53 protein-coding genes (2 of these 53 only partly in view) are annotated in these 57671 nt (G+C 62.8%); 41 read left to right on the top strand and 12 right to left on the bottom strand.

What is annotated here, in order from left to right; translation table 11 throughout:
• Both LB536_RS05205 and LB536_RS05200 read right to left on the bottom strand, forming a co-directional pair.
• A protein-coding gene (locus LB536_RS05205) for a pyridoxamine 5'-phosphate oxidase family protein (RefSeq protein WP_224590344.1) crosses the window boundary here: on the bottom strand, positions 1-324 show its 5' portion. The gene continues 288 nt to the left of window position 1, outside the view; the window shows 324 of its 612 coding nt (coding positions 1-324); it begins with the start codon at positions 322-324; its stop codon lies off the left edge, out of view.
• 63 nt (positions 325-387) lie between these two features.
• Positions 388-741 (bottom strand): gamma-butyrobetaine hydroxylase-like domain-containing protein, encoded by a 354-nt coding sequence (locus tag LB536_RS05200; RefSeq protein WP_140758703.1) that lies wholly within the window; start codon positions 739-741, stop codon positions 388-390.
• A gap of 191 nt (positions 742-932) precedes the next feature.
• On the opposite strand from LB536_RS05200, the gene moaA reads away from it, so the two are divergent.
• The 12 genes from moaA to LB536_RS05140 all read left to right on the top strand — a co-directional run bounded on the left by moaA (position 933) and on the right by LB536_RS05140 (position 9621).
• Complete coding sequence (gene moaA, locus LB536_RS05195; protein ID WP_224590343.1) at positions 933-1928, top strand: GTP 3',8-cyclase MoaA; 996 nt, start codon at positions 933-935, stop codon at positions 1926-1928.
• 76 nt (positions 1929-2004) lie between these two features.
• Positions 2005-2457, top strand: coding sequence for a hypothetical protein (locus tag LB536_RS05190; protein WP_224590342.1), 453 nt, complete (start codon positions 2005-2007; stop codon positions 2455-2457).
• A 137-nt stretch (positions 2458-2594) separates the two neighbouring features.
• Positions 2595-2954, top strand: coding sequence for a hypothetical protein (locus LB536_RS05185; protein ID WP_224590341.1), 360 nt, complete (start codon positions 2595-2597; stop codon positions 2952-2954).
• A 179-nt stretch (positions 2955-3133) separates the two neighbouring features.
• On the top strand, positions 3134-4054 hold the full coding sequence (locus LB536_RS05180) for a DMT family transporter (RefSeq protein WP_224590340.1): 921 nt from the start codon (positions 3134-3136) through the stop codon (positions 4052-4054).
• 53 nt (positions 4055-4107) lie between these two features.
• Positions 4108-4740 (top strand): molybdenum cofactor guanylyltransferase MobA, encoded by a 633-nt coding sequence (mobA, locus tag LB536_RS05175; protein ID WP_224590339.1) that lies wholly within the window; start codon positions 4108-4110, stop codon positions 4738-4740.
• On the top strand, positions 4737-5246 hold the full coding sequence (gene mobB, locus LB536_RS05170) for a molybdopterin-guanine dinucleotide biosynthesis protein B (protein WP_140758709.1): 510 nt from the start codon (positions 4737-4739) through the stop codon (positions 5244-5246). The genes mobA and mobB overlap by 4 nt, the downstream gene beginning before the upstream one ends.
• A 158-nt stretch (positions 5247-5404) precedes the next feature.
• Positions 5405-6190 (top strand): ABC transporter substrate-binding protein, encoded by a 786-nt coding sequence (locus tag LB536_RS05165; protein WP_140758710.1) that lies wholly within the window; start codon positions 5405-5407, stop codon positions 6188-6190.
• A 78-nt stretch (positions 6191-6268) separates the two neighbouring features.
• Complete coding sequence (locus LB536_RS05160; protein ID WP_127872456.1) at positions 6269-6985, top strand: ABC transporter permease; 717 nt, start codon at positions 6269-6271, stop codon at positions 6983-6985.
• Positions 6982-7806, top strand: a complete 825-nt coding sequence (locus LB536_RS05155; RefSeq protein WP_140758711.1) for an ABC transporter permease — start codon at positions 6982-6984, stop codon at positions 7804-7806. The genes LB536_RS05160 and LB536_RS05155 overlap by 4 nt, the downstream gene beginning before the upstream one ends.
• Before the next feature lie 126 nt (positions 7807-7932).
• Entirely contained in the window at positions 7933-8802 is an 870-nt protein-coding gene (locus LB536_RS05150) for an NAD(P)-dependent oxidoreductase (protein ID WP_224590338.1), read from the top strand.
• A 6-nt stretch (positions 8803-8808) separates the two neighbouring features.
• On the top strand, positions 8809-9012 hold the full coding sequence (locus tag LB536_RS05145) for a hypothetical protein (protein ID WP_224590337.1): 204 nt from the start codon (positions 8809-8811) through the stop codon (positions 9010-9012).
• 45 nt (positions 9013-9057) lie between these two features.
• Positions 9058-9621: a DUF3299 domain-containing protein gene (locus tag LB536_RS05140; RefSeq protein ID WP_224590336.1), complete on the top strand. Its 564-nt coding sequence runs from the start codon at positions 9058-9060 to the stop codon at positions 9619-9621.
• A gap of 9 nt (positions 9622-9630) precedes the next feature.
• Here LB536_RS05140 and LB536_RS05135 read toward each other — a convergent pair whose 3' ends face one another.
• From LB536_RS05135 to LB536_RS05120, 4 genes are all read right to left on the bottom strand, one after another.
• Positions 9631-10122 (bottom strand): Lrp/AsnC family transcriptional regulator, encoded by a 492-nt coding sequence (locus LB536_RS05135; protein ID WP_006205209.1) that lies wholly within the window; start codon positions 10120-10122, stop codon positions 9631-9633.
• 108 nt (positions 10123-10230) lie between these two features.
• Positions 10231-10905, bottom strand: coding sequence for a uracil-DNA glycosylase family protein (locus LB536_RS05130; protein WP_224590335.1), 675 nt, complete (start codon positions 10903-10905; stop codon positions 10231-10233).
• Positions 10845-11456 (bottom strand): glutathione S-transferase, encoded by a 612-nt coding sequence (locus tag LB536_RS05125; protein ID WP_224590334.1) that lies wholly within the window; start codon positions 11454-11456, stop codon positions 10845-10847. Before LB536_RS05125 ends, LB536_RS05130 begins: the two co-directional genes overlap by 61 nt.
• A gap of 33 nt (positions 11457-11489) precedes the next feature.
• Complete coding sequence (locus tag LB536_RS05120) at positions 11490-12113, bottom strand: thermonuclease family protein (protein ID WP_224590333.1); 624 nt, start codon at positions 12111-12113, stop codon at positions 11490-11492.
• A 76-nt stretch (positions 12114-12189) separates the two neighbouring features.
• On the opposite strand from LB536_RS05120, the gene LB536_RS05115 reads away from it, so the two are divergent.
• Together LB536_RS05115 and LB536_RS05110 are read left to right on the top strand one after the other, a co-directional pair.
• Positions 12190-13710 carry a sensor histidine kinase gene (locus LB536_RS05115; RefSeq protein ID WP_224590332.1) on the top strand — a complete coding sequence of 507 codons (1521 nt, stop codon included), beginning with the start codon at positions 12190-12192 and terminating at the stop codon, positions 13708-13710.
• A 52-nt stretch (positions 13711-13762) separates the two neighbouring features.
• On the top strand, positions 13763-14290 hold the full coding sequence (locus tag LB536_RS05110) for a GNAT family N-acetyltransferase (RefSeq protein ID WP_224590331.1): 528 nt from the start codon (positions 13763-13765) through the stop codon (positions 14288-14290).
• A gap of 20 nt (positions 14291-14310) precedes the next feature.
• Here LB536_RS05110 and LB536_RS05105 read toward each other — a convergent pair whose 3' ends face one another.
• Positions 14311-15309, bottom strand: a complete 999-nt coding sequence (locus LB536_RS05105; RefSeq protein ID WP_224590330.1) for a nicotinate-nucleotide--dimethylbenzimidazole phosphoribosyltransferase — start codon at positions 15307-15309, stop codon at positions 14311-14313.
• 198 nt (positions 15310-15507) lie between these two features.
• Between LB536_RS05105 and LB536_RS05100 the strand changes: the two genes are divergently transcribed.
• Positions 15508-15738: a DUF1289 domain-containing protein gene (locus tag LB536_RS05100; RefSeq protein ID WP_224590329.1), complete on the top strand. Its 231-nt coding sequence runs from the start codon at positions 15508-15510 to the stop codon at positions 15736-15738.
• Between the two features lie 9 nt (positions 15739-15747).
• On the top strand, positions 15748-16452 hold the full coding sequence (locus LB536_RS05095) for a TIGR02281 family clan AA aspartic protease (protein WP_224590328.1): 705 nt from the start codon (positions 15748-15750) through the stop codon (positions 16450-16452).
• 105 nt (positions 16453-16557) lie between these two features.
• Here the strand turns inward: LB536_RS05095 and dusA are convergent, their stop codons facing one another.
• On the bottom strand, positions 16558-17556 hold the full coding sequence (dusA, locus tag LB536_RS05090) for a tRNA dihydrouridine(20/20a) synthase DusA (RefSeq protein ID WP_224590327.1): 999 nt from the start codon (positions 17554-17556) through the stop codon (positions 16558-16560).
• A 115-nt stretch (positions 17557-17671) separates the two neighbouring features.
• Here dusA and LB536_RS05085 point away from each other — a divergent pair, with 115 nt between their 5' ends.
• Positions 17672-18733, top strand: coding sequence for a tyrosine-type recombinase/integrase (locus LB536_RS05085; protein ID WP_224590326.1), 1062 nt, complete (start codon positions 17672-17674; stop codon positions 18731-18733).
• Between the two features lie 497 nt (positions 18734-19230).
• Here the strand turns inward: LB536_RS05085 and tssH are convergent, their stop codons facing one another.
• Positions 19231-22068 (bottom strand): type VI secretion system ATPase TssH, encoded by a 2838-nt coding sequence (tssH, locus tag LB536_RS05080; RefSeq protein WP_224590325.1) that lies wholly within the window; start codon positions 22066-22068, stop codon positions 19231-19233.
• Positions 22069-22399: 331 nt separating this feature from the next.
• Here tssH and tssA point away from each other — a divergent pair, with 331 nt between their 5' ends.
• The 17 genes from tssA to LB536_RS04995 all read left to right on the top strand — a co-directional run bounded on the left by tssA (position 22400) and on the right by LB536_RS04995 (position 42607).
• On the top strand, positions 22400-23575 hold the full coding sequence (tssA, locus tag LB536_RS05075) for a type VI secretion system protein TssA (protein ID WP_224590365.1): 1176 nt from the start codon (positions 22400-22402) through the stop codon (positions 23573-23575).
• Between the two features lie 5 nt (positions 23576-23580).
• Positions 23581-24117 (top strand): type VI secretion system contractile sheath small subunit, encoded by a 537-nt coding sequence (gene tssB / locus LB536_RS05070; RefSeq protein WP_140763773.1) that lies wholly within the window; start codon positions 23581-23583, stop codon positions 24115-24117.
• A gap of 3 nt (positions 24118-24120) precedes the next feature.
• Positions 24121-25626: a type VI secretion system contractile sheath large subunit gene (gene tssC, locus LB536_RS05065; protein ID WP_010910844.1), complete on the top strand. Its 1506-nt coding sequence runs from the start codon at positions 24121-24123 to the stop codon at positions 25624-25626.
• Positions 25627-25708: 82 nt separating this feature from the next.
• The gene (locus LB536_RS05060) at positions 25709-26158 is read left to right on the top strand and encodes an Hcp family type VI secretion system effector (protein ID WP_027047140.1); all 450 of its coding nucleotides are present in this window, start codon (positions 25709-25711) and stop codon (positions 26156-26158) included.
• Positions 26145-26897: a type VI secretion system baseplate subunit TssE gene (gene tssE, locus LB536_RS05055; protein ID WP_224590324.1), complete on the top strand. Its 753-nt coding sequence runs from the start codon at positions 26145-26147 to the stop codon at positions 26895-26897. The genes LB536_RS05060 and tssE overlap by 14 nt, the downstream gene beginning before the upstream one ends.
• Position 26898: 1 nt before the next feature.
• Positions 26899-28773: a type VI secretion system baseplate subunit TssF gene (tssF, locus tag LB536_RS05050; protein ID WP_140763767.1), complete on the top strand. Its 1875-nt coding sequence runs from the start codon at positions 26899-26901 to the stop codon at positions 28771-28773.
• On the top strand, positions 28737-29804 hold the full coding sequence (tssG, locus tag LB536_RS05045) for a type VI secretion system baseplate subunit TssG (protein ID WP_140763765.1): 1068 nt from the start codon (positions 28737-28739) through the stop codon (positions 29802-29804). Before tssF ends, tssG begins: the two co-directional genes overlap by 37 nt.
• Complete coding sequence (tagH, locus tag LB536_RS05040; RefSeq protein WP_140763762.1) at positions 29801-31261, top strand: type VI secretion system-associated FHA domain protein TagH; 1461 nt, start codon at positions 29801-29803, stop codon at positions 31259-31261. Before tssG ends, tagH (LB536_RS05040) begins: the two co-directional genes overlap by 4 nt.
• 3 nt (positions 31262-31264) lie before the next feature.
• A complete protein-coding gene (gene tssJ, locus LB536_RS05035; RefSeq protein WP_224590323.1) occupies positions 31265-31717 on the top strand; it encodes a type VI secretion system lipoprotein TssJ in 453 nt (150 codons plus the stop codon).
• Between the two features lie 40 nt (positions 31718-31757).
• Positions 31758-33092: a type VI secretion system baseplate subunit TssK gene (gene tssK / locus LB536_RS05030; protein WP_224590322.1), complete on the top strand. Its 1335-nt coding sequence runs from the start codon at positions 31758-31760 to the stop codon at positions 33090-33092.
• Positions 33093-33096: 4 nt separating this feature from the next.
• Positions 33097-34425 carry a type VI secretion system protein TssL, long form gene (tssL, locus tag LB536_RS05025; RefSeq protein ID WP_224590321.1) on the top strand — a complete coding sequence of 443 codons (1329 nt, stop codon included), beginning with the start codon at positions 33097-33099 and terminating at the stop codon, positions 34423-34425.
• Between the two features lies 1 nt (position 34426).
• A complete protein-coding gene (gene tssM / locus LB536_RS05020) occupies positions 34427-37969 on the top strand; it encodes a type VI secretion system membrane subunit TssM (protein ID WP_224590320.1) in 3543 nt (1180 codons plus the stop codon).
• Positions 37951-38493 (top strand): type VI secretion system-associated protein TagF, encoded by a 543-nt coding sequence (gene tagF, locus LB536_RS05015; protein ID WP_224590319.1) that lies wholly within the window; start codon positions 37951-37953, stop codon positions 38491-38493. The genes tssM (LB536_RS05020) and tagF overlap by 19 nt, the downstream gene beginning before the upstream one ends.
• Positions 38493-39587: a DUF2169 domain-containing protein gene (locus LB536_RS05010; protein ID WP_224590318.1), complete on the top strand. Its 1095-nt coding sequence runs from the start codon at positions 38493-38495 to the stop codon at positions 39585-39587. Before tagF ends, LB536_RS05010 begins: the two co-directional genes overlap by 1 nt.
• Positions 39584-40609 (top strand): 3-oxoacyl-ACP synthase, encoded by a 1026-nt coding sequence (locus LB536_RS05005; protein ID WP_140763747.1) that lies wholly within the window; start codon positions 39584-39586, stop codon positions 40607-40609. The genes LB536_RS05010 and LB536_RS05005 overlap by 4 nt, the downstream gene beginning before the upstream one ends.
• Positions 40606-41673 carry a PAAR-like domain-containing protein gene (locus LB536_RS05000; protein WP_224590317.1) on the top strand — a complete coding sequence of 356 codons (1068 nt, stop codon included), beginning with the start codon at positions 40606-40608 and terminating at the stop codon, positions 41671-41673. Before LB536_RS05005 ends, LB536_RS05000 begins: the two co-directional genes overlap by 4 nt.
• Positions 41674-41701: 28 nt before the next feature.
• Positions 41702-42607, top strand: a complete 906-nt coding sequence (locus tag LB536_RS04995; RefSeq protein WP_224590316.1) for a hypothetical protein — start codon at positions 41702-41704, stop codon at positions 42605-42607.
• 54 nt (positions 42608-42661) lie between these two features.
• On the opposite strand, the gene LB536_RS04990 is transcribed toward LB536_RS04995, so the two are convergent.
• From LB536_RS04990 to tssI, 3 genes are read right to left on the bottom strand one after another with little or no spacing between them, the layout of a single operon-like run.
• Positions 42662-43000, bottom strand: coding sequence for a hypothetical protein (locus LB536_RS04990; RefSeq protein WP_140763741.1), 339 nt, complete (start codon positions 42998-43000; stop codon positions 42662-42664).
• Positions 43000-43425, bottom strand: a complete 426-nt coding sequence (locus LB536_RS04985; RefSeq protein ID WP_140763738.1) for a DUF6484 domain-containing protein — start codon at positions 43423-43425, stop codon at positions 43000-43002. Before LB536_RS04985 ends, LB536_RS04990 begins: the two co-directional genes overlap by 1 nt.
• Before the next feature lie 8 nt (positions 43426-43433).
• Entirely contained in the window at positions 43434-45761 is a 2328-nt protein-coding gene (gene tssI, locus LB536_RS04980; RefSeq protein ID WP_224590315.1) for a type VI secretion system tip protein TssI/VgrG, read from the bottom strand.
• A 248-nt stretch (positions 45762-46009) separates the two neighbouring features.
• Here tssI and tagH (LB536_RS04975) point away from each other — a divergent pair, with 248 nt between their 5' ends.
• The 7 genes from tagH (LB536_RS04975) to LB536_RS04945 all read left to right on the top strand — a co-directional run.
• Positions 46010-47074 carry a type VI secretion system-associated FHA domain protein TagH gene (tagH, locus tag LB536_RS04975; protein ID WP_224590314.1) on the top strand — a complete coding sequence of 355 codons (1065 nt, stop codon included), beginning with the start codon at positions 46010-46012 and terminating at the stop codon, positions 47072-47074.
• Positions 47075-47366: 292 nt separating this feature from the next.
• Positions 47367-48854 (top strand): type VI secretion system protein TssL, long form, encoded by a 1488-nt coding sequence (gene tssL, locus LB536_RS04970; protein ID WP_224590313.1) that lies wholly within the window; start codon positions 47367-47369, stop codon positions 48852-48854.
• A 20-nt stretch (positions 48855-48874) separates the two neighbouring features.
• A complete protein-coding gene (gene tssM, locus LB536_RS04965; protein WP_224590364.1) occupies positions 48875-52402 on the top strand; it encodes a type VI secretion system membrane subunit TssM in 3528 nt (1175 codons plus the stop codon).
• A gap of 135 nt (positions 52403-52537) precedes the next feature.
• Positions 52538-53317 carry a PP2C family protein-serine/threonine phosphatase gene (locus LB536_RS04960; RefSeq protein WP_224590312.1) on the top strand — a complete coding sequence of 260 codons (780 nt, stop codon included), beginning with the start codon at positions 52538-52540 and terminating at the stop codon, positions 53315-53317.
• On the top strand, positions 53314-55959 hold the full coding sequence (locus LB536_RS04955; RefSeq protein WP_224590311.1) for a serine/threonine-protein kinase: 2646 nt from the start codon (positions 53314-53316) through the stop codon (positions 55957-55959). The genes LB536_RS04960 and LB536_RS04955 overlap by 4 nt, the downstream gene beginning before the upstream one ends.
• A gap of 12 nt (positions 55960-55971) precedes the next feature.
• Positions 55972-56472 (top strand): DUF1036 domain-containing protein, encoded by a 501-nt coding sequence (locus LB536_RS04950; RefSeq protein ID WP_181178779.1) that lies wholly within the window; start codon positions 55972-55974, stop codon positions 56470-56472.
• Positions 56469-57671, top strand: partial view of a M23 family metallopeptidase gene (locus tag LB536_RS04945; RefSeq protein ID WP_224590309.1) — the 5' portion only. 1224 nt of this gene lie beyond the right edge of the window; only the first 1203 of its 2427 coding nucleotides appear in the window; its start codon is at positions 56469-56471; the stop codon falls past the right edge of the window. Before LB536_RS04950 ends, LB536_RS04945 begins: the two co-directional genes overlap by 4 nt.

Genomic DNA, 57671 nt, shown 5'->3' with positions numbered 1-57671 from the left:
CGTCGTGCCGGAGCCCGGCACCAGGAACAGCAGGCCGACGCGCGGGGCGCGGATGATGTTCTTCAACGAATCGGCACGGTTGTTGCCGCGCCGGTCCGGCATCATCAGCGTTTTCGCATCGACGATACGCACGAAGCCCGCAAGATCGCCGCGCGGCGAACAGTCCAGCCCCTCCGGACCGCTGGTCGCTAGTGCGACGAAGGGCGAGGCTTCGATAAAGGCGGCGTATTCGGGGATGACATGGTCGAGTTCCTTGACCACGGAGGCTTCGCCGGGCAACCCGTAAAGGGCTTCGAGTTGTTCGACTGTGGTGATGACCGACATTTTCCGTCTCCCGATCCGCCGCGCCTACTCCCGATCGATGACGTTTTGACGACGCAACGGCGGCTAACGATCGCGGCTCAAGCCTTTCTCGGCGAGTTCCGCGAGATAGACGCTCCAGCGTGCGTCCTTCTCGTGGCCAAGCGTGTGCAGGTAATTCCAGGTGAAGATGCCGGTGTCATGGAAATCGTCGAATGTGATGCGCACGGCGTAATTGCCGACCGGCTCGATCTTCAGGATGGCCACATCGCGTTTGCCGGGGACCGTCACCCTCTGTTCCGGCGAATGGCCCTGTACTTCCGCGGAAGGCGACGCCACGCGCAGCAATTCCGCCGGCAGCTCGAACGGCTGATGGCCCGGAAACGTCACGGTGAGCAGCTTGCGGTCCCTGGAGACCCTCAGTTCCTTTGGCGCTGTCATGGTCGATCCTGTCTGAATGCCCTTCCCTACGCTGCTTCGCCCCGTACGCAAAGGCGTCGACGGTGTCCGACGCGCAATGTCGGTCGGGGAATGTTACCAAAGATCGAGGCAAGCTATCTTGAATGGCGGGCTGGATCGTATCACATAGCCGTATATAACGACGCAGCTAACGGCCACGGAAACGCTCGAACATGAACATGATCGACCCCTTCGGTCGCACGATCAGCTATCTCAGAGTGTCGGTTACCGACCGCTGCGATTTCCGCTGCACCTATTGCATGGCCGAGGATATGGCCTTCCTGCCCAAGAAGGACCTGCTTTCGCTGGAAGAACTCGACCGGCTCTGCACCGTCTTCATCGAGAAGGGTGTGAAACGGTTGCGCCTCACTGGCGGTGAGCCGCTGGTGCGCAAGAACATCATGCACTTGGTGCGCCAGCTTTCGCGTCACCTCGAAAGCGGCGCGCTGGAAGAACTGACGCTGACCACCAACGGCTCGCAGCTTTCGCGCTTCGCCGCCGAGCTCGCCGATTGCGGCGTCAAACGCATCAATGTTTCGCTCGATACGCTCGATGCCGACAAGTTCCACGCCATCACCCGGTGGGGTCATCTCGACAAGGTCATGGCCGGCATCGACGCGGCGCAGGCGGCAGGACTGAAAGTCAAGCTCAATGCGGTGGCGTTGAAGGATTTCAACGACGCCGAACTGCCCGAGATGATGCGTTGGGCGCACGGCCGGGGCATGGACCTGACCGTCATCGAGACCATGCCGATGGGCGAGATCGACGCCGACCGCACCGACCAGTATCTGCCACTGTCGTTGCTGCGCGCTTCGCTCGAGCGCCAGTTCACGCTGACCGACATCCCGTTCAAGACCGGCGGCCCGGCCCGCTATGTCCATGTCGCCGAGACCGATGGAAAACTCGGCTTCATCACGCCGATGACGCATAATTTCTGCGAAAGCTGCAACCGGGTCAGGCTGACCTGCACGGGCACGCTCTATATGTGCCTTGGCCAGGAGGATGCGGCCGATCTGCGCGCGCCGCTGCGCGCGTCCGAAGGCAACGAACTTGTCGCCGACGCAATAGACGAAGCCATCGGCCGCAAGCCGAAAGGCCATGACTTCATCATCGACCGCCGCACCAGTCGTCCGTCGGTGTCACGGCATATGAGTGTCACGGGCGGCTGACCTTCTCGTCTGTCTGTGCGAGAATTGTCCCGCAATCATCGGCTTCGGGGCTGACATGCGGTGGCTTTTTTCAATCGTGACATTTCTCGCCGTGGTCTCGGCGAGCGCCGCGTTTGCGGCGCAGTCCACCTACGTGAACGATCGCTTCGGCACCGTCTGCACCTTTCCCGACGATATTTTCACCGATCGCCAGCCTGAACCTGAAAATGGCGACGGCCAGGTGTGGCTGAGCGCGGACGGCGCCAGCCTGACATGCTCCGGCATGTTCAATGTCGATGACGACACGCCGAAGGGATTCATTGCCGGCGAAAAGGCGAGCAATGAGCCGGGCTACGAAATCACCTACAGCAAGGCCGGCAAGGACTGGGCGGTGTTGTCGGGTGTGAAGGATGGAAAGATCTTTTATGAGCGGCGCCTGTTTGGCAGGGATGGCGTCATCCGCACGGTCTGGGTCGATTATCCGCAGGCGCTGAAATCGAAATATGACCCGCTTGTCGGCGCCATCGCGGGCAGCCTCAAGGGGCCATGAGCCGGGGTGGGCCGCGAGCATTTTAGCCACACCGCAAACAAATCTTTGTCCGCGAATGTCCATCAGATTTACTGGTAGCGGTTTCCCGCCTAGCCTCCCTTGCCTAGCGGTTCATCGCTTTCTCGGGGGATTACATCATGCGCAAACTCCTTCTTTCCTTCGCTTTGCTCGGCCTGGCCGCCCTGCCCGCGGCTGCCCAGTCGATCGGCGGCACCTACACCGTCGCCGGCACCAATTTCGACGGTTCGTCCTATGACGGCGAAGCCACCATCACGCTGACCAGCGGGACCACCTGCGCGATCCACTGGGAGACGGGCGGCTCATCGTCGGATGGCATCTGCATGCGTAACGACAACGCATTCTCCGCCGGCTACGCAATGGGCAAGGATATCGGCCTCGTCGTCTACAAGGTCGAGGATGACGGGTCGTTGCATGGTCTGTGGACCATCGCCGGCAAGGAAGGGAATGGCACCGAGGTGCTGACCCCCAAGAAGTAGACGACGCCTCGTCTGCACCAATGTCGGGAGGCGACGCCGCCCTCCGACAGAATTCGTGCTTGATCCGGGATGATTTCGCGTCGGCGAAGATGGATATCCGGTCCTGGCCCAGCCCTTTGCCGTTGCTGTTTCATGGCGGGCTGTTACAGGCTTGCCTGCCAAAGCAACCGGTAGGTGTCTTGCCCCTTTCCCCAAATCTTCGCGGTGCGTTGTTCATGGTGGTAGCCATGGTTGGCTTCACGCTCAACGACGCCATTACCAAATACTCTTCCCAGTCGATGAACATGGCGCAGGTCATGCTGATCAGGGGGGCGTTCGCTTCGCTTTTTGTCGGGCTGCTGGCCTGGCAACGCGGCGCGCTTGTCCAGCCTCGCCTGATGCTGCAGCCGCTGGTGGCGATCCGTGTGCTGGGTGAAGCGGGCGCTACAGTGTCCTTCTTGGTCGCGCTCGCGCATTTGCCGATCGGCAGCGTTTCGGCTGTCTTGCAAGCGCTGCCGCTGGCGGTGACGATGGGCGCGGCGCTGTTTTTCGGCGAAGCGGTCGGCTGGCGGCGCTGGTTGGCGATCGCTATCGGCTTTGTCGGGGTTATGATCATCGTGCGGCCGGGTTTCGAGGGCTTCAGCGTCTATTCGCTGGTGGCGCTGGCATCCGTCGCGTGCTGCACGGTGCGGGACCTCGCCACCAAGCGCATTCCCAAGACCATCCCGACGATGCTGGTCTCGACCGCCACCGCGCTTGCCATGACCGTCGTCGGCGCCATTCTGTTGACGCCGATGGGTGGCTGGACGCCGATGACCGGCAAAAGCACGGCGCTGCTGGCGCTGGCTGCGGTGCTGGTGCTGATCGGCTACCAATTCATCATCATGGCGATGCGTTCGGGCGAGATCTCTTTCATCGCGCCGTTCCGCTATACGGCGCTCCTCTGGTCGATTCTGCTTGGCTTGATCGTCTTCGGCGACATCCCGGACATGCCGATGATCGCCGGCGCGACTATCGTCGTCGGCTCGGGCCTTTATGCGCTCTATCGCGAGCGGGTGCTCGGCCGACGAAGGATCGTCGCCGAAAGCACCGGGCCGTCCATGGCACCGGACGGACTCTAGCCGCCCTTGAAGTTGCTTGCGATTTCCCGCGGCTGGCGTACAGGCTGGATGGCATGAAGCGGGATATCGCGGGGATCATTCTGGCCGGTGGCCAGTCGAGACGGATGGGCGGTGGCGACAAAAGCCTGTTGCCGCTCGGCAGCGGCTGCGTGCTCGACCAGGTCCTGTCGCGGTTTGGCCGCCAGTTCGAGACCCTGGCGCTTAGCGCCAACGGCGACCCGGCACGGTTTGCCCGTTTCGGGCTGCCGGTGCTGGCCGATACCGTCGAAGGTTTTGCCGGACCACTTGCCGGAATCCTCACCGGCCTGGAATGGGCCGCTGCCGCCACCCCTTGCAAGGCGATCGTCACCGCTGCCGGCGACACGCCTTTCCTACCGCTTGATCTCGTCGATCGTCTGGCGGCGGCAGCCGGCGAACGCCCCGGTTCGATCGCCGTCGCTTTCTCGGCAGGCAGGCGGCACCAGACCTTCGCACTCTGGCCGAGCGGATGCCGCGAAGCCTTGCGGCATTTCCTCGTCGATGAGGACAACAAGCGGGTTTCGGCCTTCATCGAGCGGCACGGTTACGTCGAGGTCGAATTCCCGCTCCTGCAGTCCGCCGGACAACCAATCGATCCTTTCGTCAACATCAATGTGCCGGACGATCTTGCCCATGCCGAACACCTGTTGCAGAGCATGACGCCATGAACAGACGCATCTTCGGCATCACCGGCTGGAAAAACTCCGGCAAGACCACACTGACGGAAAAGCTGGTCGCGGAGCTTGTGCGGCGCGGCTGGAAGGTCTCGACGGTCAAACATGCCCATCATGATTTCGACATCGACAAGCCGGGCGCCGACAGCTTCCGCCATCGGCAGGCCGGCGCAACCGAGGTTGCGATCGTATCGGGCAATCGCTGGGCGTTGATGCACGAGTTGCGCGGCGAGCAAGAGCCGCCGCTGGACGCCATCCTCTCGCGGCTCGCCCCGTGCGACATCGTGCTGGTCGAAGGCTATAAGCGCGAACCCCACCGCAAGATCGAAACGAGGCGGCTGGAAGCGAAGGACCGGACGCCGCTTTCAGCGGCTGATCCCAATATTGTCGCTGTCGCCGCGGATTTCGCCGTCACCGACGAGAGCCTGCCGGTGTTCGACCTCGACGACGCAGAATCCATAGCCGACTTCATCGAGCGCACGACCGGACTCGTTGCTTGAGCTGTAACGTAACGGCAGTATCCCATTGCCGATTTTGACGGTTTTGCAGTTGCTTTTTTCTTGGAAAGAGTGGGAGTATCGGCCCAGCGGGCGGTCAAAAGCACCGCCCCACAGAGCCGTTTCGGAACGACGGCCGGGACCATAAAGAGAGGACTATCATGCGTATTGCACTGCGTATCGCGCTCGCCGCATCGGCTGCGCTGCTGACGCTCGGCGTAGCCCAGGCCCAGGAAAAGACCCTGAGGATCGGTACCGAAGGCGCCTACCCCCCATTCAACAACCTCACCGCCGATGGCCAGCTTGTCGGTTTCGACATCGACATCGCCAAGGCGCTTTGCGATGAAATGAAGGTCAAGTGCACCTTCGTCGCCCAGGACTGGGACGGCATCATTCCCGCACTTCAGGCCGGCAAGTTCGACGCGATCGTCGCCTCGATGTCGATCACGCCGGAGAGGAAGGAGAAGGTCGACTTCTCGCACAAATACTACAACACGCCGTCTGCAATCGCCGTGCCGAAGGATTCGCCGCTCAAGGGCGTGACCAAGGAAGACCTTGCCGGCAAGAGTATCGGTGTCGCCACCACGACCACCCATTTCAACTATGCCTCGAAGACCTATACCGACAGCACCGTCAAGGGCTATCCGAGCAGCCCCGAGGAACAGGCTGATCTCGCCAACGGCCGCCTCGATGCCATCGAGGACGATATCGTCGTGCTGCAGCAGTGGCTCGATTCGCCTGACGGCGCCTGCTGCAAGATCCTCGGTCAGCCCTCGCCGCAACCGGTCGAAATTTTTGGGCCTGGGGCCGGCATCGCCGTTCGAAAGGGCGAGACCGACCTGGTCAACAAGCTGAATTCCGCCATCGACGCGATCCGCGCCAACGGAAAATACAAGGAAATCAACGACAAGTACTTCAAGTTCGACGTCTACGGCGCCGAGTCCTGATAGTCTATTGCCAAGGCGGCAGGGGGATCCCCTGTCGCCTTATTCATCTCGGGAGAGCCGTGGGGATAAGACCAGTCAATGCCAGCCCAAAGCATATGGACACTGCTCAGTTGGGGACCGGAGGGCTGGAGTGACGATATTGCATATGGCGCGTTGGTCACCATCGCGCTTGCGCTTGCAACGCTGCCGATCGGCTTGACGATCGGCTTTTTCGTCGCCTGGGCCAAGCAGTCCGAAGAACCGTCGCTGCGGGTGGCCGCCAACATCTACACCACCGTGTTTCGCGGCCTGCCGGAACTGGTGACGCTGTTCCTGTTCTTCTTCGGCATGCCCATCCTGCTGCAATACGTCATCCGCCTCTTCAAGCCCGAGGCGACGATCGACGTCGACAGCTTCATCGCCGGCATGATCGTGCTGTCGCTGATCTTTTCTTCCTATGCCAGCGAGGTGTTTCTTTCCGCCTTTCGCGCCATTCCGAAGGGCCAGTATGAAGGCGGCTACGCGATCGGCCTGTCGACGTGGCTGACCATGCGCAAGGTAATCCTGCCTCAGCTGCTGCGCATCGCCTTTCCCGGCCTCGAGAATTGCTGGCTCAGCCTGCTCAAGGACACCGCCTTGGTCTCGGTCGTCAACCTCGCCGAAACCTTGCGCAACGCCGGCGTGGCCGCGCGTGTCACGAAACACGCCTTCCTGTTCTACAGCGTGGCCGCGCTGGTTTTCCTCGCTCTGGCGATCCTGTCATCGATCGCGACCGGGTTCATCTTGCGCTCGCTGGGGCGGAGAGAGGCACGATGAGCGTCAGCCAAGCTATTTCAGTTGACCGACCGCCACCGCAGGCTCGCGGCTGGCCGCGCACCCGTATCGTCGGTTACGCGCTCGTCGGCCTCTGGATTCTCTTCGGCCTCGGTATCCTCGCCTATCTCGTCTATGCCTGGAACGGCGAGTTCTTTGCCAGATATGCGCCTGCCTATCTGCAGGGACTCTGGACCACGCTGTCTCTCGTCGCGATTTCGATGGTTGCCGGTGCGATCTTTTCGCTGCCCGTCACCTATGGCCGCATGTCGAAGAACCGGTTCCTGTCCGGCCTTGCCTACTGCTACGTCTATTTCTTCCGCGGCACACCACTGCTGGTCCAGGTCTACCTCGTCTACTATGGCTTGGGTTCTTTCCGGCTGCAGCTCGAGTCCGTCGGGCTATGGTGGTTCTTCCGCGAGGCCTTCAACTGCGGCGTCTTCGCCTTTGCGCTCAACACCGCCGCCTATCAGGCCGAGATCCTGCGCGGCGCCATTGAAAGCGTGCCCAGGGGCCAATGGGAAGGAGCCGCCTCGCTCGGCCTTCACAAGCTGCAGACGCTGCGCAAGGTTGTCCTGCCACAGGCGTTCATCGTGGCTTTGCGCCCCTACGGCAACGAACTGGTTCTGATGATCAAGGCTTCGGCGATCGTCGCCATCATCACCGTCTATGACCTCATGGGCAACGCGAAGCTCGCCTACGCCAAATCCTTCGATTTTCAGGCCTATGTCTGGGTCGCCATCGTCTATCTGGTGATGGTCGAGATCCTGCGCCACGGCGTCGAATGGATCGAGCGACGGATCACCATCCATCTGCATCGCTGAAGGCATCCCCGAACCGTTCCTGATCGGCCTGTGCCAGTCGATGCGGCGGTGCGCGCCTTGACGAATTCGTCGCATGGCCTAGAGCTTCCGCAGCTGAAATCTCTATTTCCGTCGGAAGGACAAGGCATGGCATCGGTGGCATTTCTCGGTCTTGGCGTCATGGGCTATCCCATGGCCGGACACCTGAAGAACAAGGGCGGCCACGACGTCACCGTCTACAACCGCACAAGCGCCAAAGCCGAACAATGGGTCGCTCAACATGGCGGCAACTTTGCCCCGACGCCGGCCCAGGCCGCCGAGGGCAAGGATTTCGTCTTTTCCTGTGTCGGCAATGACGATGATTTGCGCTCGGTGACGACAGGCCGGGACGGCGCCTTCAAATCGATGAAGAAGGGTTCGGTCTTCATCGACAACACCACGGCTTCGGCCGAAGTCGCGCGCGAACTGGCGCAAGCCGCGCAATCGGGCGGGTTCTCATTTCTCGACGCGCCGGTTTCCGGTGGCCAGGCCGGCGCCGAGAACGGCGTGCTGACCGTCATGGTCGGTGGCGACGAGGCTGCGTTCGACAGGGCCAGGCCAGTCATCGACGCCTATGCCCGTATGGTCGGGCTGATGGGGTCGGCTGGTGCCGGCCAGCTCACCAAGATGATCAACCAGATCTGCATCGCCGGACTGGTGCAGGGACTGTCGGAAGGCATCCATTTCGGCAAGAAGGCCGGGCTCGACATCGAAAAGGTGATCGAGGTGATTTCCAAGGGTGCCGCCGGCTCCTGGCAGATGGAAAACCGGCACAAGACCATGAACGCCGGAAAATATGATTTCGGTTTCGCCGTCGACTGGATGCGCAAGGATCTCGGCATCTGCCTGGCGGAAGCCGACCGCAATGGCGCCAGATTGCCCGTGACCGCGCTTGTCGACCAGTTCTACAAGGACGTGCAGGCGATGGGCGGTAAACGCTGGGACACGTCCTCGTTGCTGGCCCGGCTGGAGAAGTAGGCGCCGATGTCCCTGCCCGCTCCGAATTGGACCGCGCAGGATATCGTCGCCCATCTGCGTTCGATCGGAACCATGGAAAACCGCACCGGCATGGCGCGGTTCGGCATCAACACCGCGCTCGGCACGAACGCCTCGTCGCCAGAAAAATCTGACAGGGCGAGGGGTGCTGCGGCCGGTTCTCGCCGACATGTGATGTGGCTCGAGCATTGACGCCACCGACAGCGGCGTCTCTACTTGTCCGCAAAGGACCCGGCCATGAACCATTTCACTTCGATCCTGGCGCTCGCGGCCGCGCTTGCTCTCTCCACCGCAGGTGCTTCGGCCGAGACCACGCACATTTTCTGGAAGGACCTGCGTCCGGCAACCCAGGCAGTTGCCGAAGACGCCGGTCTGCCGATGATCGCGGCGAAACTGCCGGATCATGGCGAGACGCTGTCGGTTGCCCTGCAGGACAAAACGATACAATTAGCCGGCTATGCATTGCCGGTCGACCGCGACGGCGACCTCGTCTATCAGTTCCTGCTGGTGCCGTGGACGGGTGCTTGCAGCCACATGCCGACGCCGCCTCCCAACCAGATCGTGCTGGTCACGCCTGCCCGTCCCTACAAGATGTCGGAAGCCTACCAGCCGGTCGCCATTACCGGTGCCCTGAAGCCGGACATGGAGAAAAGCCAGCTGTTCATTCTCGACGGCGCCAGCGTCATCCAGTCCGGTTATACCGTGCGCAAGGCCGATGTCGTGGGCGTCGACACGGTTCCGGACTCCGTCATATTGTCGGTGAACTCGCCCTGGAGTTTCCTCAACAAGAAGAAAAATTGACCGGCGGGATCAGGCGGCGTTCGCGCCCGACTCCTTGTCCAGCACCATGTAGTCGAGCGGGATTTCGGTCGTGTACTTGATCTGCTCCATGGCGAAGGACGACGACACGTCACGGATCTCGATCTTGGCGATCAGCCGTTTGTAGAAGGCGTCGTAGGCGGCGATGTCGGGCACCACGACGCGCAAGAGGTAATCGACGTCGCCGCTCATGCGGTAGAATTCGACCACCTCGGGAAATTCCTGGATGACCTCGGAGAACCGGCGCAGCCATTCATGGCTGTGCGAATTGGTGCGGATCGACACGAAGACGGTCACACGCACATTGACCTTTTCGTGGTCGAGAATGGCGACGCGCCGCTTGATGACGCCCTCCTCCTCCAGCTTCTGGATGCGCCGCCAGCACGGTGTGGTCGACAGGCCGACTTTCTTGGCAACGTCGGCGACCGCGAGCGTCGCGTCCTCCTGCAGAAGGCGGAGAATTTTTCGGTCAAGGCGGTCCATCGGAGGCTCCTGGTGGAATAGTTTCGCTATATTCCCTTTTATTTGGGCCGTTCACAAGAAAGAAATTCTGCGATCCGCGTCGAAAGCGAGTGATTTCTTGCTGAATGCCTAACCGAGGCGAGAGCGGATTTCCGACCGCAGGAAAGGCAGCAAATCCGTTTCAAACCATGGATTCTGCTTCAACCAGCCAGTGTTGCGCCAGGATGGATGTGGCAGTGGCAGCACTTTGGGGCCGACAGAATTCTCCCAGATGGCGCGCCAGTTCATCACCGTTTCCGTCAGCGAGGCGCGGCGCGCCGCGCCCATGTGCCAGGTTTGCGCATAGATGCCGATCGTCAGTACCAGGTCGATCTGCGGCATCGACGCCATCAAGGGCGCGCGCCAGGCCGGGGCGCATTCACGCCTCGGCGGCAGGTCGCTGCCCTTGGCATTCTGTCCGGGAAAGCAGAAGCCCATCGGCACGATGGCGAATTTCTCGATGTCGTAGAATTCGTCGCTGGTCACACCGAGCCAGTTGCGCAGGCGGTCGCCGGACGCATCCGTGAAGGGCATGCCCGACAGATGCACCTTGGTTCCCGGGGCCTGGCTGGCGATCAGTATGCGGGCGCTGGAGGATGGTCGCAGCACCGGACGCGGCTCGTGGGGCAGCGGCTTGCCGATGGGATTGTCGACGCAGATGCGGCAAGCGCGAACCATCGCGGCGAGCCTGTCCAGTTCGACGCTCAAGCGGCGGCACTCGGCCGGCTGGAGACGGCGTGATGCCAACGCAGCACATTGGTGCATTCCTCCGGCACCTTGATGCGTGCCGGCTTCATGAAGTCGATCGCGATCAGGCCGGTGATGTCGGCAATCGAATAGCTGTCGCCGGCGGCGAATTCGCGGCTGCCCAGTTCAGCGTCCAGCAGCCTGAGAAACTCCAGCGCCTTCGGCTTGTTGGCCTCGCCCCATTCGGGAATCTGCGGGATTTCCCATTCCTTCATGGCCGGATGGATGTGACGGAAAGCCTGCGCGACGCTGTTGAGCAGGTTGAACTCCATCCGCCTCTGCCACATCTCGACCTGCGCCTTGCCAAGCGCGCCGCGCCCGAACAATGCCGGCTCGGGATAAAGCTCCTCGAAATAGCGGCAGATGGCGACGGATTCGGTGAGGATGGTGCCATCATCGAGTTCGAGAACCGGCAGGCGCTGCAGCGGATTGCGCGAACTGACCGACTGCTGCTTGTGTTCCAGCGCGCCCATGTCGACGGGCACCAACGGAACCGTGATCCCCTTCTCGGCGAGGAAAACGCGAACCCGCCGCGGGTTGGGCGCACGACCGCCGTCGAACAGCTTCATTTCGATCCTCCTTTTCCTTCGGCCGGAAACGCTTCACCAGAAGCGAAATATCTCGCGCGCCGCGTCGCCGATCGACGCCAGCGTGCCATGTTTTCGCTCCACGACATCGCCGTGGTGGCTGTCGCGCCAGTCCTGCGGCTGGTCGAACGTACCCGCCCAGATGCCAACCCTTGCCGCGCGCGCGGTCGCTTCCTCGCCTTCGAAGTCGCCATAGGCGACGGCCCAGCCGGCCTCGACCTGGGCGCGGTTGAGGTCGGTGCCGCCGGCCTTGCAGTCGCCAAGCAACCGGCCATAGCGATCGCGCTGCCAGCCGCTGCAGGTGACCGGCCTGCCGGCGATCAGGCGCACCAGTGACTGCCGCGCCAGCGTGCCACAGGCATAATCGGCGCCGTTCTTGCGGCAGGTCTGGGTGTATTCCGGAGCGTCGATGCCGCGCATGCGGATGCGCTCGGTGCCGAGCGTGATCGAATCGCCATCATTGATGAAGGCGCTACCTCGCGTCTTGCGTGTCTCCACCCGATCGAGACGCGCCGCAAGCAGGATCAGCAGCCCCAGGATGATGGCGGCCAGCCCGTAGTCCAGCAGCTTGCGCCACAGGCTTCTCGGGCGCGGTGCAGCGTACCGCGGGCGCGACCTCGGCGACCAGGAACGGCTCATATGGCAAACGGTTGGTTAATCATTCGAACGTAGCTTAACACCTTGAAATCGCTGCGCGCATAAATTGAAGCTTTTGATGCCCTTGCAACGCTCGAACACAGCGGACAAGTTCATTGTGGACCGCAGGAAACGGCATCGCAACACCGATGTCGCGCGCGCGGTGCGCAAGACGCGCGACCGTCTTTCGCAGCAGGCGGGCAATCCCGATTTCGACCGCGAGCTGCTGAAGCTCCACGCCCAGGCCATGACAAGCGGCGCCGTGATCATCCCGCTGCTCGTCCTGGCGATCGCCGTGGCCGGCCGTCTGGCCGGTGTCGGCAATGAGATCGGGCTCTGGGCGTTGTTTACGCTCACCTGCTATACAATAGTCGCTTTCATGGCGCGGCGCATCGAGCGTACTGAAGCTTCCGAGCTCAACCCCTTGCAAACGCGAAGGGAATTCCTGGTAGGCCATTTTCTGTGCGGTCTCGGTTGGGCCTGGTTCGTCTGGCTGGGCTGCGACACATGTCAGGTCGACCAGTTCCAGGTGGTCAAAGCCGTGGTCCTCCTGGTCGCCATGGCGGCGACCGCAGTCATGGCATCGTCGCTGAGCGGCGCCCTGCTGGCCACTTTTGCTATCCCCGTGGCGCTCTTTGCCTACACGGGGGTGAGCTTATGGATGCCGGTCGAGGCGGTCATGGCGGGGCTGCTGGTCGTCTCCCTGCCTTTCTTTGCCTATGTGGCGCGCAACCTCAACCGTTCGTCGGTGATGATGCTGTCGTTCCGCTCCGAACGGGACGCGTTGGTGGTGGAGCTTGAGACGGCGAAATCGATGTCGGACGAGGCGCGGCGGCGAGCCGAGGACGCCAACCTGGCAAAATCGCGTTTCCTCGCTTCGATGAGCCATGAATTGCGCACGCCGCTCAACGCCATTCTCGGCTTTTCCGAGGTGATGGCGAACGAGGTGCTGGGGCCGATGAGCAATCCCACCTATCGCGACTACGCCCATGACGTGCATGATTCCGGCCAGCACCTGCTCGACCTGATCAACGAAATCCTCGACCTGTCGCGCATCGAGGCAGGCCGATACCAGCTCAACGAGGAGCCGGTGATGTTGCTCAACATCGTCGAGGATTGCTGCCACATGATGGAGCTGAAAGCACGCAACAAGGATATCCGCGTCGTTCAGGATTTCGAACAGACATTGCCGCGGCTGTTCGCCGACGAGCGCGCCGTGCGCCAGATCGCGCTCAACCTTCTGTCCAACGCCATCAAGTTCACCGCCACCGGCGGCGAAATCCGCGTCCGGGTCGGCTGGACGGCGGGTGGCGGCCAGTACATTTCGATCAAGGACAACGGCCCCGGCATTCCCGAGGACGAGATTCCGGTCGTGCTTTCAGCCTTCGGCCAGGGTTCGATCGCCATCAAGAGCGCCGAGCAAGGCACCGGGCTTGGCCTGCCGATCGTGCAAGGGCTGCTCGCCATGCATGGCGGTGAGTTCGAGCTTCATTCCAAGCTGCGCGAGGGCACCGAGGCGATCGCCATCTTCCCGCTGAGCAGGGTGATGGAAGAACTGCCGGCGCTGCCGACCGCTGCGGTGGCCGCGCGGCGGCGGTAACGCCGCTGCAAACCTACGTCGACACGGACTGGAAGAAGGTACGCAGACCGCAATGACGACGGAGTGGGATGCCAGCGGCCTCGAAATCAAATCGGAGCGGCTTCGCCTGAAGCTGTTTACGGCCGACGATGCAGCGGACGTCTTTGCCGCCATCACTCCCGCGATAACCCGTTTCATGCAGTGGGAACCACCTCGATCACCAACGGCTTTTGAAGAGATATGGCGATCCTGGCTTGCGCCGATCCTTGACGGATCGGATTTGCATTTCGTCGTGCGTTCGTTGACGGACGGTCGCTGTCTCGGGCTTGTCGGCCTCCACGCGGCCAGGACTGCCTGTCCCGAGATCGGAATTTGGCTAAGGGAGGACGTACATGGAAACGGCATCGGCCGTGAGGCCGTTGCCGCCATGGCGGCATGGGCGTCCGAGGAATTCAATCCGGATTGCTTCGAGTATCCAGTCGCAGAAGAAAACGTGGCGAGCAGAAGGATCGCGGAAGGCCTTGGTGGATCAATAGTCGAGACACGCTCGAATTCGAAATATACCTCGGTCGTCTACCGCATTCCAAATATCCGGCGTTGACGCGCGAGGACCGGGAGATTCTAGCCCCGCACAGCCGCCGCCATGCCTGAACTGGTCAATGCCGCGGCCTTGACCAGTCCGGCTGCCAGGGCTGCTCCCGCACCTTCGCCGTGGCCGATGCCCAGGTCGAGCAGCGGACGCAGCCCGAGGTGCTCGGCGGCCCTTGCATGCGCGGGCTCGGGCGACAGGCTGGCGAGAAGACAATGGTCCAACACTGCGGAATTCGCCGCATGCAGCACCGCCGCGGCCGCCGTTGCCGCGAAGCCATCGAGCAGTACCGGTATCTGCTGCATCCGCGCGGCAAGGATTGCACCGGCTATCGCCGCGAACTCGCGGCCGCCGACCCGGCGCAGCACCTCTAGCGGGTCTTCGAGATGGTGGCCGTGAAGCGCCAGCGCCGCATCGACCATTTCCGCCTTGCGGACCTGCATCGCCGCATCGGCGCCGGATCCCGGGCCAACCCAGTCGGCACCCCTGCCCCCGAACAGCGCGGCGAACAGCGCGGCGGCCACGGTGGAGTTGCCGACGCCGAGATCGCCGAGGCAAAGCAGGTCGATGCCGCCGGCTATCGCCTCCATGCCGAAGGCCATGGTGGCGGCGCAACCGCGCTCATCGAGCGCGGCTTCCTCGGTGATGTCGCCGGTCGGGATGTGCAGGGCAAGATCGAACACCTTCAGACCGAGGTCGTTGGCAATGCAGATCTGGTTGATCGCCGCACCGCCGGCGGCGCAAAGCTCGACGGCGTTGGCGGTCGCCGCCACGGGCCTCGGCGAAATGCCATGCCTGACAACGCCATGGTTGCCGGCAAAGACAGCCATCAAGGGCCTAGTCACGGCAGGCGGAGCGCGACCGCTCCATCCCGCGAGCCACGCGGCGATGTCCTCGACGCGACCAAGCGAATTCTCCGGCTTGTCGGCCTTGGCGAACAGCGTGCGCACGCGTGCCTCGGCTTTGAGGTCGGCTGCCGGCAAATTGTCCAGCAGGTTGCGGAAATCGTCGAAAGGCAGTGCGTTTGTCATGTTGCGAACAATCGTTCCTGGATCAGAGGAGCGGCATAGCTGCCTTGCGCGATCGGCACAACCTCCTCGATCGTCTGTCCTGATTTGCCGCAAAGGCGGCCACGGAGGGCGCTATCGCGAGGGCTTGCATTGGCTTTGCCGTTGCACCATGTGGAGGTGGAAGAGCGGATTCCGGACCGGGTCCCTCGAGAGAAAGTCATGACGGCCATCGAATCTCCCTGCATCCTGGTCTGTTCGATCGATATGAAAACCGGATTCTGCTTCGGTTGCGGCCGCACGCGCGAGGAGATCGGCGCCTGGATGGGGATGACGCCGGAGATACGCCGCAGCGTGATGGCCGAACTGCCGGCCCGGCTGGAAACCGTCGAGCGCCGGCCGCGCCGGGAAACGCGCCGCACCCGCATGGCGCGCGAACGCGACGCACCCTAGCGAGGACGGATGAGCAGCCGGCTATTCTGGACTGTGATGGCGGTGATCGGTGTGGGGGCAGCGCTTCTCATGCTCAACGATTCCGCCGGCAGCACGCTCGGTGTCGAGAATTACGATTTTGGCCGGTTGATCTGGCTTGGGGCTTTCGGTGCCCTTATCGGCGCCGGCTTGCTGCGGTCGGCTCCGCTAGGAGTGGTGGCCCGCAACCTCGGCACCTGGGCTGCCATCGTGCTCGCGCTGATCGCCGGTTATCAATATCGCTACGAACTGCAGGACGTCGCCAGCCGGGTGACCGCGGGGCTCGTTCCCGGCAGCCCGCTGGCGCTCGGCGTCGAAGACGGCCACGCCACCGTGACCCTCGACAAGGCCGACAACGGTCACTTCGAGGCGCGCATCCTGGTCAATGGCAATCCGGTGCGGGCCGTTGTCGACACCGGCGCGACCAGCACGGTCCTGACTTCGGAAGACGCGCAAGCTGCCGGCTTCAATCCGGCGGCGCTCAACTACACAATACCGGTTTCGACAGCCAACGGCATGGCGCGCGCCGCTGCGGTCAAGACCGACGAGGTGGCGATCGGCGGCATCGTGCGCAAGGATATGTCGGTGATGGTCGCCGCTCCCGGCATGCTGAGCCAAAGCCTGCTCGGCATGAACTTCATCGGTTCGCTGTCGGGCTTCGACGTGCGCGGCGACCGTATGATCCTCAGGGACTAACGCATGTCGCCCGGAAGTGTCCTCGGTTCCGGGATAACGACATGCATAAAATCAGAAGCTTACAGCAGGTCAGGCGAATCCTATTCGCCGCGACATGCTGTAAGGTCAGGCCGCTTCGGCGGCCGCTCCACCGAATTCGACAGCCGCGAAAGCCGTCTTCAGCACGTCAGGCCCGGCTCCGGGCCGGGTCGCGTCGGTGGACAGAATCTGGCGGTAGCGGCGCGCGCCGGGCAGCCCGTGAAACAGCCCGACCATATGGCGGGTGACATGGCCGAGCCGCCCGCCCTGTTCGATGTGGCGCCCCGCGTAGTCCGCCATCGCATCGATCAGCGCCGCGAAATCGAACGCTTCCGGCCGCGCTCCGTAGAAGGCGGCGTCAACACCAGCCAGAATGCCGGGTGTGTGATAGGCGGCACGGCCGAGCATGGCGCCGTCGATCTGATCGAGATGCGCCCGCGCCTCTTCAAGCGACTGAATACCGCCATTGATGCCGATGAATTTGTTCGGTTTTCCAGCCTTCAGCCGATAGACCCTGTTATAGTCGAGCGGCGGGATGTCGCGGTTTTCCTTGGGGCTCAGACCTTCCAGCCACGCCTTGCGTGCATGCACCCACAAGGCATCGGCGCCGGCATCGAAAACCCCATTCGCCAGCGCATCGAGCGCCGGCTCCGGATCCTGTTCGTCGACCCCGATCCGGCATTTGACCGTGACCGGCACCGTCACCGCCGCTTTCATCGCGGCGACGCAATCGGCGACAAGGTCGGGCACTTTCATCAGGCAGGCGCCAAACGTGCCGGACTGGACGCGGTCGGACGGGCAGCCGACATTGAGATTGATCTCGTCATAACCGAAAGCCTGGCCAATCCGCGCCGCTTCGGCAAGTTTTTCGGGATCCGAGCCGCCAAGTTGCAGGGCGACGGGGTGTTCCACCTCATCGAAGCCAAGCAGCCGCTCGCGCGCGCCATGGATGACCGCGTCGGCAACAACCATTTCGGTGTAAAGCAGCGCATGTGCCGTCAGCCGGCGATGGAAGAACCGGCAATGCCGGTCCGTCCAGTCCATCATCGGGGCCACGGCCACTCTATGATCTTGATTTTTCAGCATTATTTCTTTAACATCAAATCGTTAGAACCTGCCGAGTGCACACGAATTTACGCCGGAATACGACCCTTTTCGCCACGTTTCGATCTCTCAGTGCACACGGAGCGCACACGAAAAAATGGCCACCTACACAAAACTCTCATCCGGTTCCTGGCGTGTCCAAGTCCGTCGCAAAGGTCGCTACGTCAGCGAGACCTTCCTGCGCCGAGACGACGCACGGCGCTGGGCGACCGAAACCGAGCGCCAAGTCGACCGCGGCGAGACGCCGACCAAGTCCCGTACAGCACGCCTGAAAACGTTCGGCGATCTCATCGACCTTCATATCGACGACATGTGCGATGTAGGCAAGTCCCCTCGCCGCTCCAAGGCCGCTGCCCTCGATATGCTCCAAAGACATCTGGGGAAGTGCAACATCGCGGCTCTCGATCGCGAACGGCTCATTCGTTTTGGTCGCGACCGGGCCGCCCAGGGTGCCGGACCGATGACTCTCGGCATCGACATCGGCTTTGTGAAACTTATCCTGTCTCATGCAGCCGCTGTTCACGGTTTACCTGTCAAGGTCGAGCCGGTTGATCTGGCGCGTATCGCCCTGAAGAGGCTTGGCCTCGTTGGGAAAGGCCAGCAGCGCGACAGGCGCCCGACGCAGGATGAACTCGACAGGCTCATCGGTCACTTCGATGCAAACCCTCGTCAGATTGCACCGGTTAGCCAGATCATACGGTTCGCCGTCGCAACCGCGATGCGCCAGGAAGAAATCTGCAAGGTGCGTTGGTCCGATTTGGAATCTCGCACGCGGATGCTTCTCATCCGCGACAGGAAAGACCCTCGGAACAAGAACGGCAACAATCAGCGCATACCGCTATTCGCGGCCACTGGCTATGATGCGTGGGCTATTGTTGAAGAGCGGCGGACAAAGCGCAGCAATGACGATGATCGAATTTTCCCGTTCAATCATAGGTCAGTCGGCACCGCCTTCCACCGGGGGTGTGCTGACTTGAGCATCGACGACCTTCATTTTCATGACTTGCGTCACGAAGGCACGAGCCGTCTTTTCGAGGCCGGATTCACAATTGAACAGGTAGCTCTGGTAACGGGGCACAAGGACTGGAAAATGCTAAAACGGTACACGCACCTTAAGCCCGAGGCTCTGCACGCAGTGCTGGCGAATCGTGCTGCCTAGCGCGATGATCGCCACCGTGTTCGATCGATTTCAGTGGTGAGCCAAAACTTAAAACCAGACTACAAATCTGGGGGCAGGACTTCGAATCCCTTTAGTCGCGCCATCCCTTCCAACTGATTTCCCGCGCCCGGGCTTTTTTGCGCAAGGCCTATGCACACACAGGCGTTCTGGCGATCACAGTCCCATCCAGTTGATGCGCTCCTGGTCCTCCTTAGCCACGGCCACCGTTGTTCCTTTCGCGTGCCGCAGGTTCTCTCGCCCGTCAAGGTCATGCTCCCTCCAGGCCCTAGCGCGCTTGCATGGCACCGGCGAGCCATCGCGGCTCGGAGTTCACAACCCAGGGAATGCGGCAAGTCCACTCTCCCAAGGCCGCGACACAAAGCAACGCTGGTTCCTCGACTGTGAACTCGGTCACGCCGCGGGGTACGGCGCAGGAAAGCAGCCGCGTCCAGCCATCGTAACGCGCTTTGTGGGCGAGCGAATGCGTGACGGCTAAACTATTCGAAAGAGTAGGTAAATCCTTCCGACGAGGCACCGACAGTGACTTTTGTCATCTTCTTGCCCTCCAGCGAGCGATTGAGCACGCCGCGGCTGAGTTCGGGCAGGAGCGTGTTGGTGAGAATTGCGTCGATCATGCGCCCGCCGGATTCGATCTCGGTGCAGCGCGCCTTGACCATGTCCATGACACCGTCGCCGATCACCAGCTCGGCATCGTTTGTTGCTTTGAGGCGCCGCGCTACCTTGTCGAACTGGTGTCTGGTGATCGCCTCTATCATCGCGTCCGAGAGCGGATAGTAAGGGATTGTCACCACGCGGCCGAGGAAAGCGGCCGGAAACACTTTCAGCAGCGGACCGCGCAAGGCGGTGTCTAGATCGTCCATGCCGGTGCGCAAGGTGCCGTTCTTCGTGCGGTCCATGATAACCTGGGAGCCGACATTCGAGGTGAGCAGGATCAGCGTATTCTTGAAGTCGATCCGGCGGCCTTCGCTGTCGTCCATCATACCCTTGTCGAAGACCTGGAAGAAGATCTCGTGCACGTCCGGATGCGCCTTCTCGACCTCGTCGAGCAGGATTACCGAATAAGGCTTGCGCCGCACGGCCTCGGTCAGGATGCCGCCCTTGCCATAGCCGACATAACCGGGCGGCGCGCCCTTCAGCGTCGAGACCGTGTGAGCCTCCTGGAATTCGGACATGTTGATCGAAATCAGGTTCTGCTCGCCACCATAGAGCGTTTCGGCAAGCGCCAGGGCTGTCTCGGTCTTGCCGACGCCGGAGGGGCCGCAAAGCAGGAACACGCCGACCGGTTTCTCCGGTGCGCCGAGGCCGGCGCGGCTGGTCTGCACACGTCTCGCGATCATCTCCATCGCATGGTCCTGACCGACAACGCGCTCAGACAAAGTGGCAGCGAGCTTGAGCGCCTTCTCGGTCTGGCTGGACAGCATCCGTCCCGTCGGGATGCCGGTCCAGTCCTGGACGACGGCAGCCACGGCATTGCGATCGACCGACGGCAGGATCAGCGGGGTCTCGCCCTGAGCCTCGGCAAGTTCCGCCATCAATTCGCGCAGTCGTGCCAGATCAGCAGTGGAATCCGGCGCGGCAACAGGCTCGTGTGCGGCAGCGGCCTCCACCTTTGCCGCCTTTGTTTTCGTGGACTTGGTCTTCGAGCCCTTGGGTTCGGCCGTCTCGGGTTGCGGAGTCTTGGCCTCAGGCGCCTTGCTTTCATGCGCCGTGGCAGCTGGCGCATCGACGGCCTCACCCGGAGCGTCTTCCCCGCCCTCCACCGTGTCGAGTGGCACGCCCTCGCCTCGGAGTTTGGCGCGCAGGTCGAGTATCTCGGCGACAAGCGCCTTTTCCCGATCCCAGCGCGCTTGCGCTGCCGCAAGCGTGGTCTCGGTTTCCGCCAACCCGGCCTCCACGCGAGCCTGTCTGTCGGCCACTTCGATGCCGATCGCTGCCTCGCGGACGATGATGCCTTCCTCGACCTCGAGCGCCTGGCGGCGGCGCAGAATGTCCTCGACCTCCGCCGGCGTAGCATGCTGCGAGACGGCAACGCGGGCGCAGGCGGTGTCGAGGAGGCTGACCGCCTTGTCCGGCAGCTGCCTGGCCGGAATGTAGCGGTGCGAAAGCGAAACCGAGGCCTCGATCGCCTCGTCAAGGATCTGCACCTTGTGGTGCTGCTCAAGAACACCGGCGACACCGCGTAACATCAGCACGGCCACCGTTTCGGAAGGCTCTTCGATCTTGACCACCTGGAACCGACGGGTCAGCGCCGGATCCTTCTCTATATGCTGCTTGTATTCGGCCCAGGTCGTGGCGGCGATGGTGCGAAGCTCGCCGCGCGCGAGCGCGGGCTTGAGGAGATTGGCCGCATCGCCGGTTCCCGCCGCGCCGCCGGCGCCGATCAGCGTATGCGCCTCGTCGATGAAGAGGATGATCGGCGTCTCTGAGGACTGGACCTCCTCGATGACGGCCTTCAGCCGCTTTTCGAACTCGCCCTTGACGCTGGCGCCCGCCTGCATCAGCCCGACATCGAGCATGCGTACGCTGACATTCTGAAGCGTCGGCGGCACGTCGCCCTGGGCGATGCGCAAGGCAAAGCCCTCGACGACCGCCGTCTTGCCGACGCCCGCCTCGCCGGTCAGGATCGGGTTGTTCTGCCGGCGCCGCATCAGGATGTCGACAATCTGGCGGATTTCAGGATCGCGGCCGACGACCGGATCGATCTTGCCGTCGCGGGCACGCTGGGTCAGGTCGGTGGCGTATTTGGCGAGTGCTGAATCCCCGCCCGGGCCGCGTTTCACCGGTGTTTCGGCCGTAGCTACGGCAGGAGGTGAGCCGGCTTCGAGCGAGCCCTCAGTGACCTCGGCGAAGCGGGCAATGACCCCATCCGCATCGATCTTGTCGAATTCGGCGCTGATTTTCGAAACCAGCCCTTCCAGCACCGGTATCTTCAGGCAGGCGAGAAGAATGTGCGCGCTGCGCACCTCATCGACACCGAATTCCAGTGTGGCCAAGCTCCAGCCTTCCTGTATGGCATGGAAGATGTGATCGGAAAATTCCTCCACCGAGGTCGCGCCGTAGGGCAGCTTGTCGATTGCGCGGGTCATATCCGCCGTCAACCGGCTGACATCCAGCCCGGCATCGGCAACGATCATCTGCACATCCGAGCGCTCGGACAGCACCAGTTGCTGGACGAAATGGACGAGCTCGACATAGGGGTTGCCGCGCAGCTTGGCCGTGTCCGCCGCGGCCTTGAAGGCGCGCACCCCCGTGGGATTGAGCTTTGCAACGAGTTCCTTGCGCTTGAAACTCTGCGACGATCGGCGCTGTTCCATTTGAACCTGCCCCCGAGATCTGCTGACCGTACCCTGCCATAGAAGCGGCTGCTTGACAAAGCCGTGTGACGAAGGAGGCCTTCCGACCCGGTTCAGGCGGCACCTCGTGGTTACACAAGCCCTGCAAACTCCTGCAACAAACCCGGATTGCGGTCTGAACCACGCGAGCCATTTCACATACCCGGCCCGCCAACCGCGCAATGGGTTGGTCGAAAGACTACTGCAGCATTCAGCTTCTGTTAGTTTTTGAGGAAGTGCTCAATTGTCGTGGCATGGGACCGATGATAACGTTGCGTCACATGGGTCACAGGGCCCTTTGCTGGGGGTAGGTGTGATTGATCTCGCACTCTGGCTGAATCCTCTGAACGGTGCGAACCCGTCGGGAGAGGATTTGCGCAACGACCCGGCCTTTCAAGAGCTGGAGCGGCTCACGGAAGCCCAGCTCAAGGTCGTCCACGACGGTGGCAACAAGGCTTCGCAATCAACCAGCTCAGTCGACTGGGCGGCCGTCCTCGAAAAATCGGAAGAACTGCGGTCGCGCGGCCGGGATTTGCGCCTTCTGGTCATCGTCACGCGCGCGCTGGCCAATGAAGAGAAACTGGCCGGCCTCGCCCAGGGGCTAACCCTAATCGCAAGAACTTTCGACCAGTATTGGGATACGATGCATCCGGCTTTGCGGTCGAGTGCCACGCCCCGCGACGCAGCGCTACGACGCATCAATGCGCTGCTCGACCTCCAGAACGGCCAGGAAGGCTTGCTGGCGAACATCAGGCAGACCGTCTTCTTCTCACCGCGCGCCATCGGGCCTATCAGCGGGCGAGACCTAGAACAGGCAGCGCTCGACGAGCGCGTCATGCTCCAGGAAGCTGCCTCCGGCCTGGGGACCGCCGAAAAGGCGGCGCTGACGGCCGCCCACAACCAGTTGCTGAACCGGGTGCGCACTGGATGCGCGGCACAGATCGATCAGGCCGCGGACGCTGTCACGACACTTTTGGCCGATGCGCACGCAGCGATTTCGGCGCTGGAGGCGGTCGATACCGCGCTTAATGCCCGCATCGACGGCAACGGCGCGGCCGTTCCGGATCTGAAGAAGTTCCTGCAGCGCTTGCTGACGACGCTGGAGCGGAATTCCAGCATCGGCGCCATGGCCAACGGTGCGGCAAACCCTGCACCGCAGCCGGCTCAACCGGCATCGACGCCCACCCAAAACGGTCATGGAGCCGAGACGATGGCAAGTGTGGCAAGCCCTGTGGAAACCAGCGCTGGCCTGCCTGACCGGATCAACTCGCGCGACGAGGTCGTCAAATGCCTCGATCTCGTGGTTGCCTTCTACGACCGCACCGAACCGTCCAGCCCTATCCCGCATCTCGCCCGGCGCGTGCGCAGGATGGTGCACATGGATTTCGTGGAACTGATGGAAGATCTCGCCCCGTCGGGGCTGAAGGAGTTCCGGCTGCTTGCCGGTGTCCCCGACCCCAAGAAGCCGGCCCAGAAGGATGAAAGGTAACAAGCATGCCAGCAGAGAGCAAAGCCAAGGTCATCGAAAGAAACCGCGCCCCGCGCGTGCAGATCGCCTACGACGTCGAAACCTACGGCAGCCCCACGACGATCGAGTTGCCGTTCGTCATGGCTGTCATGGCCGACCTTTCCGGCGCCTCGCAGACCAAGGAAGCGTCGAAGTCGGTTCTGGACCGCAATTTCGTCGAAACCGACGCCAATCGCTTCCCCAAATTCATGGAAGCGATGGGACCACGCGTGAAGGCGCGCGTGAAGAACACGTTGCCCCAAGCCGAAGGCCAGGAGCGAGACGAAGAACTGGCGATCGATCTCACCTTCGCGAAGATGGGTGACTTCGCGCCGGACAAGGTCGCCGAGCAGGTGCCGCAACTGGCCGAGATCCTCAAGATGCGGCGCCAACTCGAGGAGCTGCTGGGCTTCATGGATGGCCGGGTCGACGCCGAAAAGCGCATCGCGCAGCTTCTGAACAACGAGCCGCTGCTTAGCAAGATCGCCAGCCAGGCGATTTCCGACGGCAAGGGCGAGGAGTAAGTCATGGCCGAACAGCAAAAGACCGCAGCCGCTACCGCCGAGGCCGAAGCCATCGATCTTGGCGAATTCAGCGGCCTTCTTGAAAAGGATTTCAAGGTCAAGAAGGACGACAGCGAGAAACTGCAGCAGTTGGTGCGCAACCTGGCGCTGGCCGCTCAGTCCCGTTCCGAAACGACGACCATCTCGTCCAACGCGATCAAGTCGATCAAGTCGCTGATCGCGGGCATCGACAAGATGCTGACGACGCAGGTCAACGAGATCCTGCATGCCCCGGAAGTGCGGGAGATGGAAGGCACCTGGCGAGGCCTTTGGTACCTCATCAATAACACAGAGACGGACACCAAGCTGAAGATCCGGGTGATGAATATCTCCAAGGAGCAGTTGGCCGACACGCTGGAAGACTACGAAGGCCAGATGTGGGACCAGAGCCCGATCTTCAAGAAAGTCTACACGGACGAGTATTCGATGCTGGGCGGCGAGCCGATCGGCTGCATCATCGGCGCCTACGAGTTCTCCAACCATCCGCGCGACGTCGGCCTGCTGCGCAACATCTCGGGTGTCTGTGCCTCGGCGCACACGCCATTCATCGCGGCCGCCTCGCCGCGGCTGTTCCGCATGGACAGCTGGCAGGAACTGCCGAACCCGCAAGACCTGCAGATGATCGTGAACAACCCGGCCTATGCCTCCTGGCAGTCGCTGCGGGAGAGCGAGGATGCCCGCTATATCGGGCTCACCATGCCACGCGTGCTGGCACGCCTGCCCTACGGCTCGGAAACCGTTCCGGTGAAGGGCTTCACCTTCGAGGAAGAGGTGGGCGGCGACCACAACAAATATGTCTGGATGAACGCCGCCTTCCCGATGGGCGTCAACATCAACCGCAGCCATAAGCTCTATGGCTGGGGAACGCAGATCCGCGGCGTCGAGAATGGCGGCACGGTGCTCAACCTGCCGGTGCACGCTTTCCCGACGGACGACGGTTCGATCGCAATGAAATGCCCGACCGAGGTCGCCATCGACGACCGGCGCGAGGCGGAACTGGCGAAGCTCGGCCTGATGCCGATCTTGCACCGCAAGAACACCGATCTCGCAGCCTTCATCGGCGCGCACTCGCTCCAGGATGACGAGACGCGCGCCGGGCGCCTCGTCGACCCCGACGCCCAGTCAAACGAACGGCTGAGCGCCAACCTGCCCTACCTCTTCCCGGTGTCGCGTTTCGCGCATTACCTTAAGGCGATCGCTCGCGACAAGATCGGATCGTTCAAGGAACGCACCGATATGGAGATCTGGTTGACCGAATGGATCAACCGGTACGTGCTGGCCAATCCAGCCTTCGCGGACGACAAGGCGCGGGCAAAGCGTCCGCTTGCCGCGGCCGAGGTTCAGGTCGACAGCGTCGAAGGCCGGCCCGGTTACTACAATGCCCGTTTCTATCTGCGTCCACATTACCAGTTGGAAGGCATCAACGCCTCCCTCCGGCTGGTATCGGAACTGCCGTCAGTGAAGGGCTGAAGTCGCAGCGAAGTCATCCTGTTTCGTTTGAAAGCGGTGGAGAAAGACAATGCCTACCACAGAGAGAAGCGAGGCTCCTTCAATGAAGATCGATGGATTTTTGAAAGTTCCGGACATCAAGGGCCCGAGCAAGCGCGACGGCCATGAAGACGAGATCGAAGTGCATGGCGTCGATTACAAGATGATAGCGCCCTACGACCCGAATTCGCTTTCGCGACGCGGCCGTGTGTCGATGGGAATGATCAAATTCATCAAGCACTACGACAAGTCGTCGCCATATCTGAAAAAGGCGCTGTTCGAGAACAAGGCGCTCGACGAGGTGGTGTTCTCGGCACGCCGCACCATTGACGGCGAGACCAGCGACTATCTGGTTGTGACGCTCACCGACGCCTCGGTCATGGAGTACGATATGCGGCAGGCCGCCGACGAGGCCGATCTTATCGAGGAAGAAGTCAGCTTCGCCTACAAGAAGATCAAGTTCGTCTACGACAAGGACGACGAGATCGAAATGGACGTCTATGTCGGCAAGTGAGGCCAAGCGGCATGGCGCGAAGCCGCAGCTTGCCGGCAGTTCGCGGGCAAAGCGCGAGGCGGTCCAGCCCTCGCTCTGGGACCGCCTCGTCAACGACTTGCCGGGGCTGGCATCGGAGATCGACGGGCTGCGCCGTCTGCTGGATGAAGAACTCGGCGCCGAGCGCGTCGAGGCTCTTCTTGCCGGCAGCGCGCGCGCCATCGATGCCGACGCCGAACTCACGCCCGAGCAGAAACGGCGCCTGCACCGGCTGGTATTCCAGACCGAGCATCGCGCCGAGATCGAAAGCCGCGGCGTGGTGGTTTCGGCACGCGTGTTGAGAGAAGCCGTGCGGCGCGACATCGAGGCCCTGTTCAACACCGAGCGCTTCGAATCCGAACCGATGCTTTCCGATACCGAACACGAACAGCCCCTGGACGAACTGCCGTCGCTCGCCGACTTTCCGGAGGTGCGCCGCAGCGTGGTCAATTATGGGGTGCCGTCCTTTTCCGGGCGTTCTTCGCGGGATTTCGACCGCGATGCGCTGGCGCGCGAAATCCGCGCGGTGCTTGCCACCTTCGAGCCACGCCTGAAAGAGAGCGCCACGACCGTCAACGTCACGCTCGGCGACAAAAGCGTCGGCCTCAAGATCGAGATCGACGCGGTGCTGATCATGGCCCCTACACCGGAGCGTATGCGGCTGCGCACCACGATCAATCTCGACAACGGCCTGGCACGAACTGAATTCCGGGAGACCTGAGATGGATCGGGTCTTCGTGGAGTATTACGAAGAAGAACTGACCCATATCCGGGCGTTGGCCGCGGAATTCGCCGACATGCATCCTGCGGTTGCCCGTAATCTTTCCCTCGACACGGTCCCATGTCCCGACCCTTATGTGGAACGGCTGCTCGACGGCGTGGCCTTCCTGGCCGCGCGCACCCGTCTCAAGGTCGACGCGGAGCGCTCGCGCTTCTCGCGCGCCGTGCTCGATGTGCTTTACCCGGATCTGGTGACGCCGGCGCCGGCGACAGCGATGGCTGTGCTGAAACCCGGCCAGCAGGTGCAGTCGATGATTGCCGGCCACGCCGTCGCGCGCGGCACACGACTGGTCTCCGGCCTCAATCCAGGGCTTTCGACGCGTTCGACCTTCACCACCGCGCAGGAGGTCACGCTGTGGCCGATCGCGATCGCCTCGGTCAGCTATTTCCAGGATCGCAGCGCGCTCGCCGCCGCCGGAATCGCGCCGATCGGCGACGCGCGCGGCGAGGCGGCGTTTCGCGTCACCCTTGCCCGGACGGGAAAAGGCAAGCTCAGCGAACTGTCGCTCGACCGTCTCGACCTCTATTTCGCCGGGCGTGCCAGGGCAACCTTGCTTTTCGATGCAATCTTCGGCGCCTGCTCGGCTCTCGGCGCGCGGGCGGAAGGCAAGACCAATCCGCTAACGGCGCTGCCCGAGCCCGAAATGATCGGCATCCGCGACGACGAAGCGCTGATGCCGCGCACCCGTACGACCTTCGAGGGATACCGGCTGCTGCGCGAATATTTCATGATCCCGGAGCGCTTCCATTATGTACGGGTCGCCGGCCTCCAGCCCGTGGTCCGCAAGTGCGATGCGGGGATCGAGATCATCTTCCTGTTCCGGCGTCCGGTACCCGAGCTCGCCGATGTGACGGTTGCCGATTTCGAGCTGTTCGTGACGCCGGTCATCAATCTGTTCGAACGCGAATGCAACGTCATCGAGATCGATCCGCGCAAAACGCGTCAGGTGCTGCACGCCGACCGCACCCGGGCGCGGGATTTCGAGATCTTCCGGGTCACCCGGGTCGAGGACGCCGATGCGGAGAGCGGCGAGGCGACAATTCCCGAATTGTTCAGCCTGGGGCAGAACCGCGGCAGCGGCTGGGTCTATTCGACCGAGCGACGCCCGCGCCGAGCCACCGAAGATGAGCGGCGCGAAGGTCTGACCCGCACCTCCTACACTGGCGACGACGTCTTTATCGCCGTCTCACGGCCGGCAGGAAGCGTGCCAAACCGGCCGCTGAAGCGTCTCGACATCTCGGCTCTGTGCACCAACCGCGACCTGCCTATCCTGGACGACACGCCGACGCTGACTCTGGAGACGGCCGATCCGGTCGAAGCGGTGCGCTTGCTTGGAGCGTTGCGAGCGCCGCAGGCGGCCATCCCGGCGTCCCTCCCGGCCAGCGCGGCAGGCGAATCCCGCGCCGACAATCTCGCCTGGCGACTGGTGGCGCAGCTCTCTCTCAACTTCCTCAGCCTTGCCCAGGAGGGCCGTGGCGTGGATCCGCTGCATGCCTTGCTTGACCTTTATGCCGATCGGGGCGATCCCAGCCTTGCCCGCAACGTGCATTCGATCGTGCGCATCGATTCACGCCCAGTGATCGAGCGGCTCCAGATCGACGGGCCAATGTGTTTCGGACGCGGCACCGAAGTGACACTGCATGTCGACCAGTCCGTGCTGGCGGGTCAAAGTTCGCTGCTGCTTTCGGCCCTGCTTTCGCGGCTGTTCGCCCGCCATGCAGGGATAAACGGATTTGTGCGGACCCGTACCCGGTTGCTGCAGAAGCAGGAGGACGTGCCATGGCCGATGACGCCCGGCAATCGCTACCTGATCTAGCGGAGCCCGCAACAGTCGCGGCCGAACCGTTGCTGGAGAGCTTCGACTTTTTCGAACTGTTACGGCGCCTGGAGCAGCGCCGTGGATTGTTCGGCCATTCCGGAACGGCCGACCGCGAGCCGGCGAGACTTGGCCAGCATGTGCGCCTGAGCTTCTCGGCCCGCGACGTCGTCAAGCTCCAGGACGCCGGGGAGAAGGCCCCCGCCCGTGTGACCGTCGCCAATCTCGGGCTGCTTGGACCGGAAGGACCGATGCCATTGCATCTGACACGCTGGGTGCTCGACCGGCTGTCCCAACGTTGGTTCACCGGGGCCGATGCCGAGCAGACCAGCGACACGACCTTCGTCGATTTCGTCAACATCCTGCAGCACCGCATGATGGCCCTTTACTATCGCGCCTGGGCTGACGCGCATCCGGCGGTGCAGGTCGAGCGGTCCGTCGGCGGGCGTGTTCGCGCCATGCTGGAGGCAATGTCGGGGATCGGCCTCCCCGGCACCCAGGATCCCGAACTCGACACTGTGCGACTGCGACAGGCTGGATCGCTCGCCAGCCAGGTCGACGGCGTGGAGCGGCTGACGCTCTTTCTCGCCACCGCCTTCAAGGTGCCGGTGCAGGTCAAGGAATTCGTTGCCGCTTGGACCACCATACCGACGGCACTGCAGACGCGTCTCGGCAAGGCCCATGCCGGGCTCGGACGCGGCGCGACGATCGGGCCGCGGGTCTTCAGCCGCCAAAGCAGGATCGAACTGCGCGTCGGTCCGCTGAGCCTCGACGACTTCAGGTCGTTCCTGCCTGGCGAACGGCGTCTTGGCCTGTTCAAGAAGGCGGTACGCGACATGATCGGCGAGACGCTCGACGTCGATTTGCGCATCGTGCTCGCGTGCAAAGCCGTGCCGCCGCCACGGGTCGGGACTGTCCAGCTTGGCCGAACAGCCTGGCTGGCGCGTCCCGTCGAAAGGGGTGACGCCGACGATCTCAGGTTGCACGCCATCGTCGGCTGGCGGCCGGAAATGGCGGAGGCGGCCGCATGAGCCTGCTGCTGACGCTGGAACAAGGCCCGCGCTCGCAAGTGGTCAGGCAGAGCCGGCTGGACGAGGGCGAATTGGTGATCGGGCGCAGCGCCGACGCCGGCTGGCAGATCGACGACCCGGACATGTTCGTCTCGCGCGCGCATTGCAAGATCAGCGGCGACCGGGATGGCTATTTCATTACCGACACGTCGAGCAGCGGATTGTTCGTCGATGACTCCGACAGCCCCCTGGGACCTGGCAGGTCGATGCGGCTGCAGAGCGGCATGCGGCTGCGCATGGGCGACTATGTGTTCCATGTCGAGGTTCAACCCAAAACGAACCGGACGTCAGTAGGCCCGGTTCCGGTCGCGAGCCAACCCGCGCCTGCGTGGTCATCGCCGGGAGCGCGAACGCCTGCCAGCATCGGCGGCGACGACTTCTTCTCGGCCAAGGTCGAGGAAGAACCACGCCCGCCACGCCCGGCGGACCTGCCGAACCCGTTCGAGCAGCCTGTTCCTGGGGCTTATGATCGCGCATCGGGCCAAGGCAGTTCGCCTGCCTTTGACGACCCGTTCAGCCTCGACCCGGTGGCGACGTCGCAATCCGGTGATGTCGCTGCTCCAGGTCAGCCAGATCCGTTCGGGTTCGGCGAAATGCCTTCGCGCAACGATGCGTCAGGGCATGCGGCAAAGCCGGCCAGCTTCGATGACGATTTCAGCTTTGGGCCGGCGGCGACCCCGCCTCTCGCCAACGGAGCCGGCCCGGCAGGACGTGTGCAGCATCAGGCTGAAAAGCCGCGCGCCGGGCATCCCTGGGATGTGCCGGTGCAGGCAGCCGAGCCACCGCCGCCGCGACGCGCCGCTCCAACGCCTGGGCCGGCAAGCCCGGCGCAGCCCGCATCCAGCGATATGGCGCTTCGTGCCGCATTCTTGCGCGGCATGGGCGTCGAGGAGGCCGATTTTCCCGGCCGCGATTCAATCGCCGAAATGGAAAAATTCGGGCGTGAATACCGGCTGATGCTGGATGGCTTGATGCAACTCCTGCGCAAGCGCGCCGAGGAGAAGGGAAGCGCGCGCGTCGCCCAGACGGTGGTCGGCGCTTCCGAGGTCAACCCTCTTAAATTCCTGCCGACGGCCGACGATGTCATCGTCACCATCATCTCGGAACGCAGTCCGGGCTTTCTATCCGGCGAGGCGGCGATCGACGATGCGGTAAAGGACCTTGCACAGCATCACGTACGCGCTTGGCGCGGCGTTCAGGCCGCGCTTCGGCGCATGATCGACCGTTTCGATCCGGCCGTGATCGAGGAAGAGCTCAAGTCCAATTCCGCCATCGGCAATCTGCTGTCCGGCGGACGTAATGCCAAGCTGTGGGAGCTCTACCAGAAACGCCATCGCGACATCGCCCAGAGCGCGGAATCGAGTTTCCTGGGCGAGATCGGCGCAGACTTCAGGGACGCATATGAAGAGGAGGAGTAGGACATGATCGACAGACGCGAATTCGTCGTGGCCCTCGGCGCTACGGGGCTGCTTGCGGCTTGCCAGAGCGGCCCGCCGAAACCATCGGTTATCTCGGTCAATGTGACGGGGGGCGCCGGCATGAATCCAGGACCGGGCGGCGGCGACAGGCCGGTGACGGTCCTGGTGATGCGGCTTGCCAGCACCGGCAAGTTCAACTCGGCCGACTATTTCGCGCTGCAGGGCGACGCGAGCTCGACGCTCGGTGCCGACCTCATCGGCTCCGACACGATCTCGGTTGCGCCCGGCAAGACGGCGGCCAAGACCATCACGGTCGAGCCGAACGCCACGGCACTCGGCTTCGTGGCGCTGATCCGCGAGCCAGGCGGACGCAACTGGCGCACGACCAAGTCGGTATCGCCAGGGTCGAAATTCACCATCAATGTCAGCCTCGGCAAGGGCGGTATTTCCGCCTAGCGACAGGGGCCGCGGATGGTTGTGTGCAGAAAGTAGTGGCATGAGCGATGCAAACAGGGTGCTGTGGTCGGAGGGCCTGTTTCTCAGGACCCAGCACTTCCAGCAGCAGGATCGGTTCTTCGAGGGCATGGTGCGCGGCGCATTGCAGGCCGGCCAGCTCCATACTTTCGGCTTCCAGCAACTGACCCTCGACCAGTCGCTGCTCGATGCCGGCCAGGTCTCGATCGTGTCCGCCCGGGGCATTTTCCCGGACGGCACGCCTTTCTCCATCCCGGAACTGATGGATGCGCCCAAGCCGCTGCCGGTCACGGCGGACACCGGCGCCGGGCCGGTGCTGGTCGCATTGCCGCTTGAGCCAGCCGGTGGCGTCGGATTCGATCCGGCGCATGCGGCATCGACGGGCGCGCGCTACCACGGCAAGATCGTTTCGGTGCGCGACGCCGTCCAGAGCGGCGCCGATCCGGAAGAGATCGAGATCGCGCGGCCGCAAGCCGCCCTGCTTGCGCCCGGCAAGTCGGTCGGCGGTTATACCGCCTTGCCGATCGCCGACATAAAAGGTGTGCGCGCCGACGGCGGCATCTCGCTCGATGAGACGTTCCTGCCGCCGACGCTGATCACCGGCGCAGTCCACTGGTACCGGCAATTGCTGCAGGAGGTCGTCACTGGCCTCGATCAGATCGCCGAAGCGCATGGCAAGATGGTGATGGGTGGCGCCGGTCGCAGCGTCGAAGACCTTTTGATGCTGCACCTCGCCAATGCCGCTCGCCCGCGGCTTGCCCATATGCTCGCGCAGGATGTCTTTCATCCGGCCGAACTCTATCTCGAACTTGCCGGACTGGCCGGCGAGATGGCAACCTACGGCTCGAGCTCGCGGCGGCTCGGCGAATTGCCGGCCTACGATCACATGGCGCCCGGCCCCGCCTATATGGCGCTGGCCGACGCTCTGCGCTCGCTCATTCTCAGCCTGCGCTACATCGAGCCGAAATCGCGAACGCTGCCGGTCATGCGGCACGCGACCAATGTCTGGAAAGTGCGCATCGACAACCCGAAGCTCTTGGTCGCCAGCCGCATAGTCATCCGCGTCGGATCGGAACTGTCGGAAGACGCGCTGCGCAAGATCTTCGTCAACCAAGCGACGGTCGGCGCCGCTGACCAGTTCGAAGGTCTTTGGAAGTCCCGCCTGCCGGGCATTCCGCTGAAACCGCTTCATTCGCAGCCACGCGAGATTCCCTACGATGGCGACCGGCTGTGCCTGGAGCTTGACCAGAAGAGCGAGCATTGGGCCTCGTTGCTCGACGCCCCCGGCTTCGTCATCGGCGTTTCCGGTGTCCTGCCGAGCGAGCCGCAGGTCGACTGCTACTCAGTGAACAGGTGACACCATGAGCCGGGATGATCCTTTCGGACTGTCGGAGGATCGCGAACGCACACGGATCAGGCTGGCGGGCGCTGCGCCACGGCCGATGGCGCCGCTAGCACCGGGCGCCCCGGTCAAAATGGCGCGCGCCCATGCCAACACGCTCATCAATATCTTCGCGCCATTGCTCGAATTCGCGCCGGAGCTCGAAAGCGCGCTGGCGCCGGAGAACCCGGAAGCGATGCGCACGCGCCTGCTCGACGAGTTGGTTCAGGCGCGCGACGCCGCGATGGTAGCGGGCTTCTCGCTGGAGCGCGCCGACCAGGCGGCCTGGGCCGTGGCGGCGTTGCTCGACGACCTCGCGTTGAACACGCCTTGGGGCGGCACCAGTGCCTGGCCACGCCAGCCGCTGGTGGTCATGCTGCGTGGCGACGTCGATGCCGGCACCCAGTTTTTCACCCGCCTTGACGAGCTGGAGCGTCACCCGAACCGCGACCGCGAGATGCTGGAGCTTCAGTATTATTGCCTGGCGCTCGGCTTCCGCGGCAAATATCGCGTGCCTGGCCGCGCCGGCGACCGGTCGCTCAACGCCGTGCGCGTCGCCGCGGCGCGCTTCCTGCGTAACGCCGACGCCGAAGACGCCCCGCTGTCGCCGCACTGGAAGGGCGTGATCGCTTCGGACGAGCCGCAGCGCTTCATCGTCCCGATCTGGGTGATGGCACTTGCCGCAATTGCCGCCGCCGCCGCCGCTTACATCGGTCTGTCGATGAGCTTGAGCAGCCAGGCGGTTGAACTCTCCGCACTCGTGCGCACGCTGCCGCCGGCTTCACGCGGCGACGTTACCCGCGCCGCCCCCAAGCAGGACGCGCCCGAACCTGAACCGCCACAGTCGGTCGATTTCGCGCTGTTGCCCGCGTTCAAGGCCGAAGCGCCGGCCGACCTCAAGGGCGCGCTCAGCGGCACCGAGAGCGTCTCGCTAGCCAAGCTGATCATCCAGTCTTCCAACCCCGAGCTGTTCCAGTCCTCGCGGCCGACGCTGTCCCAAGGCTATGAGCCGCTGATCGCCGCCATCGCCAAGGTGATCCTGGACAACAAGGAGCTGATCGGAAACATCACGATCATCGGCCATACCGACAACGTGCGCCTGCAACGGTCCAACCCACTCGCGAGCAACCAGCGGCTCTCGGAGGCGCGCGCCCAAACCATAGCGGACCTCCTGGTTCAGGCTGGCGTGCCGCAAGAGCACATCCATTCCGAAGGCCGCGCCGACACCGATCCGGTGGCCGACAACGCGACGCGCGAGGGCCGCGCGCTCAACCGGCGCGTCGAGGTCCTGGTCGAGAAGAGGCTCTGAGATGTTCATCCTGCGCTTCTTTTGGGCTGTCATCACCTCGCGTTTCCTGTGGACGCTGCTCGGCATTGCGCTGCTTTCGCTGTTGATCTGGGTGTTCGGCCCGATCGTAAAGGTCGGGCCTTACGCGCCATTCGAATCCGACAATGTGCGCATCGCAATGATCGCGGGGCTGATCATCCTGTGGCTGATCTGGCTGATCCTCGCGCAGCGGCGAGCCATCCGCGCCAACCGCATGTTTGTCGCCGAGATCGCGGCACCGGTGGCCGAAAAACAGCTCACACCCGGCGAGGAGAGCGTTGCAGCCGTTGGGGCCAAGTTCGGCGAGGTGATGGCCGAGCTCAAGCGCCGCAAGCTCGGCGGCAGAAAATTCCTGCGCGAGATGCCCTGGTATGTGATCGTCGGGCCGCCGGCCACCGGCAAGACCACGGCATTGCGGCAGTCAGGCCTCAATTTTCCAATTGATCTCACCGATGATTTGCAAGGCGTCGGCGGCACGCGCAATTGTGACTGGTTCTTCTCCGAAAACGCGGTGCTGATCGACACTGCTGGCCGCTACGTTCAGCAGGAGAGCCAGCCGGACGTCGACGCGGCTGAATGGCTGGGCTTCCTCGACCTTTTGAAAAAGCACCGCGGCCGCCGCGCGCTCAACGGGGTCATTGTCGCGCTGTCGATCGATGCGCTCTCGGAGGGCGACGAAGCGATCAAGGCGCATGGGCGCAAAATCCGCCGCCGGCTGGCGGAGCTGAACGATCGGCTGGAGATCCGTCTGCCTGTCTACCTGATGCTGACCAAGGCAGACCTTATCAAAGGCTTCGAAACCTTCTTCGGCGGCTTGTCGACGACGGCGCGCGAGCAGGTGTGGGGGACGACTTTCCCGCTCGACGCCCGTGTCGACGCCGGAACAATCCAGGCGGAACTTGCCGGGCTTGCCACCGAGCTGGAGCGGCGGCTGGTACCGCGCCTGGAAGATGAAGACAAGCTCGGCTCACGCGCCGAGATCTTCCGCTTTCCGGCGCAGCTGGCGAGCCTTGGCGAGCCGATCAAGACACTGATCGAGGCGATGTTCGGCGAAAGTCGCTACGAGGAGGCAGCCTGGCTGCGCGGCCTTTACCTGACATCGGCGACACAGGAAGGCGCTCCCATCGACCGGCTGACCGCGGCGCTGTCGTCGTCCTTCGGCCTGCCGCCGCGCCGCGCCATGCCGGCGGCGCGCGTCGAGAAGCGCAGCTTCTTCCTCAGGAACCTCCTTACCGAAGTGATCTTCAAGGAGGCCGGCCTCGGCACATTCGATCCGCTGGCGCAGCGTCGCCGCGCTTGGATCTGGCGCGGGGCGGCCGCCGCCTGCGCACTCGCGGCTTTGCTGGCGGGCGGACTGTTCACCTGGTCCTATCTCGACAACCGCAATGCGATCGCCGAACAGGCCGGCCAGTTCGAGGCACTGCAGGGCCCGCTCACCGAGGTCGCCACCATGCCGGCCGCGGTCGAGCAGCCGAGCTTGGATGGCGCGCTGGCTGCCATGGACGTGGTGGCGACGGCGCGCACCGCCCCGCCGGATGCCGTCCATAACCTGCTCGGCCCGACCGCCTCGGCGGAGCTGGTGCGGGCACAGACCGATACCTACGACCATACGCTGCGCAACGTGCTCGAGCCGCACATGGTCGCGCTGCTGGAGGCGACTATGTGGCGCCAGATCCGCGATCCGGATTTCATGCTTGGCGCGCTGAAGACCTATCGCATGATGACCGGCCTTTCGCAGATGGACACCGATTTCGTCCAGAACTGGTGGGTGAACAGCCTGCCGCAATTCGCGCCGGCTCCGCCCTTCCCCACCGCCGACGCCGAAGAGCACCAGCTCGCCGCAATCCGCCGCATGGCAATCGACGACAGCTACGTCGCCCCGGACAAGCAACTGGTCGGCGAGGCGCTGAAGACGGTATGCACGATCTCGCTGCCCGAGCGCGCCTACAGGCAGCTCCTGGCCGACCCGGAAGTGGCGGCCGTCAAGGAATGGGTGCCGGCCAATTTCGCTGGGCCGAACGGCGCCAAAGTGTTCGCGCGCCGCTCCGACAAGACGTTGCGCGTCGGTGTTCCTGGCCCATATACCTATGCCGGCTTCCACGACGCGATCCTCGATCGGGTCGAGGATGTAGCGGGACAGGCGGCCCTCGATCGCGCGGTGTTTGCCGGTGGCTGCGCGGAGAATTCGGAGACGTCGGTTTCAGCACTCTCGCAGGACATCTTGAAGCTCTACTATGACGACTATATCGCGCAGTGGGACTCTTTCCTGCGTGACATGCGGCTTGCCCCGCTTACAGATCTCAACATCGCCAGTGAGAACCTCAAGGATCTTTCAAGCGCCGACTCAGCGCTGAAGCGCCTGTTGACGGCAGTGGTGCAGGAGACCGACCTTACCCGCTCCGACGATGCGCCAGCAGGCGACAAAGGCGGCGCTGCCGCCAGCACGGGCTCGAAGCTGCTCAGCAAACTCGGCAAGCTGGGCAAGGTCGTGACCACAGGCGCGAAGCTCCTGCCGCGCGCCGGATCCGCCAGCCAGGTGGACATGACCGGCAGCCTCGTTGCCGAGCATTTCAAGCCGCTCAAAGGCACCATCGCCCAGGTCGACGGCCAGCCGCCAGCGCTCGACGCGGCGATAGTGGCGCTGACTGCGCTGTCGAACGTGCTGCAGACGGTCACCGCCAATCCGAACCCGCAGGATGCGATCAAGAAGCAGGGCGGCCTTGCCGAACTGACAGGCGCGGTCGCCAGGCAGGCGCAGATCCTGCCCTCGCCGATCAACGACTGGCTCGGCGGTATCGCCGGCGACACCAGCGGCCTGTCGCAGAAGGCCGTAACCAACGAGCTGAACGCCATCTGGCGGGCCGACATACTCCCCTTCTGCCAGGCGGCGCTCAACAACCGCTATCCATTCAGCGCCGACAGCGCGGTCGACGTCAATGTGCGCGACTTTCAGCGTCTGTTCGGACCCACCGGCATGATCGATGCATTCATCAACGACCACCTGATCAACTACGTCGACACCGCCAGCGAACCATGGAAATGGCGGGCCGATTTCGGCCTCGACCCGGCGGCGCTTGCAGCGTTCGAGCAGGCCAGGCATATCCGCGACGACCTGTTTCCAGGCGGCACCGGCCCGGTGATGAACTTCACGCTGGAACCCAAGGACCTCTCACCCAACGTGGCGCGGGTCACGCTCAACCTCGATGGCCAGAATCTCGTCTATTACAACAACGCGACGAGGCCGCAGCCGATGACGTGGCCCGGCAAGGATGGCACCGGCGTGATCTCGCTCGCCTTCCAGCCGGTCGACGGCTCGCCCGAAGTGATGCTCAACGAGACCGGCAGCTGGGCCTGGCTCAGAATGCTGCGCGGCGGCCGCTTCGCCGCGACCAAGCTCACCGACGTCTACAGCCTGCGGCTCGGCACGAAAGGCGTTTGGGCCGATTTCGAGCTCAAGGCGGCCAGCGTCGAGAACCCATATACGCTCGAAATGTTCAAGAAGTTCACATGTCCGCCGGAGATCTGATCCTGCCCGGCTTCTACGGCAAGATGCCCGCCACCGGCGATTTCGTGACGCGGCGGCTGCCGGCGGATTTCGTGCGCTCTTGGGACCGGTGGCTGGCGCAGCATATCGTGCCGCTGCTTGGGGTCGAAGCCTGGCGGACAGGCACGCCCTTGCGCTTCCTGGCCGGCGCCGATTCCTTCGGTGCCTCGGCCGGCATCGTGCTGAAGAGCGCCGACCGGGTCGGCAGGCAGTTTCCGCTTAGTGTAGCTGCTCGACTGCACGAAGCACCGCTGAAGCTGGCCTACTTGGACGCGTGGTTCGACGGCATCGAGACCGCCGCCCTGGCCGCACAACGAGGCGAACTGACGCCCGACGAACTGGATGCCGCCCTGATGGCCTTGCCCGTGCCTCTAATCGAGCAGGATGGCGATGTCATCGACGACCTCGTCATGTGGTCCGCGCATACGGATATTTTCGACGTCGATCCGCAGGCGCCGCAAACGACACTTGAACAGATCTTCGCCGGCCACGTGGAGGCGAGCTGATGCAGATCTGGAACCAGATGGGCTATCCTCATCAGTTCACCATGGGCATGGACAAGGCCGGCCACGAATGGATCGTGGTCGTGGTCAAGGGCACTTTCGATTTTCCGACGAAGCCTGGCGGGCTGGTGCAGAAATCGGCCGAACAGGTTCCGCTGGTCATGGCCGACACGCAAACCGGTGTGCCTGGCTATTCGGCAACGTTGTGGGAGACGGATTTCGCCTTCCGCAAGCCGCGCTGCGATGTGATCGCCAATGGCTGTGCCCATGCGCCGGGAGGACGGCCCGCGGAGCGCGTGCCGGTCGGCATCAAGGTCGGCAACTGGTCGAAGCTGTTCGAGGTCGTCGGCCACCGCGAATGGCGCGCCATCGGACCGGTCTTTACCGCGACCGCGCCGCAGCCCTTTCTGAAACTGCCTATCTGCTATGACGTTGCCTGGGGTGGCATCGACAGGCTGGATCCAGAGGACAAGCTTCCCGCCAGCTATAAGTACAACCCGGTCGGAACAGGATGGTCGCGCACCAAGAACCAGCGCCTCATCCCAGGCTTGCGGCTGCCCAACACGCAGGCGGTCGATGAGGAGATCCGCTCGCCCTTCGGCGACTACAAGCCGATGAGCTTCGGCCCAATGGGCCGCGGCTGGCCAGGCCGCATCGAGTTTGGCGGCACCTATGACGACAACTGGACGAAAAACATCTTTCCGTTCCTGCCGCAGGACTTCGACGAACGTTATTTCCAGATGGCGCCTGAGGACCAGCAGATCGACCATCCAGAGGGCGGCGAGGAGGTGATTCTGGTGAACCTCACGCCCGATGGGCGTATAAGCTTTCGGCTGCCGGCAACCGCATTGCCAATCACCTTGTTCAAAGGGAGCCAAAAGGCCTACGAAGCCGATATTTTTCCAGACACCCTCCTCCTTGACCCCGAGAGGCGCCGCTTCTCATTGGTCTGGCGCGCCTCACAGCGGATCCAGCGGACCATCCTCGATTTCTCGGAGTGCTGGGTCGGTCCGCCGACGCCGGCAATGCTGAGGGCACGCGCGACAGGCCGCACCTATATCCGCGCCAACGGCACAGCGCCGGAGGAGGAGGCATGACCTCGCCGGTCGAGATCATTGCGGTTGGTATGGTGACGGCCGTTGGCCTCGACGCGCCCTCAGCTTGCGCAGCAATGCGCGCTAGGCTCGATGGCTTCCAGGAAACCCGTTTCGTTGGCTCACCTGCGGGTTGGCTTACGGGTGCGCCGGTGCCGCTGCCACGAAACTGGATCGGCGAGAAACGAATGGCTCATCTGGCAGCCGGAGCGATATCGGAAGCCTTCGAAAATCATCCGCAAGTGCGAGGGCAGACGGCGCTCATCCTCTGCCTGCCAGAGGAGGATAGGCCCGGCCGCCCGGTTAGGGACAATCTCGCGCTGCTCCGCCTGATCAGCAAGATCGTTGAAATCGAACCTCATCTGCGCTCTCGCATCGTGGCTTTTGGTCGTCCTTCCGGACATGTGGCGTTCGATCAGGCGCGCAGACTGATTGCATCTGGCGAAGCTCCCTATGTCATGATTGTAGGTGTAGACAGCTATCTGACCGGATCAACGATTTCTCACTACCTCGGCAAGGGACGGTTGCTGACGGCGGATAATTCCAACGGCTTCATTCCAGGCGAAGCTGCCGCGGCCATTCTCTGCACGCGACCGCAGGGTAACGGTTTCAGACTGTTCGGTCTCGGTCTTACGCGCGAGGAGGCTTCTATTTACAACGACCAAGATTTGCCGTTGCGCGCCGATGGCATGGTGGCTGCTTACGATGCAGCGTTCCGCGAAACCGGGATTGACATGAACCGGCTCGGCTATCGCATCGCCGACCTGATCGGCGAGCAATACTGGTTCAAGCAGACCGCGCTCGCTTCGATCCGCCTGCTGCGAGGGCGGCATGAGTTCCAGGACCTATGGTCGCCCGCGGAGTCTCTGGGCAACATTGGCGCCGCAGCCGTTCCAATTATGGTCGGCATGGCGTGGACCGCAGTGGGCAAAGGATATGCCGCTGGCAATCCGGTTCTCATCGAGGCGTCCTCCGACGCTGGTGCGTGCGGCGCCGCGGTGTTTGCTTACGGAACGAGGGCATGACCGTCTACGCCAATGGCCTTGAGGTTGCGTGCAAAGCGCAGGCCAACCAAGTTATCGCGGCCTTCCCTTACGTCTGCTTCACGCCGCCACAAACTCCGGCAACACCGCCCGGAGTTCCGGTTCCCTATCCAACGTTTGGAATGGACAGCGACACCGACAACGGAACCGGCACAGTCAAGATCGGTGGAAAGACTGTCACGCAGAAAAACAAATCCTACTACACCAGATGTAGCGGCAACGAGGCTGGCTGCGCGCCCAAGAAGAACATCATCACCTCGGTAAATACAGGCAAGGAATACGCCCATGCCTGGTCCGGCGATGTCAAGATGGATGGCGAGCCAATCAGCCGTTTCACTGATATTTCATCGAACGATCACGCCTCCCCTACCGCGGGTGGACCTCCAATGCCCAAAGTGGCTACGGCCACACCGGCAACCTTCAAATGCTCCGATCTCGAGATAAAGCCGTACAAGGAACTGGAATGCCCGGAAGGCTACGAGAAGGAGCATACCGTTGAGGTCCAGTTCTTCACCGCCGAAGGCGTGCGCGACCTCACCTTGGACTGCTGCAAGGACTACAATGACAAGGAAGCACCATGTATTTGCATGAAGGCGAAATGGCTCGCAGGCGAAGCCGCCAAGGCAAAGGCGGCAGGCGCGCCCGGCAAAAAGGTAGTCGGTAAGAAACGTAAGACTCCACACAACCTAAAGTCGGCGGATGCTCGCAACTGGCTGAGCAACAATTCCTCCGGCAAGCTCGGCGATTTTACAGACACCTGCGTGAACAGCACGGTCAAGAATTTGGATGATCCGAAAATTCCGCCTGCCGTGCAGGCCGCTGCCACAGAGTGCCTCAAGACAGCCAACATGGAATATATGAAAAAAGCCATGAACAAATCCGAGAAGGAGGTGAAGGACAAGAAGGCCTGCCACGCGACATGTCCCAAAGCGAAGGATCAGTCTCGACTCGTGCAGGTCGCAAAAAAACGCTTGAGAAAAGCAGCGGGAGGAGAGCCAGTCGTCGTGACAGCCGCAGATGTCGCTCCCTCCAAGGTTTCTTGTTAGCCGACAAAAACGCAAGAGGATGTAGCGGATGAAGATGGACAAGGAAGACCTCGAGGGATTCGCAACCGATCCGGATACTGACATCGAGTGCCTGCAGATTGCACCGTTGAGCGGCGGCAAAGTGGCGATCCTGTTTCTGCTCAGCGACGCCGACTACGTCACCACTGTCTCTGTGATCTTTGTCGTTGAAAATTTCGACCCTAAGAAAGCTCGTGGGGCCCTTGTGACTTCTGAATGGCTGATGGCGCTCTCGGCCGCGCCTTCAGGCGAGTTGTTTGCACTTGAAGCCACCACCTGGATCTGGAGATACGGCGGTACGACTTGGACGCGTGATAAGGCCAGCGACAAAAGCCTCAGGCAGGTCTGGGCAGAGGATACCGGAGGGCCGATCACGGTTGGAACGGACGGGGTGGCTTATCGCTTGGTTGGCTCGCAGTGGCAGTCAATCACGCCCCTCCAAACTAATGAATACCTGGATATTCATGGGCATCCTAAGCATGGCATCTATGCCTGCGGTGAGATGGGCACTCTTCACCGTCTGGCGGGAACGGGCTGGCAGCCCCTGGAAACTCATCGGCACGATCGGCTGCGTGGCATCGACGTCGCGCCGGACGGCAAGATCAGGGTTGCCGGCGATGACGGCGCCTGCCTTCGAATTGCAAATGATGAAGTAACCGAGATGACCGCCGCCGCCGATATGACATATCTCTCTGTGCGAAGCTTCAATGGCAAAGCCTACTGGGGAGATGAGGCAGGGCTCAACATCGAAACGGCCGACGCGCTTCAGCCGTTCGAGGACACCGGCATTGCTTCAGATCTCCGCACTGATGGCGAGTTCCTGTACGTCGCCGGCATCGACACCGCGTGGCGGTTTGATGGCCGAAGATGGAAGACGCTTACACTCGTCTACGATGACGGCCTTCGACTTATCTGACAGTACTCAGTTAGTCGCTCGCCCCTCCACCGACAAGGTCGGACGGTGATGTGGTCATGAAGGGCTGTTCTGCGACAGATATGCCCGGACCTTGGCAAGGTCGAGTTCGGCAATGCGTTTCGGCGCCCCGTCGATCAACATGCGCAAGACGAACATTTCTCCGGGTTCGGGATACTCGGCGTAGAGGGCCTCCGCAATTTCCCGTCCCGCGTCGCCGGCGACCCGAAGGCCATCGAGATGAGCATCCAGCCTTTCAACGAGGCGCTCGAGCCGCTCCTCGTCCATGTCGGGATTCTCGTCGGGATTCAGCAAATGATGGTCATAGACGGTCCAAAGAAACGCCGCCATTTCCGCGTGCTGCCGCACAATCTCGCGCAGGATAACCTTGGGCATCAGTTCAGGTTCACCGATGCCCCACGAATACGGTTCGTAGCGCTGGCATGGCTTGTCACGTAAGTGCCGCGGATCGTGATGCGTCCGTCTTTTTCCATGATGATCGTGGCCTTGCCGCAGCGAAGTTCAATTCGCTCGTTCGCATTGATGCGCACATGTTCTCCGTCGCGAACGACATGCCGCGTGTTCGATTTGTGAGCCGGGTCAATAATCCGCCCGACGATGAGCGGCCGACCTGGATCACCGTCCTGAAACAGCAACGCCACTTCGGCGCCGATCATGTCCGAGGTCAATTCCGCAAGACTTCGCGCCGGAACGGCCGTTTCATTTGGATTGCCCGGGAAGACCACAAGAGGAGCATCTTCTCCGAAACCCAAGAAAATGCCGATTGCAACGCCTTCTATCCGTTCTTTTGTCGCCGACATGATCGCCCTCAGTTCTGCTTTATTTCGGAACCCTTCATCGTGATGTCGCTCGATGCCTTCACGTTGATCTTACCGGATCCCTTGATCGAGATATCCTTGCCTTCGATCGTGATGGTCCCGTCCTTCTTCATGGTGATTGTTGCGGACCCGCATTTGAAAGCGATCGAGTCACCCGCCTCGAGCAAAAACGTCTTTCCTACATTGACGGTCGAGTCCTCGCCAACCCGAATCATGCTGCCTTTTGCGATCTTGAGTTCGTGCGCCGCGCCAATCTCGGTCACGTCGTTGTCGGCGATTTTGGAGTTGCGGTCCTTTCCTATTTGAGAAGTCTGGCTCCCGGCGATCGCAAAGCTCTGGTCCGCACCTATCTGCACGCTTTGGCTGGCACCGACATTCCAGCTGTCGGAAGCGCCAATATCGTGGCTCTGCCCCGCCCCCACCGTAACCGAACGTGAGGCCCCAATGGTGTTCGTCTGCGCCGCGCCGACGCTGCGCGTCTCGGTGGCGCCCACGGTGTCGATGCGCGCCGCGCCCACTGTCACCGTCTGTACCAGCCCGACCGTCTGCGAATGGTTGGAGCCGATTGTTTCCGACGAATTGGCACCGACATGAATGGTCTCATTGGCGCCGACCGTCAGCGAGCGGTTGGCGCCCACCGTCTCCGTGTCGTTGCTGCCGATATTGGTCGTTTGATTGACACCCACCTTGACCGTCTTGTTGTTGCCGACGTCCTCGTCGAGGTTGTGACCGACGGAATGCTTGGCGTCGTGGTCGATGCGGTCGGATTGGTCGTGCTGGACCGTCTTGTTGCGGTCGTGCTTGATCAGCAGATGGTGGTCCTTCTGCGCCTGGAAATTGACCAGCTCGGAGCCGGCCTTGTCCTCGAACATCAGCTCGTTGTAGCCGCCGCCGCCTTTCGAGGAGTTCGACTTCCAACCTGATTGCGTCGCGTTGGCCGGCAGTCCGTAGGGTGGCATCTCAGCGGCATTGTAGACGCGGCCGGTGATGATCGGCAGGTCCGGGTCGCCTTCGATGAAGTCGACGATGACCTCCTGGCCGATGCGCGGGATCTGGATGAAGCCCCAGCCGCTGCCGGCCCAGGTCTGAGACACGCGCACGAAGCAGGACGAGTTCTGGTCCTTCTTGCCGAGGCGGTCCCAATGGAATTGCACCTTCACACGCGCGTATTTGTCGGTGAAGATTTCCTCACCCGAAGGGCCGACCACCGTTGCCGTTTGAGGGCCGCGCATGATCGGTCGCGGCGTGATTCGCGGTGGCCGATAGGCCAATTTTGTGGGTGCTACGCCCAGCACTACCTTGAAGTTCTCGCTGTGTGCTTCGTTCTGGGTCCGGTAGCCCGGATCGAACAGCCGGTATTCGGCGCTGACCACCAGATAGTCCTGGTTCTGGTCGTCGCGAGGAAAACTTTCCAGCGTGAACTTGCAGCCTGAAAAAAGGCCGCGCACGGTGCCCACCGCCGTGCTGTGCTGGTGCACCGCCTGGAGTTCCTCGCGCCGGATACCCGCAATCTTATCGCCCCGCCCAACATCGAGATGCGCGCCGGGCTGGCGATAGTTTTCGCCCGAGGCTTCCTTGTGGCTGAAGGGTTGGGCCGATTTCGCCATCAGATCGGCGCCAGGCTTCTCGAAATCATAGTCGGTATGGGCATAGGCGCCTGGTCGCACCGCGCTGCCTGGGATCCATTCGGTAATGTATTCAACGTCGCGCCGCGAGCCGTGGCCTTCGAAATTATAGAGCACCTTCTCGTAGCCGGGCACAGGCTTCAGCTTGCTCATCGCATCGCACAGCACCAGCGTGTGCTTGCCCTCGTCGTGCTCGAAGAAATAGAAGATGCCTTCGTGCTCGAGCAGCCGCTGCACGAAATCGAGATCGCTCTCATCGTACTGCACGCAATATTCGCGCGAGGGATAAGACCCCTGCAGCCGCTTCTCGAATTTGGCGATGCCGTATTTCGAGAATATCTTTTCAATGATCTCAACCGCTGTCATGTTCTGGAAAATACGGCAGTCGGTGGTGTTGCCGAGGAACCAGAGCCATGGCCTGACAGTTGCCTCGTAGAACGCCAGCCGGTCCTCGATGCGAGTTAGCTTGAAATCCGACACCAGGCCGCTGAACCAGCGCTTTGGATCGGATTCACCTTCGACCGAAACGACCCCGCCCAGCATCTTCAGCGGATCGACGTCACGGCTCTTGCTGACGAACCCCACGATATAGGCAAAGCTTCGGCTGATCTCGTCACGGCCGACAAGATGGGTAAAGGTCAGCACATCGGCGCCAACCGGCGTGTGTACAACCGTGGCACGTTCGTTCGGCATGGGGCGTGCCCCTCCTCGACGCGGCCGCCAGTGTGATGGATTGAAGACCCCGCATGCGTAAACTGCATCACGTTCGGGAAGTTTTCGAATTCACCGCATCGGACCGTTGCAAGCCTAGCATATGTTTGATGGAGGCCAAACAGAAGCAATGGCTAAACCGTGGCATGCATTCATGTGAAGGGCACCTGTCCCACTGCGCTGGCAAGATGCTAGAATGTCTAGGATTTCAGGGTTGCCAGTGGCGTCGAATGTTCATTTCGCTCCAGATCAGCAATGTTGACAGACTGCCGCCAGGCATCGCGACGAGCTATGCCGCCCGCGACCGCAGCTTCGAAATCGGGCGCGAAAATTGCGACTGGACACTTTCCGACCCCGACAAGTTCATCTCGGGCCGGCATTGCGAAGTCCACTATCAGGCGGGCTCGTTCTGGCTTCATGACGTCTCGCGCAACGGCACTTTCGTCAACGGCTCCCGCCAGCGCATGAATGCGCCTCATCGGCTGGCCCAAGGCGACCGGCTGCTGATCGGCCGTTATGTCGTCGCCGTTTCGGTCGACGAAGAGCGCGTCGCCACCGGTCATCCCCAAGCCAGGACCGGTTCGACGCAACGCGAGTTGCCGCTCTCGACGGGAACGCCGCTGGAACTGGGCAGCGCACTGTTCCACAAGCCGGCGGAGGCAACGCCGGTGTCAACGTCTTCAGTGCTGCAGTCCAGCCCCGCTGTCCCGGCCAGGCAGCCAGGGGAATCGGACGAGATACTGCGCGATATCGCCAGGGCGGCCGGCTTATCGCCGGAGTTGTTGCAGTCGCGCGACCCGAATGACGTCGCTGCCGAGATCGGTGCTGTGTTGAGAACCACGGTTGAGCAACTGTCCTTGCTGCTCAAGGCGCGCGCGGCGGCCAAGGTGCTCGCCAAAAGCGCGCACCGCACGATGATCGGCGCCGATGACAACAACCCACTGAAATTCGTGCCGGGCACCGACGACATACTCGAGATCATGTTTGCCAAGCGCCGGGCCGGCTATCTCGACGCCAGGCATAGCATCGAGGATGCGTTCCGTGACCTGAAGACCCACGAAATCGCGACCTACGCCGCCATGCAGGCCGCGCTCTCGAGGCTGCTCGACGACCTGTCGCCGGAGGCGATCGCCAAAAGAATCCCGCCTGCGTCCTTTTCATCCAGGAAAAGCCAAGCCTGGGATGCGCTCGTCGCAACGTGGCGGACGATGGAGGACAAGCACGAAAACGGTATGCTGGACGTCTTCCTAGCCTATTTCGCCGAAGCCTACGCGAAGGCTGGCAAGCAGAAATAGCCGCGCTCGGCAAATGTCGTCAGCAAGGCTCTTACGGGCTGTGTGAGGGACCCCGTGGAAGAAGCCGCTTCCTTGATCACCCTGCTTTCCGATTTCAATCGGCTTCCGGTGCGATTAGGATAGCGCATGGGTGCTTGCCTGCTGGCAAAGCGGCGTGGCTTGGGGCGTGTGCAGGAATGTCATGTTTCGGCAAGATCAGTCTTTCCATCCAGCTCGCTGTTGATACCCTGCCTGGTACGCGCCTCTCATCCCGCCTGGAAGATCCCCATAGCACCTCGACGGTGGTGCGCCGATGAGCTCGAAGGACGATCCCTCCGAGCCGCCGGACAAAACCGTCATCCGCGCGCCACGGCCAAGGCAAAAGCCGCGCGTGGCTCCCGATAGTTCCGCTGCTCCATCACCCGCCAGGGAATCGACGGTGTTCGACCCGGGCCTCGGCCGACAAATGCCCCCCGGCTGGTCGTCCGGAACCATGGTCTTTCAGGGGGCCAGCCACGGAGCTGAGCCCGCAGCGGCACCGGCGTTGCAGCAGGACGCCTTGCTCGACGCCACTGCTGGCGTGAGGTATGCCGCGACAAATCCTATCCTTGCCGCCGCAGCCCCCTTGCTCATGCTGTTCGGTCAGCTGCGGCTGATACCGGTCGAACGGCAGGCCGCAGCCTTGGCGGAGCATATCGCAGATGCCATCGAGACCTTCGACCATACCATTGCCAAAGCCGGTATTGGGGAAGAAGACGCACGGATCGCGAAATTTGCGCTTTGCGAAACCGCCGACGATCTCGTCGGCAACCTGCCCTGGCCGAACAAGGAAACCTGGCTTCAGCACAGTCTGGTGGTGCAGTTCTTCCACACACGACCGACAGGCACCGGCTTCTATGAAGCGCTGAACAACATCCTCGCCAAGCCTGAAGCGCATTACGACCTGCTCGAATTGATGCATGCCTGCCTGTCGCTGGGGCTCGAGGGCCAGTATCGGGGATTGTCCGGCGAACGGAACAAACTCGAGCGCGTTCGGCGCGACGTCTACGACACGCTGCGCTATTTCAGACCGCGCGCCGTCGAGGACCTCTCGCCCCGGTGGCGAGGCATGGCAGCGGCGATGCCCAAGCCACGATGGCGGCTGCCGCTCTGGGCGATCGCAGCCGCCGCAGCGACCCTCGTGACGGCCGCCTTTTTCGGGCTGCGTGTATTGATCACCGACGAAGGCGACGCGACCGCCGGCGCGTTGCTGGCGCTCAATCCTTCCACCCCGGTCACCATTGAACGCGCCAGCGTGGCGACACCCGCCGAACCGGTGCAAGCCAACCCGCCGCCACCCGCTCCTCCAAACACCACGCAGATCGACCGCATCCGCACTGCACTCGCCAAGGAGATCGCCGGCGGCGGACTGAGCGTCGGCACGAAGGGCGACTTCATCGTTGTCGCGATCAGCAACCAGCTTTCGTTCGTATCCGGCCAGGCCGAGTTGACGGCGCAGTTCCAGCCCATCGCGGCGGATATCGCCACGGCGCTCGATGCCGAACCCGGGCCCATCAAGATCGTCGGCCACACCGACAATGTGAAGCCGAAGAAGTCGAGCACGTTCAAGTCGAATTTCGATCTTTCCGTCGCGCGTGCAAAAGCGGTGCAGGCCATGATCGCCAAGCGATTGAAGGATCCATCGCGCCTGAGCGTCGACGGCAAGGGCGAAGACGAGCCCATCGCCGACAATGCGACGGCGGACGGCCGCGCCAAGAACCGCCGCGTCGACGTGATGATCCCGAAGGAGGAGTCGTTGTGAGCGAGCGCGGCGAGGAGCGGCTGATCCGCTGGGTGCTGCGGATCTTCAGCGTGCTTGCCTTGGTCGGCTTCTCGGCCGCGGTCTGGTATGCCGGACCGCTGATCCGCTTCGCCGATACCCGCCCGCTCGGATCCGTGTGGCTCAGGGCGTTCATCATCGGGGTGACGGTGGCGGGGCTGGCGTTGTTCTACGGCATCGGCTTCTGGCAAAGGCGCAAGGCGCAAAAGGCACTCGAAGCGGCTATCGTGCGCAGCGACCAGCGGAGCGACGACTCACAGGTGCTCGAAGCGCGCATGAGCGAAGCCATAGCGACGCTGAAGCGGACGAGCCGCAAGCGCAACTTCCTTTATGATATTCCCTGGTACATCATCATCGGCCCGCCAGGCGCCGGCAAGACGACGGCGCTGGTCAATTCCGGGCTGAAATTTCCACTTGCGGGCTCCGGCAATGCCCAGCCGGTGGCGGGCGTTGGTGGCACGCGGTCATGCGACTGGTGGTTTACGGATGAAGCGGTGCTGATCGACACGGCCGGCCGCTATACGACGCAGGAATCGGACCGCGAGCGCGACAAGGCAAGCTGGCTTGCTTTCCTCGGATTGCTCAAGAAAAGCCGCGCCAAGCAACCGATCAACGGCGTGATCCTCGCCATCAGCCTCGCCGATCTCATTGGCCTCGACGACCGGCATATCGAGGCACATGTCACCGAGATAAGAAGCCGCCTGCGCGAATTGCACGAGACACTGAAGATCCAGTTTCCCGTCTATCTGCTTTTCACAAAGGCCGATCTCGTCTCCGGCTTCATGGAGTATTTCGGTGAATTCGACGGATCGCGCAGGCGCAAGGTGTGGGGCACGACGTTCCAGACCGTCGATCGCACAAGGAACATGGCCGGCGAGGCGCCGGCCGAATTCGACGGTCTGGCGAAGCGCTTGGCGGAAGAAGTTGTCGATCGCTTGCAGGAAGAGGCCGACCCGGTAGCGCGCATCGCCATCTTCGGCTTCCCGGCGCAGTTCGGTGCCCTCAGGAACCGGATAACGCATTTCATCGGCAGTTTGTTCGATGCCTCTCGATTGCGGGTGAATGTCAGCCTTCGGGGCCTCTATTTCTCCTCTGGTACCCAGGAAGGAACACCGTTCGATCAGGTGCTGGGCGCAATCGGCCGCAGCTTCGGCACCACCTCGCAGGCGCATCTTTCCGGCACAGGCAAGAGCTTCTTCCTGCACGATCTCCTGACCAAGGTGATCTTCCCGGAATCGGGCTGGGTATCCTTCGACCGAACGGCCGAACGGCGCACCAGGCTCGCGAGACTTGTCGGCCTCGCCGCGATTGCGCTGGCGGCCTTGGCGGCGCTCGGCGCCTTTGGCCTCAGCTTCTTCGCCAACAAGTCGCTGATCACCTCCACCAGGCAGGCCATGGCACAGTATCGCGACAGCGCCGATTCGCTGCTCAAGAGCACGACGGTGACCGACGTCGACCTGGAAAACGTCATCGGCCCGCTTGACCAGCTGCGCAACCTGCCCGCCGGCTTCGAGAACGGCGACCAGGCAAAGTCGATCGAGGAGACGTTCGGGCTTAGCCAGCACGAGAGGCTGCTGTCTGCCTCCAGAACTGCCTATCGGCAAGCGCTCGAGCGGACATTCCGCTCGCGGCTCTTGGTGCAGGCCGAGCGCACCATCCAGGCCAAGATGGCCGATCCGATCGCGCTCTACGAGCCCCTGAAGATCTACCTGATGCTGGGCGGCAAGGCCCCGAAGGTCGATGACGAGTTGATCGTTTCCTGGATGAGGCAGGATTGGGAAGAGAACCGCTATCCCGGCGAAAGCAACCGCGAGGGCCGCGCGCAGCTCGAAAAGCATCTGCGCGCCATGCTCGCGCTCGACGACGCCTACGATCCCGTCTTCGAACTCAACCAGCCACTGATCGAAGCCGCGCAACGCTCGCTTGGGCGCATGAGCCTTGCCGACCGCGCTTCGGCGCTGATCAAGTCGGCGGTCTACGCCGCAAGGCTGGAAGACCTCTCCGTTGCAGCGAAAGCCGGCCCCGAGGCGCAGCTGCTGTTCGAACGCATGGATGGCAGCGATCTCGCCGATCTCAACGTTCCTGGACTTTACACGCGCGCCGGCTTCAACCGCTTCTTCCTGCCGCAGCTGTCGCGCATCGCGCAAATGCTCGTCAACGACGAGTGGGTGCTCGGCGGAGGCGGCGAACAGGGCGGCATCGACCAGGACCTGCCCAAGCTCGGTCCCGAATTGATCGACCGCTACGGCGAGGAATTCTCCTCCGCATGGAACCGCGTGCTCGACCAGCTGAAGTTCAAGGCGTTGCTCAAGGACAAGCCGCAATATCTCGCGCTTTCCGCCCTCGCCGCGTCGGACTCGCCTCTCGATCAGTTGTTCACGGCGATCGCCGATGAGACTGCATTGACGAAGCAGAACACCACGGCCGAGGGCGAGAGCAGCGCAGCGCAAGAGGACCCACCCAGCATGGCCAAAGGTCTGGCACGCATCGGCCTGCAGATCGCCGGCGGCAAGTCGCAGAGCCGAGCCGGACTGGATTCGGCTGTCGCGCAGAATGCCGGCGCGGGCGTCGAGGCACAGTTTCGATCGTTCCAGGCCCTGGTGAGCGGCGTCAGTGGACGGCGGCCGCTCGATGCGTTGACGCGGAATTTCCGCGACATCTTTCAAAGCCTCAAGCTTTCGGCCGATGTCCCTTCACAGACCGAACGCGTCAACGCCAACCTGCAGTTGCAGATCTCCACGCTGCGCGCCAATGCCTCCCGCCTTCCGAAGCCGCTGGCGCGCATGGTCAACGCGGCAGCGGACGAGTTTGAAGGCAATGTCGCCGAAGCCTCGGTGGCCAACCTCAACCAGAACCTCGACCAGACGGTCACGCGAGCCTGCGAGGAGGCGGTCAACGGTCGCTATCCCTTCGCCAGTGACGGCACCGAAGAGATCTCGATAGCGGATTTCGCCAAACTCTTCGCGCCGGGCGGGCTGATGGACCGCTTCTTCGCGCAGAACCTTGCGCCGCTGATCGACATGACCGGCCAGGAATGGACCTGGAGGCAGGATGTCCGCCGCGACCTGGCGAAGTCGACCTTGAAATCATTTCAGACGGCCGCCGAAATCCGCAGCGCCTTCTTCCCTTCCGGCGGCTCGGTGCCGTCGGTTTCGATTACCTTCACGCCTTTTTCGCTGAATAGCGACGCTAACAACGCGGTTCTCAACATCGACGGCCAGACCGTCCAAAGTAGCCAGGCGGGGAGCGCGCCAAGCACAGTGACCTGGCCAAACAGCACTGCCTCTGGTTCCGCCAGCCTCAGCCTGATGCCGGAAATGCCAGGCCGCGACTCCGCTCTCAAATTCGAAGGACCGTGGGCCTTGAGGCGTCTGTTGGACAAGGCGACCATCACCGGCAATGGCGCCAACACCGAAGCCCGTTTCGTGATCGGCGGACGAGACGTCGCTTACACGATACAGACCGGACCGGGGCCTAACCCCTTCCTGCTGCCGGCCCTGTCCGGCTTCAGCTGTCCGAAGGCGTTCTGACATGGCTGTGTTCCAGCGCACCGACGGCCGCAGCGTTCATTTCGGTACTCTAACGTATGCGCTTGTGGCAAAGTGGCCTGGGCACCCTGCCCATGCTTGGTCACAGAGGACGCTCGCGAAGCGCTTGGTGGCAAATTGAGCTCTGTCGCCCTTCCCATCGAAAGCTTCGGCGTGAGCCATAAGGGCTGCGTGCGCGACCACAATGAGGACAACTACCTGATAGAGCCGCAGACCGGCCTGTGGGTGGTGGCCGATGGCATGGGCGGGCACGAGGCCGGCGAGGTCGCGTCGGCCAGCATCGTCGATCATCTGGCGACGATCGGCATTGCGAGCTCGGCACCAGACCTTCGTGCGCGCTTCGAAGACCGGCTGAGCCGCGCCAATTCCGAGATCCGTAACATCTCGCGATCCCGCGGCATCACCATCGGCTCGACCTTCGCGGCTTTGCTTGCCATGGACGGACGGTTCGCTGGCCTGTGGGCCGGCGACAGCCGCATCTATCTGGTCCGCAACGGCGCGATCTTTCAGGTCTCGAAGGATCACACCGAGGTCCAGGAGTTGCTGGACCGCGGCATGATCAGCGCGGAGGAAGCTCTTACCTGGCCGCGCCGCCATGTCATCACCCATGCCGTCGGCGTCAGCGATGAACTCGAGATCGATTTCCAGCAGGGCGAGCTGATGCCGGGGGATGTTTTCGTCCTGAGCACCGACGGACTGACGGCACATGTCAGCGACGCCGAGATCGAAGCCGCGGTGATATCCGCAACGCCCCAGGCGGCGTGCCGAAGCCTGCTGGAGACGGTGCTGGCGCGCGGCGGAACCGACAATGTGACCATCGTACTCGTGAAGATCGGCGGCGGGCGCAACGGTGCGCTCCATTCGGATCGGTCCGAAGCGGAGAGCCTGGCGAGATGAGCGACGACGACAAGACCCGGATATCGACGGATGCCACCTATGCTGGCGTCGGGACCCAGCTCAGCGGCATTTATGAACTCGACGAGAGGATCGCATCCGGCGGCATGGGAGAAGTCTACCGCGGCCACAACATCCAGACCGGCGACCATGTGGCGATCAAGATCGTACTGCCCGAATTCGCCCGCGATCAGACGATCCTGTCGCTGTTCCGCAAGGAAGCGTCGATCCTCAACCATCTGTCGCATGACGCGGTGGTGCGCTATCACGTCTTCACCATCGATCCGAGGATCGGCCGCCCTTATCTCGCGATGGAGTTCGTGGACGGCCAGTCCCTGTTCGACGTGATGCGTCACGGACCGATGCCGGGGGAAGAAGTGCGGCGGCTTTGCCATCGCCTGACGTCGGGGCTCGCCGCAGTGCACCAGGCGGGCGCGGTTCACCGCGATCTCTCGCCGGACAACATCATCCTGCCTGGCGGGCGGGTGGAACGCGCCAAGATCATCGATTTCGGCATCGCTCGGTCGGCGGCCGCAGGCGGTGAAACGCTGATCGGCGGGAAGTTCGCCGGCAAATACAATTACGTTTCGCCCGAACAGCTCGGCCTCTATGGCGGTGAGGTCAGCGAGCAGTCCGATATCTATAGCCTCGGCCTGGTGCTCGCCGCGGCATTGCGCGGAAAGCCGCTCGATATGGGCGGCTCGCAATACGAGGTGATCGAGAAACGCCGGACCGTGCCGGACCTGTCTGACATAGATCCCGATTTCCAAGAGCTCATTGCCGCGATGCTGCAGCCGGATCCGCGCGATCGGCCGGCCAGCATGGCCGAGATCGCCAGGGAAACGCGTGGCGAGGATGTCGACGTGACGTTGCCGCCGGTATCGTATGGTTCGCGTGAACGCTCGGGCTTGCCGCGCGCCGGCTGGACGACACTGCCCAAGTCCAGGCTCCAGCCTTCGGCGTCTCCGGGCGAACAGCGCTTCGTTGAACACGTGCGGCCGGCGCATCTGTCGCAACCAGGGTCCGCGCCGACGCCCGCGCCGGCCAGCGCCACCACGCCGGCTGGGCCGCGAAAATCGTCGCGGATGCCGGCCATCGCTGGCGGCCTTGTGACGCTGGCGGTCCTGTTGGGGGGCGGCGTTTACTTCAGTGGCATGCTGGCGCCATCGCCGGCCGAAAAGGAACTCAAGCCCCTGATACCGAAGCCGGTGGCCCAAACACCGCGAGCGGAAGCATCGAAACCTCAGCCACAATCACCGGTGCAGCCTCGGCCGGAGCCGTCAAAACCTGACAGCGCTGCCACCGTCGAAACGGTGAAGCCACCTGCCCTGCCGGATGTACAGGTGAAGACCCCAATACCGGCTGAGAACCAGGCGGAGGCGGCGGGCGAGCAGACGCCGGAGCCGGCCAAGCCCACCGAAATCCCCGTACCGACCCCCAAGCCCGAGGTGCCGCCGGCGACAGAATCACGGCAGCCCGCCGAGCAGGCGCCGGCCGCCCAGTCCGAATTGACGGCCAACAACAATCGAGCGCAAGTGCCCTCGGGCGAGATCAAGCCTGCCCAGACGCCGGCCGCGAACCCGCCAACGGCAGTGCCGGTGCCAAAGGCTGAGGAGAGTGCGAACTCGTCAAAACCAGCCAGCGCGCCGCCGAAGGCGTTCGAGCCAACCCAGGTGGTGGCAGAGGGCAAGCCGGCACAGGAGGCAACCCCGCCGGCGACAAAACCAAGCGCAACCGACCTCGTCGACACGCTGTCCAAATTGGCCAAGCCGAACGCCTCCTCGCCTCCGATTGCGCAGAGCCCCGTGCCGGCGCAGCCGACCAGCCCGCCGGCTGAACAGCCGGCGCCGACCCCGACCGCCAGCCAGCCGCAACCAACCGCGCCATCAGAGCCAACGCAGGCGGCGCAGCCGTCCCAACAACCGCAGTTGCCGGTAACCACGCAGCCCGAAAATACAGAAGTCGCGATCAATGTGCCCAAGCCGGCGGTTCCGCCGGCGAAGGCGGTCGACGAGACGGCGCAACGCGCCTCATGGGTGCGCGACTTCAGCGGCGGCGACTGCTTCTACGCGTCGCTGACACCGGACAATGCCAGCGCCCCCGCCATCGAGGGCTTCGCAAGGGCCGTGCAGCCGTTCGAGCGGATGCTCAATGATTTTCGGTCGAGGTTCCATGTCGAGCCGGACATCAGCGTCCGTCTCATCGAGCAACCCCAGTGTGAAGTGACAAACTTCCTGCGCTTCATCGACCGGAACCGTGCGGAAAGTCCGCAGCTCGTTCTCGACCGGACATCGGTGCCGGATGGCGCGCCGATCAGCGGCACGCTGGTAACGCATGGCGGGCTGGTTTCCAACGTCATGCTGATCGACCACAAGGGCATCGCCTTCAACCTCGACGATCGCATCGTGGCGCAAGCCGACAAGGCGACTTTCAACATCCCCATCGGTCTAGGCGCCGCCGACAAGGCGGCCGGCAAGGCCCTGCCGCAGATCATGCTGGTGATCACCGGACCGAAGGACATCCAGGCCGCGATGTTCTCGAGACCGACACCGGTCTCCGAGCTTTTGCCAAAGATCCTCGAGGAGATCGGCTCCGACGGCTCGGGGTTTTCCGCCACCGCCAAATATTTCCGGCTCGGCGGATAGATATGAACGCCGATGGACCTTCGCCCCTCGCATTCATTTTGCCAGCCCTCGTCACGCACAAAGCGTAGCTGGTTTCGATTATTGCCGGACTTCTCCCACCGCCTGGCATTTTCCGCGCTGTTCGGCGCGGCGCTGCTCGTTGTCCTCTCGACGAGCAGGGCGCATGCCGAATTCACTGTCTGCAACCAGACGCTCGACGTCGTCAACCTCGCCGTCGGACAGAAGGTTGACAATGCCGATCAGACCGATGGCTGGTGGACCATCGGCGCCAACCAGTGCGTGAACATTATCCGCGAGGAACTGGCCAACCGCTACATCTACCTCTACGCGACCGACGTGTTCGGCCACGCGATCCTCAACGGATCGACCGAGATGTGCGTTGATCGGCGCCGCTTCTCCATCCGTGGCATCGAGGATTGCTGGCAGCGCGGTCACATCGCGGCGCGTTTCGTCGAGGTCGATACGCTGGAGCAGGTGCGCTGGACCTATTTCCTGACCGGAAACAGCCCGTGACGCACAGCATCGACACGAGCTTCAAACAGAAGAAGCTGGCGCGCTTGGCCGAGCGCAGACGCAAACTCTGGCGCCGCGTTCTTGCTGGCGTTGCAACGCTCACCGTCATCGCGATCGCCACCGGCTTCTATCTTACCAAGGACAACTGGTCGTTCGGCGACGAGGATGAGGAACTGCATCCCGTCGAAGGTATGGAAGACGTGCCGCCCGACGCCTCGGTCTATGTGCCGGCCATCATCGACCTTGCCGGTGACCCGATGTGGATCACGCTGGCGCCCGATGCGGACACCGCCGCAAAGGGCCACACGGTTGCGCGCCCGGCCGAACTCGATAGTTCCGGGGCCTCGCCGCAGATCGAGATTCTGTCCGACGTGATGCTGAGCGCCAGCGAGAAGTTCATGACGACGATCCCGTCGACGCAGAAGGATTTTGCCTTCTTCAAGGCGCAGCGGCAGACTGCTCCGAAGCCTTCAACTGGCCCAGACGATCAGCAACCGACCTCGCCCGCACCTTCGCCCAACGACCAACCGGGCGATCTGGCGAACGACCTGCAGGCGCCGCCGGACGCGGGCGATATCCCCGCCGGTTCGGCGCCCAAAGCCGACGCAGACTCCCCCGAGGCCGGCTGGGGCGAGACCATCGACCAGCGAGAGGCAGCGCTCCCCGCCTTCAAGAGAACCGCTGTCGAGAACAACACCACAGTCGCGACCGTCACCAGCGAATATCAGCGCTTCGCGGCGACAGAGGACACTTTCGTGAAAATCCTCAACGACCGTAGCCTGGAAAGCGTGGCGCTCGACGCGCATTTCTCCGAGGAGGACGCCAGGCTTGCGGGCGAGGCGCTGAAAGCGCTGTTCAAGCGCGATGGACTCGAGGCCGGTTTTGTAGTCGCCATGCGAGGCTTCCGGCCGAACCGCGAGACGACGACGCTGACGCTGATGCAGGTCTCGGTCTACGCAAGGAAGGTCTATGTCGGTACGCTGACGCGCAACGCAGCGGGCGCCTTCGTTTCAGGGGTCGACCCCTGGGTGAGCGAGGACCTCTTCAACTATTCCGGTGCCTCGGACCAGGGCGGGCCCAAGCGGCAGTACCGCCTGCTCGACGCAATCTACTCGACCGCGGCACGCAACAAGGTGCCGACCAGCGTGATCGGCGAAGCGATCATGTATCTGTCGAGGGGACAGGATCTCGACGCTTTC

The sequence above is a fragment of the Mesorhizobium sp. ES1-3 genome, from assembly GCF_020164795.1.
In the GTDB taxonomy this organism is placed as follows: domain Bacteria; phylum Pseudomonadota; class Alphaproteobacteria; order Rhizobiales; family Rhizobiaceae; genus Mesorhizobium.
Note: the sequence above shows the minus strand (reverse complement) of the source record. Positions and strands in the feature narration are given on the sequence as shown.

Bases quoted from the DNA above. Each gene is read 5' to 3' on its own strand.
- LB536_RS05200 (WP_140758703.1), bottom strand. From the start codon at position 741: ATGACAGCGCCAAAGGAACTGAGGGTCTCCAGGGACCGCAAGCTGCTC.
- moaA (WP_224590343.1), top strand. From the start codon at position 933: ATGAACATGATCGACCCCTTCGGTCGCACGATCAGCTATCTCAGAGTG.
- LB536_RS05185 (WP_224590341.1), top strand. From the start codon at position 2,595: ATGCGCAAACTCCTTCTTTCCTTCGCTTTGCTCGGCCTGGCCGCCCTG.
- mobA (WP_224590339.1), top strand. From the start codon at position 4,108: ATGAAGCGGGATATCGCGGGGATCATTCTGGCCGGTGGCCAGTCGAGA.
- mobB (WP_140758709.1), top strand. From the start codon at position 4,737: ATGAACAGACGCATCTTCGGCATCACCGGCTGGAAAAACTCCGGCAAG.
- LB536_RS05165 (WP_140758710.1), top strand. From the start codon at position 5,405: ATGCGTATTGCACTGCGTATCGCGCTCGCCGCATCGGCTGCGCTGCTG.
- LB536_RS05160 (WP_127872456.1), top strand. From the start codon at position 6,269: ATGCCAGCCCAAAGCATATGGACACTGCTCAGTTGGGGACCGGAGGGC.
- LB536_RS05155 (WP_140758711.1), top strand. From the start codon at position 6,982: ATGAGCGTCAGCCAAGCTATTTCAGTTGACCGACCGCCACCGCAGGCT.
- LB536_RS05150 (WP_224590338.1), top strand. From the start codon at position 7,933: ATGGCATCGGTGGCATTTCTCGGTCTTGGCGTCATGGGCTATCCCATG.
- LB536_RS05145 (WP_224590337.1), top strand. From the start codon at position 8,809: ATGTCCCTGCCCGCTCCGAATTGGACCGCGCAGGATATCGTCGCCCAT.
- LB536_RS05140 (WP_224590336.1), top strand. From the start codon at position 9,058: ATGAACCATTTCACTTCGATCCTGGCGCTCGCGGCCGCGCTTGCTCTC.
- LB536_RS05135 (WP_006205209.1), bottom strand. From the start codon at position 10,122: ATGGACCGCCTTGACCGAAAAATTCTCCGCCTTCTGCAGGAGGACGCG.
- LB536_RS05130 (WP_224590335.1), bottom strand. From the start codon at position 10,905: ATGCACCAATGTGCTGCGTTGGCATCACGCCGTCTCCAGCCGGCCGAG.
- LB536_RS05125 (WP_224590334.1), bottom strand. From the start codon at position 11,456: ATGAAGCTGTTCGACGGCGGTCGTGCGCCCAACCCGCGGCGGGTTCGC.
- LB536_RS05120 (WP_224590333.1), bottom strand. From the start codon at position 12,113: ATGAGCCGTTCCTGGTCGCCGAGGTCGCGCCCGCGGTACGCTGCACCG.
- LB536_RS05115 (WP_224590332.1), top strand. From the start codon at position 12,190: ATGCCCTTGCAACGCTCGAACACAGCGGACAAGTTCATTGTGGACCGC.
- LB536_RS05110 (WP_224590331.1), top strand. From the start codon at position 13,763: ATGACGACGGAGTGGGATGCCAGCGGCCTCGAAATCAAATCGGAGCGG.
- LB536_RS05105 (WP_224590330.1), bottom strand. From the start codon at position 15,309: ATGACAAACGCACTGCCTTTCGACGATTTCCGCAACCTGCTGGACAAT.
- LB536_RS05100 (WP_224590329.1), top strand. From the start codon at position 15,508: ATGACGGCCATCGAATCTCCCTGCATCCTGGTCTGTTCGATCGATATG.
- LB536_RS05095 (WP_224590328.1), top strand. From the start codon at position 15,748: ATGAGCAGCCGGCTATTCTGGACTGTGATGGCGGTGATCGGTGTGGGG.
- dusA (WP_224590327.1), bottom strand. From the start codon at position 17,556: ATGCTGAAAAATCAAGATCATAGAGTGGCCGTGGCCCCGATGATGGAC.
- LB536_RS05085 (WP_224590326.1), top strand. From the start codon at position 17,672: ATGGCCACCTACACAAAACTCTCATCCGGTTCCTGGCGTGTCCAAGTC.
- tssH (WP_224590325.1), bottom strand. From the start codon at position 22,068: ATGGAACAGCGCCGATCGTCGCAGAGTTTCAAGCGCAAGGAACTCGTT.
- tssB (WP_140763773.1), top strand. From the start codon at position 23,581: ATGCCAGCAGAGAGCAAAGCCAAGGTCATCGAAAGAAACCGCGCCCCG.
- tssC (WP_010910844.1), top strand. From the start codon at position 24,121: ATGGCCGAACAGCAAAAGACCGCAGCCGCTACCGCCGAGGCCGAAGCC.
- LB536_RS05060 (WP_027047140.1), top strand. From the start codon at position 25,709: ATGAAGATCGATGGATTTTTGAAAGTTCCGGACATCAAGGGCCCGAGC.
- tssE (WP_224590324.1), top strand. From the start codon at position 26,145: ATGTCGGCAAGTGAGGCCAAGCGGCATGGCGCGAAGCCGCAGCTTGCC.
- tssF (WP_140763767.1), top strand. From the start codon at position 26,899: ATGGATCGGGTCTTCGTGGAGTATTACGAAGAAGAACTGACCCATATC.
- tssG (WP_140763765.1), top strand. From the start codon at position 28,737: ATGGCCGATGACGCCCGGCAATCGCTACCTGATCTAGCGGAGCCCGCA.
- tagH (WP_140763762.1), top strand. From the start codon at position 29,801: ATGAGCCTGCTGCTGACGCTGGAACAAGGCCCGCGCTCGCAAGTGGTC.
- tssJ (WP_224590323.1), top strand. From the start codon at position 31,265: ATGATCGACAGACGCGAATTCGTCGTGGCCCTCGGCGCTACGGGGCTG.
- tssK (WP_224590322.1), top strand. From the start codon at position 31,758: ATGAGCGATGCAAACAGGGTGCTGTGGTCGGAGGGCCTGTTTCTCAGG.
- tssL (WP_224590321.1), top strand. From the start codon at position 33,097: ATGAGCCGGGATGATCCTTTCGGACTGTCGGAGGATCGCGAACGCACA.
- tssM (WP_224590320.1), top strand. From the start codon at position 34,427: ATGTTCATCCTGCGCTTCTTTTGGGCTGTCATCACCTCGCGTTTCCTG.
- tagF (WP_224590319.1), top strand. From the start codon at position 37,951: ATGTCCGCCGGAGATCTGATCCTGCCCGGCTTCTACGGCAAGATGCCC.
- LB536_RS05010 (WP_224590318.1), top strand. From the start codon at position 38,493: ATGCAGATCTGGAACCAGATGGGCTATCCTCATCAGTTCACCATGGGC.
- LB536_RS05005 (WP_140763747.1), top strand. From the start codon at position 39,584: ATGACCTCGCCGGTCGAGATCATTGCGGTTGGTATGGTGACGGCCGTT.
- LB536_RS05000 (WP_224590317.1), top strand. From the start codon at position 40,606: ATGACCGTCTACGCCAATGGCCTTGAGGTTGCGTGCAAAGCGCAGGCC.
- LB536_RS04995 (WP_224590316.1), top strand. From the start codon at position 41,702: ATGAAGATGGACAAGGAAGACCTCGAGGGATTCGCAACCGATCCGGAT.
- LB536_RS04990 (WP_140763741.1), bottom strand. From the start codon at position 43,000: ATGCCCAAGGTTATCCTGCGCGAGATTGTGCGGCAGCACGCGGAAATG.
- LB536_RS04985 (WP_140763738.1), bottom strand. From the start codon at position 43,425: ATGTCGGCGACAAAAGAACGGATAGAAGGCGTTGCAATCGGCATTTTC.
- tssI (WP_224590315.1), bottom strand. From the start codon at position 45,761: ATGCCGAACGAACGTGCCACGGTTGTACACACGCCGGTTGGCGCCGAT.
- tagH (WP_224590314.1), top strand. From the start codon at position 46,010: ATGTTCATTTCGCTCCAGATCAGCAATGTTGACAGACTGCCGCCAGGC.
- tssL (WP_224590313.1), top strand. From the start codon at position 47,367: ATGAGCTCGAAGGACGATCCCTCCGAGCCGCCGGACAAAACCGTCATC.
- LB536_RS04955 (WP_224590311.1), top strand. From the start codon at position 53,314: ATGAGCGACGACGACAAGACCCGGATATCGACGGATGCCACCTATGCT.
- LB536_RS04950 (WP_181178779.1), top strand. From the start codon at position 55,972: ATGGACCTTCGCCCCTCGCATTCATTTTGCCAGCCCTCGTCACGCACA.